Annotated in this window: 52 protein-coding genes (1 of these 52 only partly in view); 22 read left to right on the top strand and 30 right to left on the bottom strand. The window is 73.6% G+C overall.

Annotated elements, in window-relative coordinates; genetic code table 11:
- Positions 1–223: 223 nt before the first annotated feature.
- Positions 224–2380 carry a discoidin domain-containing protein gene (locus tag ABZ898_RS10795; protein WP_361655565.1) on the top strand — a complete coding sequence of 719 codons (2157 nt, stop codon included), beginning with the start codon at positions 224–226 and terminating at the stop codon, positions 2378–2380.
- 300 nt (positions 2381–2680) lie between these two features.
- Positions 2681–2917 (top strand): chaplin, encoded by a 237-nt coding sequence (locus ABZ898_RS10800; RefSeq protein WP_361655568.1) that lies wholly within the window; start codon positions 2681–2683, stop codon positions 2915–2917.
- A gap of 61 nt (positions 2918–2978) precedes the next feature.
- Here the strand turns inward: ABZ898_RS10800 and ABZ898_RS10805 are convergent, their stop codons facing one another.
- Entirely contained in the window at positions 2979–4157 is a 1179-nt protein-coding gene (locus ABZ898_RS10805) for an acyltransferase (protein WP_361655571.1), read from the bottom strand.
- Positions 4158–4609: 452 nt separating this feature from the next.
- Between ABZ898_RS10805 and ABZ898_RS10810 the strand changes: the two genes are divergently transcribed.
- From ABZ898_RS10810 to ABZ898_RS10820, 3 genes are all read left to right on the top strand, one after another.
- A complete protein-coding gene (locus ABZ898_RS10810) occupies positions 4610–5050 on the top strand; it encodes a Fur family transcriptional regulator (protein ID WP_361655573.1) in 441 nt (146 codons plus the stop codon).
- Between the two features lie 34 nt (positions 5051–5084).
- Complete coding sequence (gene katG / locus ABZ898_RS10815; protein WP_361655576.1) at positions 5085–7325, top strand: catalase/peroxidase HPI; 2241 nt, start codon at positions 5085–5087, stop codon at positions 7323–7325.
- Between the two features lie 170 nt (positions 7326–7495).
- Complete coding sequence (locus tag ABZ898_RS10820) at positions 7496–8095, top strand: hypothetical protein (RefSeq protein WP_361655579.1); 600 nt, start codon at positions 7496–7498, stop codon at positions 8093–8095.
- Between the two features lie 15 nt (positions 8096–8110).
- Here ABZ898_RS10820 and ABZ898_RS10825 read toward each other — a convergent pair whose 3' ends face one another.
- Entirely contained in the window at positions 8111–9046 is a 936-nt protein-coding gene (locus tag ABZ898_RS10825) for a serine hydrolase (RefSeq protein WP_361655582.1), read from the bottom strand.
- Positions 9043–9915: a LysR family transcriptional regulator gene (locus ABZ898_RS10830; RefSeq protein WP_361655585.1), complete on the bottom strand. Its 873-nt coding sequence runs from the start codon at positions 9913–9915 to the stop codon at positions 9043–9045. Before ABZ898_RS10830 ends, ABZ898_RS10825 begins: the two co-directional genes overlap by 4 nt.
- A gap of 132 nt (positions 9916–10047) precedes the next feature.
- On the opposite strand from ABZ898_RS10830, the gene bla reads away from it, so the two are divergent.
- The 3 genes from bla to ABZ898_RS10845 all read left to right on the top strand — a co-directional run bounded on the left by bla (position 10048) and on the right by ABZ898_RS10845 (position 12451).
- A complete protein-coding gene (gene bla, locus ABZ898_RS10835; RefSeq protein ID WP_361655588.1) occupies positions 10048–10959 on the top strand; it encodes a class A beta-lactamase in 912 nt (303 codons plus the stop codon).
- 164 nt (positions 10960–11123) lie between these two features.
- Entirely contained in the window at positions 11124–12050 is a 927-nt protein-coding gene (locus tag ABZ898_RS10840) for a hypothetical protein (RefSeq protein WP_361655591.1), read from the top strand.
- A gap of 233 nt (positions 12051–12283) precedes the next feature.
- Entirely contained in the window at positions 12284–12451 is a 168-nt protein-coding gene (locus ABZ898_RS10845) for a hypothetical protein (protein WP_361655593.1), read from the top strand.
- A gap of 25 nt (positions 12452–12476) precedes the next feature.
- Here the strand turns inward: ABZ898_RS10845 and ABZ898_RS10850 are convergent, their stop codons facing one another.
- On the bottom strand, positions 12477–13472 hold the full coding sequence (locus ABZ898_RS10850) for a phosphotransferase (RefSeq protein WP_361655596.1): 996 nt from the start codon (positions 13470–13472) through the stop codon (positions 12477–12479).
- Between the two features lie 43 nt (positions 13473–13515).
- The gene (locus ABZ898_RS10855; RefSeq protein WP_361655598.1) at positions 13516–14643 is read right to left on the bottom strand and encodes an ROK family transcriptional regulator; all 1128 of its coding nucleotides are present in this window, start codon (positions 14641–14643) and stop codon (positions 13516–13518) included.
- A gap of 89 nt (positions 14644–14732) precedes the next feature.
- Here ABZ898_RS10855 and ABZ898_RS10860 point away from each other — a divergent pair, with 89 nt between their 5' ends.
- Positions 14733–16022, top strand: coding sequence for a DUF1479 domain-containing protein (locus ABZ898_RS10860; protein ID WP_361655601.1), 1290 nt, complete (start codon positions 14733–14735; stop codon positions 16020–16022).
- On the opposite strand, the gene ABZ898_RS10865 is transcribed toward ABZ898_RS10860, so the two are convergent.
- Positions 16023–16799 carry an isoprenyl transferase gene (locus tag ABZ898_RS10865; protein ID WP_361655604.1) on the bottom strand — a complete coding sequence of 259 codons (777 nt, stop codon included), beginning with the start codon at positions 16797–16799 and terminating at the stop codon, positions 16023–16025. It abuts the gene before it with no gap.
- Positions 16800–16915: 116 nt separating this feature from the next.
- Here ABZ898_RS10865 and ABZ898_RS10870 point away from each other — a divergent pair, with 116 nt between their 5' ends.
- Positions 16916–17884, top strand: a complete 969-nt coding sequence (locus tag ABZ898_RS10870; RefSeq protein ID WP_361655607.1) for a TAXI family TRAP transporter solute-binding subunit — start codon at positions 16916–16918, stop codon at positions 17882–17884.
- Between the two features lie 21 nt (positions 17885–17905).
- Here ABZ898_RS10870 and ABZ898_RS10875 read toward each other — a convergent pair whose 3' ends face one another.
- The 4 genes from ABZ898_RS10875 to ABZ898_RS10890 all read right to left on the bottom strand — a co-directional run bounded on the left by ABZ898_RS10875 (position 17906) and on the right by ABZ898_RS10890 (position 22270).
- On the bottom strand, positions 17906–19276 hold the full coding sequence (locus ABZ898_RS10875; RefSeq protein ID WP_361655610.1) for a HAMP domain-containing sensor histidine kinase: 1371 nt from the start codon (positions 19274–19276) through the stop codon (positions 17906–17908).
- Positions 19273–19965, bottom strand: a complete 693-nt coding sequence (locus ABZ898_RS10880; RefSeq protein WP_361655613.1) for a response regulator transcription factor — start codon at positions 19963–19965, stop codon at positions 19273–19275. Before ABZ898_RS10880 ends, ABZ898_RS10875 begins: the two co-directional genes overlap by 4 nt.
- A 70-nt stretch (positions 19966–20035) precedes the next feature.
- A complete protein-coding gene (locus tag ABZ898_RS10885) occupies positions 20036–21388 on the bottom strand; it encodes an MFS transporter (RefSeq protein WP_361655616.1) in 1353 nt (450 codons plus the stop codon).
- Between the two features lie 123 nt (positions 21389–21511).
- Positions 21512–22270: a GNAT family N-acetyltransferase gene (locus tag ABZ898_RS10890; protein WP_361655619.1), complete on the bottom strand. Its 759-nt coding sequence runs from the start codon at positions 22268–22270 to the stop codon at positions 21512–21514.
- 123 nt (positions 22271–22393) lie between these two features.
- Between ABZ898_RS10890 and ABZ898_RS10895 the strand changes: the two genes are divergently transcribed.
- Together ABZ898_RS10895 and ABZ898_RS10900 are read left to right on the top strand one after the other, a co-directional pair.
- Positions 22394–23023, top strand: coding sequence for a PAS domain-containing protein (locus ABZ898_RS10895; protein WP_361655622.1), 630 nt, complete (start codon positions 22394–22396; stop codon positions 23021–23023).
- Between the two features lie 27 nt (positions 23024–23050).
- On the top strand, positions 23051–24019 hold the full coding sequence (locus ABZ898_RS10900; protein WP_361655625.1) for a pyridoxal-phosphate dependent enzyme: 969 nt from the start codon (positions 23051–23053) through the stop codon (positions 24017–24019).
- A gap of 57 nt (positions 24020–24076) precedes the next feature.
- Here ABZ898_RS10900 and ABZ898_RS10905 read toward each other — a convergent pair whose 3' ends face one another.
- From ABZ898_RS10905 to ABZ898_RS10930, 6 genes are all read right to left on the bottom strand, one after another.
- Positions 24077–24568: a peptidylprolyl isomerase gene (locus tag ABZ898_RS10905; RefSeq protein WP_361655628.1), complete on the bottom strand. Its 492-nt coding sequence runs from the start codon at positions 24566–24568 to the stop codon at positions 24077–24079.
- A 210-nt stretch (positions 24569–24778) separates the two neighbouring features.
- A complete protein-coding gene (locus ABZ898_RS10910; protein ID WP_361655631.1) occupies positions 24779–26023 on the bottom strand; it encodes a cytochrome P450 in 1245 nt (414 codons plus the stop codon).
- Positions 26024–26170: 147 nt separating this feature from the next.
- Positions 26171–26326, bottom strand: coding sequence for a DUF6131 family protein (locus ABZ898_RS10915; RefSeq protein WP_361655633.1), 156 nt, complete (start codon positions 26324–26326; stop codon positions 26171–26173).
- Positions 26327–26454: 128 nt separating this feature from the next.
- Positions 26455–27528, bottom strand: coding sequence for an NAD(+)/NADH kinase (locus tag ABZ898_RS10920; RefSeq protein ID WP_361656282.1), 1074 nt, complete (start codon positions 27526–27528; stop codon positions 26455–26457).
- 94 nt (positions 27529–27622) lie between these two features.
- On the bottom strand, positions 27623–28483 hold the full coding sequence (locus ABZ898_RS10925; RefSeq protein ID WP_361655636.1) for a CAP domain-containing protein: 861 nt from the start codon (positions 28481–28483) through the stop codon (positions 27623–27625).
- 495 nt (positions 28484–28978) lie between these two features.
- The gene (locus tag ABZ898_RS10930) at positions 28979–29824 is read right to left on the bottom strand and encodes a DUF1206 domain-containing protein (RefSeq protein WP_361655638.1); all 846 of its coding nucleotides are present in this window, start codon (positions 29822–29824) and stop codon (positions 28979–28981) included.
- A 64-nt stretch (positions 29825–29888) separates the two neighbouring features.
- Here ABZ898_RS10930 and ABZ898_RS10935 point away from each other — a divergent pair, with 64 nt between their 5' ends.
- Positions 29889–31094 carry an MFS transporter gene (locus ABZ898_RS10935; protein ID WP_361655641.1) on the top strand — a complete coding sequence of 402 codons (1206 nt, stop codon included), beginning with the start codon at positions 29889–29891 and terminating at the stop codon, positions 31092–31094.
- A 10-nt stretch (positions 31095–31104) separates the two neighbouring features.
- Here ABZ898_RS10935 and ABZ898_RS10940 read toward each other — a convergent pair whose 3' ends face one another.
- Positions 31105–31539: a DUF1398 family protein gene (locus tag ABZ898_RS10940; protein ID WP_361655644.1), complete on the bottom strand. Its 435-nt coding sequence runs from the start codon at positions 31537–31539 to the stop codon at positions 31105–31107.
- Positions 31540–31664: 125 nt separating this feature from the next.
- Between ABZ898_RS10940 and ABZ898_RS10945 the strand changes: the two genes are divergently transcribed.
- Complete coding sequence (locus ABZ898_RS10945) at positions 31665–32099, top strand: MarR family transcriptional regulator (RefSeq protein ID WP_361655647.1); 435 nt, start codon at positions 31665–31667, stop codon at positions 32097–32099.
- A gap of 5 nt (positions 32100–32104) precedes the next feature.
- Here the strand turns inward: ABZ898_RS10945 and ABZ898_RS10950 are convergent, their stop codons facing one another.
- The 3 genes from ABZ898_RS10950 to ABZ898_RS10960 are packed head-to-tail and all read right to left on the bottom strand — an operon-like array spanning position 32105 to position 34985.
- A complete protein-coding gene (locus ABZ898_RS10950; protein WP_361655650.1) occupies positions 32105–32752 on the bottom strand; it encodes a hypothetical protein in 648 nt (215 codons plus the stop codon).
- A 38-nt stretch (positions 32753–32790) separates the two neighbouring features.
- Positions 32791–34389 (bottom strand): glycerol-3-phosphate dehydrogenase/oxidase, encoded by a 1599-nt coding sequence (locus ABZ898_RS10955; protein WP_361655653.1) that lies wholly within the window; start codon positions 34387–34389, stop codon positions 32791–32793.
- Positions 34386–34985 carry a TetR/AcrR family transcriptional regulator gene (locus tag ABZ898_RS10960; RefSeq protein ID WP_361655656.1) on the bottom strand — a complete coding sequence of 200 codons (600 nt, stop codon included), beginning with the start codon at positions 34983–34985 and terminating at the stop codon, positions 34386–34388. The genes ABZ898_RS10955 and ABZ898_RS10960 overlap by 4 nt, the downstream gene beginning before the upstream one ends.
- An 80-nt stretch (positions 34986–35065) precedes the next feature.
- On the opposite strand from ABZ898_RS10960, the gene ABZ898_RS10965 reads away from it, so the two are divergent.
- The 4 genes from ABZ898_RS10965 to ABZ898_RS10980 are packed head-to-tail and all read left to right on the top strand — an operon-like array spanning position 35066 to position 39741.
- The gene (locus ABZ898_RS10965) at positions 35066–36658 is read left to right on the top strand and encodes an FAD-binding oxidoreductase (protein ID WP_361655659.1); all 1593 of its coding nucleotides are present in this window, start codon (positions 35066–35068) and stop codon (positions 36656–36658) included.
- Positions 36659–36698: 40 nt separating this feature from the next.
- On the top strand, positions 36699–37610 hold the full coding sequence (locus ABZ898_RS10970; protein ID WP_361655662.1) for a YegS/Rv2252/BmrU family lipid kinase: 912 nt from the start codon (positions 36699–36701) through the stop codon (positions 37608–37610).
- A gap of 41 nt (positions 37611–37651) precedes the next feature.
- The gene (locus ABZ898_RS10975; RefSeq protein WP_361655665.1) at positions 37652–38917 is read left to right on the top strand and encodes a glycosyltransferase family 4 protein; all 1266 of its coding nucleotides are present in this window, start codon (positions 37652–37654) and stop codon (positions 38915–38917) included.
- The gene (locus ABZ898_RS10980) at positions 38914–39741 is read left to right on the top strand and encodes a transferase (protein ID WP_361655667.1); all 828 of its coding nucleotides are present in this window, start codon (positions 38914–38916) and stop codon (positions 39739–39741) included. Before ABZ898_RS10975 ends, ABZ898_RS10980 begins: the two co-directional genes overlap by 4 nt.
- A gap of 7 nt (positions 39742–39748) precedes the next feature.
- Here the strand turns inward: ABZ898_RS10980 and ABZ898_RS10985 are convergent, their stop codons facing one another.
- A complete protein-coding gene (locus ABZ898_RS10985; protein WP_361655670.1) occupies positions 39749–41662 on the bottom strand; it encodes a cellulase family glycosylhydrolase in 1914 nt (637 codons plus the stop codon).
- Positions 41663–41787: 125 nt separating this feature from the next.
- Positions 41788–43869 carry a SpoIIE family protein phosphatase gene (locus ABZ898_RS10990; protein ID WP_361655673.1) on the bottom strand — a complete coding sequence of 694 codons (2082 nt, stop codon included), beginning with the start codon at positions 43867–43869 and terminating at the stop codon, positions 41788–41790.
- A gap of 105 nt (positions 43870–43974) precedes the next feature.
- Here ABZ898_RS10990 and ABZ898_RS10995 point away from each other — a divergent pair, with 105 nt between their 5' ends.
- Both ABZ898_RS10995 and ABZ898_RS11000 read left to right on the top strand, forming a co-directional pair.
- Positions 43975–44562, top strand: a complete 588-nt coding sequence (locus ABZ898_RS10995; RefSeq protein ID WP_361655676.1) for a thioredoxin domain-containing protein — start codon at positions 43975–43977, stop codon at positions 44560–44562.
- A gap of 103 nt (positions 44563–44665) precedes the next feature.
- Positions 44666–45052, top strand: a complete 387-nt coding sequence (locus tag ABZ898_RS11000) for an NUDIX domain-containing protein (RefSeq protein ID WP_361655679.1) — start codon at positions 44666–44668, stop codon at positions 45050–45052.
- Positions 45053–45060: 8 nt separating this feature from the next.
- Here ABZ898_RS11000 and ABZ898_RS11005 read toward each other — a convergent pair whose 3' ends face one another.
- A complete protein-coding gene (locus ABZ898_RS11005; RefSeq protein ID WP_361655682.1) occupies positions 45061–46815 on the bottom strand; it encodes an FUSC family protein in 1755 nt (584 codons plus the stop codon).
- 106 nt (positions 46816–46921) lie between these two features.
- Between ABZ898_RS11005 and ABZ898_RS11010 the strand changes: the two genes are divergently transcribed.
- On the top strand, positions 46922–47563 hold the full coding sequence (locus tag ABZ898_RS11010) for a DUF1345 domain-containing protein (protein ID WP_361655685.1): 642 nt from the start codon (positions 46922–46924) through the stop codon (positions 47561–47563).
- Here the strand turns inward: ABZ898_RS11010 and ABZ898_RS11015 are convergent, their stop codons facing one another.
- From ABZ898_RS11015 to ABZ898_RS11045, 7 genes are all read right to left on the bottom strand, one after another.
- Positions 47564–48016, bottom strand: coding sequence for a molybdenum cofactor biosynthesis protein MoaE (locus ABZ898_RS11015; protein ID WP_361655688.1), 453 nt, complete (start codon positions 48014–48016; stop codon positions 47564–47566). It lies immediately after the preceding gene.
- A 72-nt stretch (positions 48017–48088) separates the two neighbouring features.
- Complete coding sequence (locus tag ABZ898_RS11020; protein ID WP_361655691.1) at positions 48089–48364, bottom strand: MoaD/ThiS family protein; 276 nt, start codon at positions 48362–48364, stop codon at positions 48089–48091.
- A 79-nt stretch (positions 48365–48443) separates the two neighbouring features.
- A complete protein-coding gene (locus ABZ898_RS11025) occupies positions 48444–49649 on the bottom strand; it encodes a molybdopterin molybdotransferase MoeA (protein ID WP_361655693.1) in 1206 nt (401 codons plus the stop codon).
- Complete coding sequence (locus ABZ898_RS11030; RefSeq protein ID WP_361655696.1) at positions 49646–49903, bottom strand: DUF6457 domain-containing protein; 258 nt, start codon at positions 49901–49903, stop codon at positions 49646–49648. Before ABZ898_RS11030 ends, ABZ898_RS11025 begins: the two co-directional genes overlap by 4 nt.
- A 55-nt stretch (positions 49904–49958) precedes the next feature.
- Positions 49959–50939, bottom strand: a complete 981-nt coding sequence (moaA, locus tag ABZ898_RS11035) for a GTP 3',8-cyclase MoaA (RefSeq protein ID WP_361656285.1) — start codon at positions 50937–50939, stop codon at positions 49959–49961.
- A 467-nt stretch (positions 50940–51406) separates the two neighbouring features.
- Complete coding sequence (gene cydB / locus ABZ898_RS11040; RefSeq protein WP_361655699.1) at positions 51407–52441, bottom strand: cytochrome d ubiquinol oxidase subunit II; 1035 nt, start codon at positions 52439–52441, stop codon at positions 51407–51409.
- Positions 52442–52464: 23 nt separating this feature from the next.
- Positions 52465–54030 (bottom strand): cytochrome ubiquinol oxidase subunit I, encoded by a 1566-nt coding sequence (locus ABZ898_RS11045; protein WP_361655702.1) that lies wholly within the window; start codon positions 54028–54030, stop codon positions 52465–52467.
- A gap of 659 nt (positions 54031–54689) precedes the next feature.
- Here ABZ898_RS11045 and ABZ898_RS11050 point away from each other — a divergent pair.
- Positions 54690–55830 carry the 5' portion of an FdhF/YdeP family oxidoreductase gene (locus ABZ898_RS11050; protein ID WP_361655705.1) on the top strand. 1160 nt of this gene lie beyond the right edge of the window, so 1141 of the gene's 2301 nt are visible here — the first part of the coding sequence; its start codon is at positions 54690–54692; its stop codon lies off the right edge, out of view.

Genomic DNA, 55830 nt, shown 5'->3' on the forward strand with positions numbered 1-55830 from the left:
GGGCGGCCGGCGGGGCGCGGCCGCGGGGGGGGGGGCCCCCCCCCACCCCCCCCCCCCCCCCCCCCCCCCCCCGCCCGTGTGTGAACGGCCGCCGGGGTGTGAACGCCCTTGTGCGCGAAGGATTTGGCTTCCGAAGGCTTGCGCCCGTTTGGTTCATCCCTTAAATCAAAACATGAACTAAGCAGGGGCCGGTCTCCCGGTCCCGCATTCGCAGGGAGCCGCAATGAGACTGAGATCCCTGGGGACAGCGCTCGCCGCCACGGCAGCACTGATCGCCCTGCCCACCATCCAGCCCCCGGCCGTCGCCGCGACGGACGCCGCCCAGGCCGGCTGCAACACCGCCAACGCCGCGCAGGGCAAGCCCGCCACCGCCTCCTCGACCGAGAACGCGGGCACCCCCGCCTCCGCCGCCTTCGACGGCGACACGGGCACCCGCTGGTCCAGCGCGTTCGCCGACCCGCAGTGGCTGCGCGTCGACCTCGGCTCGGTGCAGGACCTGTGCGGCATCGACCTGAACTGGGAAGCCGCCTACGGCAAGGACTTCCAGCTCCAGAGCTCGGCCGACGGCACGAACTGGACCACGCTGAAGACCGTCACCGGCGCCACCGGCGGCACCACCTCGTACACGGTCAGCGGCTCGGGCCGCTACGTCCGCGTCAACGGGACCGCGCGCGGCACCGCCTACGGCTACTCGCTGTGGGAGATGGCCGTGCACACCGGCACCACCGGCGTCCCGCCGGTGCAGGGCGGCGGCGACCTGGGCTCCAACGTGATCGTCGTCGACCCCAGCACGCCGAACCTCCAGCAGAAGTTCGACAGTGTCTTCGCCGGCCAGGAGTCGAACCAGTTCGGCTCCGCGCGCTACCAGTTCCTGATGAAGCCGGGCACGTACAACAACATCAACGCCCAGCTCGGCTTCTACACCTCCGTCTCCGGCCTCGGGCTCAACCCCGACGACGTGCAGATCAACGGTGACATCACCGTCGACGCGGGCTGGTTCAACGGCAACGCCACGCAGAACTTCTGGCGTTCGGCCGAGAACCTGGCCATCCGCCCGGTCAACGGCACCGACCGCTGGGCCGTCGCCCAGGCCGCGCCGTTCCGCCGCATCCACGTCCAGGGCGGGCTCAACCTCGCGCCCAACGGCTACGGCTGGGCGTCGGGCGGCTACATCGCGGACTCCAAGATCGACGGCACCGTGGGCCCGTACTCCCAGCAGCAGTGGTACACCCGGGACAGCTCGGTCGGCGGCTGGACCAACGGCGTCTGGAACATGGTCTTCAGCGGCGTGCAGGGCGCGCCCGCGACCAACTTCGACAACGGCCCGTACACCACGCTGGACAGCACCCCGGTCTCCCGCGAGAAGCCGTTCCTCTACCTCGACGGCTCCACGTACAAGGTGTTCGTCCCGGCCAAGCGCACAGGCGCGCGGGGCGTGTCCTGGCCCGCCAACGCGGGTTCCTCGCTGCCGCTCGACCAGTTCTACGTGGTCAAGCCCGGCGCGACCGCGGCCACCATCAACCAGGCGCTCGCCCAGGGCCTCAACCTGCTGTTCACGCCCGGTGTCTACCACCTGGACCGGGCGATCGAGGTGACCCGCGCCAACACCGTGGTCCTCGGTCTCGGTCTCGCCACCATCATCCCGGACGGCGGCGTGGACGCCATGCACGTGGCCGACGTGGACGGCGTGAAGCTCGCCGGCTTCCTCATCGACGCGGGCAGCACCAACTCCGACACCCTGCTGCGGATCGGCCCGGCCGGCTCCACCGCCGACCACTCGGCCAACCCCACCACCATGCAGGACGTGTTCGTGCGCATCGGCGGCGCGGGCCCCGGCCTCGCCACCAACTCGGTCGTGGTCAACAGCAACAACGTCGTCATCGACCACACCTGGCTGTGGCGCGCCGACCACGGCAGCGGCGTCGGCTGGAACACGAACCGCGCCGACTACGGCCTTCGCGTGAACGGCAACGACGTCCTCGCCACCGGCCTGTTCGTCGAGCACTACAACAAGTACGACGTGTACTGGGCCGGCCAGCGCGGGCGCACGATCTTCTTCCAGAACGAGAAGGCGTACGACGTGCCCAACTCCGCCGCCATCACCCATGACGGCATCGTCGGCTACGCCGCCTACAAGGTCGCCGACTCGGTCACCTCGCACGAGGCATGGGGCCTGGGGAGCTACTGCAACTTCACCACCGACTCCTCCATCGTCCAGGCGCACGGCTTCCAGGTCCCGGTGAACTCCGGGGTCAAGCTGCACGACATCCAGGTGATCTCGCTCGGCGGCAAGGGGCAGTACGCCCACGTCGTCAACAACACCGGCGCTCCCACGTCGGGGTCGGACACCGTCCCGTCCAAGATCACGCAGTTCCCGTAGAGCGGGCGCGCGGAGTCCGGAGGGCGGGCTCCCCGCACCGCGCCTAGGGTGGCGGGCACGGACGGCCGCGCGGCCCTCCGGCACGGCCCCCGGCCCGGTCAGGCGTCCGAGCGGCCGGCCGCCCAGGTCAACACCTGGGCGGCCGGGCCGACTTCACCCACCGGGAGCCCCGCGCTCGCGCCTCGGACGACCCCCGGACCGGGGGCCACTGCCCGAACGGAGTAGCACGGCGGGCGCACCGCCCGGGCTGCCGCTGTGATGGAGGTGTCCCAACCACGAGCAGTGAGGCACCTCATGCGTATGCGCAAGCTTGCTACCACGGCCGTTCTCGCGGGCGCCCTTGCCCTCTCCGGCGCCACGGCGGCCTTCGCGGCCGACCCGGACCCCGTCACCGGTGTCGCCGCCAACAGCCCCGGCGTCGCCTCCGGCAACGTCGTCCAGGTCCCGGTGGAGATCCCGGTCAACCTGTGCGGCAACACGATCGACGTCGTGGGCCTGCTGAACCCCGCGTTCGGCAACATCTGCGCCAACTCCTGACGCGACGTGCCCAGGGTGCCGGTCCCTCTCCCGAGGGGGGCCGGCACCCCGCTGTCCCGGTTCAGTCGCCGGCGGCCGCGACGCTCTCCTCGCGGGCCGGGGCGGCGGGCCGGTCCGCCGTACGGCGCCGGCCGCGCAGCAGCAGGCGCCGCACCGGACGTTCGACCCCCTCGAACAGCGCCCAGGACAGCCCGAGCGACACCGCGAAGGCGGCTACGGTCACCCCGGTCCCGGCCACCGCGCCGAAGCGGGGCTTGTCGCCCAGGACGGCGATGCCCGCGCGCAGCACCAGCAGATGCACCATGTAGAACGCGAACGACAGTTCCCCGAGGCGTACCAGCCGCCGCCCCCGCCACAGCGACGGCAGCCCGCGCAGGTCGGCCACCGCGGCCGCCGGGATCAGGGCGGTGAAGCCGGCCAGGGTGCAGGAGGTGGCCGCGTATCCGGGCGCCACCTGGGGGACGAGGAAGTAGCCGAGCACGGCCAGCGCGAGCGAGCCCTCCATGCCGGGGCCGCGCCAGCGGCCGAGCAGCACCAGCCGCGCCGTGACCGTGCCGATCACGAACTCCGGGAGCCGGGCGGCGGGCAGCGAGTACAGCGGCTGGTGCAGCCAGTGGTGCGCGTCGGCCCAGGCCAGGAACAGCGCGACGAGGGCCGCCGTCCCGCCGAGGACCAGCGTGCCGCGCGCGTTCAGCCGCCGCAGCAGCCAGAACAGCGCCGGGAAGAGCGCGTAGAAGAACGCCTCGCAGGCCAGCGACCAGCTCACCGGGTTGAGCGTCTGCCACCAGGGCTGCCACCAGGAGTGCACCAGCAGCAGGTTCGCCAGGGTCTGCTTCCAGGTCGGCAGCGCCGGGCGTCCCATGGTGAAGGCCAGGGCGACCGCCAGGAGGGCGGTGGCGAGGTGCACCGGCCACACCCGGGCGACGCGCCGCCGCCAGAACCCGGGGGCCCGGTCGCCGGGCCGGGCCGACCAGGTCAGCACGAAGCCGGACAGGACGAAGAAGAACGACACACCGGTGCCGCCGGGCGTGAAGGCCCAGGAGACCAGCCGCCCGGCCTGGCCGCCGAAGTAGCCGAAGTTGTTGATGTGCAGCCCGAACACCAGCAGGGCGGCCATCCAGCGCAGCCCGGTCAGCGAGGGGAGGGAGGGTCTGGCGCCCTCCGGAGGGGAGGAGAGGGCGGCGGCCGCGTCGGGTCCGACGGGCGGCGTCCGGGGCGTCCGGGTCGTCGCCGTGGTCATCCGATCACCTGCCGCTGGGGGTTCGCGTGGGGCATAGAGGGGACTGCTGCCCTCCCGCACCGCCACATTCACGTCATGCCGGAAACGTCACACTGCTGCCGAACGAGAGACCTCGCGCGCTGCCACGGATGGCGGGCCCGGAGCACCCGGACGAGTGAGCGCCGGTTGTGCGCCCGCGGGGCCGTCGGGTGCTTGCGCGAGGACGGCGCGGGGAAACACAAGGGTGGGTTCCGTTTCGGGTCCGTTCACCCGTGCGAGGGACCGTGCGGCTCGGCGCGCCCGCGGGGCCGGGGCCGGGTCACATGATGCGGGCAGGAGCGCCGCTCGCCGGGTGCCGCACCGGCCGCGCGACGGCGGACACGGACCGGCATCCGGCAGTCACACTAAGAAGTCAAGAAATTGCATAGCTCGTTTTCTTGAATCTCTCGTGTTTATGACGGTAGGTTCGTCCCATGACCGCATCCCAGCCTCCGACCACCGCCGCCGCGGAGCTGCGCGGTGCGGGCCTCCGCGTCACGGCGGCCCGCGTCGCGCTGCTGGAGACCGTCCGCGCGGGCGACCACCTCGGTGCCGAGGCGATCGCCTCCCAGGTGCGCGTGCGCGTCGGCCACATCTCCGTGCAGGCCGTCTACGAGGCCCTGCACGCCCTCACCGCCGCCGGCCTCATACGACGCATCGAGCCCGCGGGCAGCCCCGCCCGGTTCGAGGGCCGTGTCGGCGACAACCACCACCACGCCGTGTGCCGGTCGTGCGGAGCCGTCGCCGACGTCGACTGCGCGGTGGGCCACGCGCCCTGCCTGACCGCTTCCGACGACCGGGGCTTCGCCATCGACGAGGCCGAGGTCGTGTACTGGGGCACCTGCTCCGACTGTTCCACCGGCCGCAGCACCTGAGCGCCGGCTTTTCGTCCGTTCCGGAAGGATTGACATGCCTGAGAATGAAGACGCGATCGTCACCGACCCGAAGCCCGAGGAGACCGGCGGCTGCCCCGTCGCCCATGGCGGCAGCCCCACGTCCCTGCACCCGGCCCTCGGCAGCGGCAACGACCGCTGGTGGCCCAAGCAGCTCAACCTGAAGGTCCTTGCCAAGAACCCGCCCGTCGCCAACCCGATGGGGGAGGAGTTCGACTACGCCGAGGCGTTCCTCGCCCTCGACCTGCCGGCCGTCAAGCGTGACCTGGCCGAGGTGCTCACCACCTCCCAGGACTGGTGGCCCGCCGACTTCGGCAACTACGGCCCCTTCATCATCCGCATGGCCTGGCACAGCGCCGGCACCTACCGCACCCGCGACGGCCGCGGTGGCGGCGGCACCGGCCAGCAGCGCTTCGCCCCCCTGAACAGCTGGCCGGACAACGCCAACCTCGACAAGGCGCGCCGTCTGCTGTGGCCGGTGAAGAAGAAGTACGGCAAGAACATCTCCTGGGCCGACCTCATGATCCTCGCGGGCAACGTCGCGCTGGAGAACATGGGCTTCAAGACCTTCGGCTTCGGCGGCGGCCGCGTGGACGCCTGGGAGCCGGACGCCGACGTCTACTGGGGCCCGGAGACCACCTGGCTCGGCGACGAGCGCTACACCGGTGACCGCGAGCTGGAGGAGCCCCTCGCGGCCGTCCAGATGGGTCTGATCTACGTCAACCCGGAGGGCCCCAACGGCAACCCGGACCCGATCGCCGCGGCCCGCGACATCCGCGAGACGTTCGGCCGCATGGCCATGAACGATGAGGAGACCGTCGCCCTGATCGCGGGCGGCCACACCTTCGGCAAGACCCACGGCGCGGGCCCGGCGAGCGACGTCGGCCCCGACCCGATGGACTCCCCGATGAAGCAGCAGGGCCTCGGCTGGAAGAGCAGCTACGGCACCGGCAAGGGCCCCGACACCATCACCTCGGGCCTGGAGGTCACCTGGAGCAACACCCCCACCCAGTGGGGCCAGGGCTTCTTCGACAACCTCTTCGGCTACGAGTACGAGCTGACCGAGAGCCCGGCCGGCGCCAAGCAGTGGAAGCCGAAGGACGGCGCGGGCGAGGGCACCGTGCCCAGCGCCTTCGACCCGGACAAGAAGATCGCGCCGAACATGCTCACGACGGACCTGTCGCTGCGCTTCGACCCGATCTACGAGCCCATCGCCCGGCGCTTCCACGAGAACCCGGAGGAGTTCGCCGACGCCTTCGCCCGCGCCTGGTACAAGCTGACCCACCGCGACATGGGCCCCAAGTCGCTGCTGCTCGGCCCCGAGGTGCCCGAGGAGACCCTGCTGTGGCAGGACCCGCTGCCCCAGCCGCAGGGCGAGCCGATCGACGCCGCCGACGCGGACGCCCTCAAGGGCAAGATCCTCGACTCCGGTCTCACCGTCGCGCAGCTCGTCAGCGCCGCCTGGGCCTCCGCGTCCACCTTCCGCGGCAGTGACAAGCGCGGCGGTGCCGACGGCGCCCGGGTCCGCCTGGAGCCGCAGCGCGGCTGGGAGGTCAACGACCCCGACCAGCTCGCCCTGGTGCTGCGCACCCTGGAGGGCGTCCAGGAGGAGTTCAACGCCTCCGCCGGCGCCAAGCACGTCTCCCTCGCCGACCTGATCGTCCTCGGCGGCGACGCCGCGGTGGAGAAGGCCGCGAAGGACGGCGGCTTCCCGGTCTCGCTGCCCTTCACCCCGGGCCGCGTGGACGCGAGCCAGGAGCAGACCGACGTCGAGTCCTTCGAGGCGCTCAAGCCCGCCATCGACGGCTTCCGCAACTACGCCGGCAAGGGCAGCAACCCCGGCCGCGCCGAGTACGCGCTCGTCGACCGCGCCAACCTGCTGACCCTCAGCTCCCCGGAGATGACCGCCCTCGTCGGCGGTCTGCGGGTCCTGGGCGCCAACTACCAGGACTCCAAGCTGGGCGTCTTCACCGAGACGCCGGGCGTGCTGACGAACGACTGGTTCGTCAACCTGCTCGACCTCGGCACCACGTGGAGCTCCACGTCCGGTGACCAGGCCACCTTCGAGGGCCGCGACGCCTCCACCGGCGCGGTCCGGTGGACCGGCACCCGTGCCGACCTGGTCTTCGGCTCCAACGCCGAGCTGCGCGCCGTCGCCGAGGTGTACGCCTCCGACGACGCCAAGGAGAAGTTCGTCAAGGACTTCGCCGCCGCGTGGCACAAGGTGATGAACCTCGGCCGGTTCGACCTCGCCTGAGCCGCCGTACCCCGTGCGGGGCGCCCCCGAGCCGACCGGCCCGGGGGCGCCCCCTTGTGTGCGACGCCCCTCGCCACCTGGGGTTCTCCCCCTCCGGGCGTCCGGTACTGCGGGCTCGCCGGGTCAGGTGCACGATGGTGGGGTGGGCAGGCGAGAGGAGGCGGCTGCCGATGACCCGGACACCTCTCGAGACGATCACCCCCGTACGGCTGTGGCGCTGGCGGCGCAATCCCCTGCGGCGCTCCGGCGACCTCGTCGAGGCGTGGGTCGTGCTCCTCACCTGGATCTTCGTCGTACTGGGCGGCGCCCTCGCCGGGTACGCCGCCGCGAGTTCCGTGGACTCGGCGCTCTCCGCGCGACGGGCCCAGGTGCACGAGGTCCGCGCGGTGCTCACCGGCCCGGCGCCGAGGACGCCGCCGGCGGGCAGCGGCTACGACGACCGGGTCTGGGCCACGGTGCGCTGGACCGACGGCAAGGGCGCCGTGCACACCGACCGCGCCAAGGTGGGCCCCGGCACCCCGGCCGGTTCCACCGTCACCCTCTGGACCGACGGCACCGGCCGCACCGTACCGCCGCCCGCGTCCCTGGCCGAGGCCATGCTCCAGACCGTGCTCACCGGGCTCCTCGTCGCCCAGATCACCGGCACGGTCGTCTGGGCCTCCGGACGGCTCGTGTGCGCCTCGCTCGTCCGGCGCAGGCTCGCTCAGTGGGACGCCGAGTGGAAGCGCGTCGAGCCGGAATGGCGCCGGCTGAGCGGCGGACGGGGCTGAACCGCCCGGCCCGGCTCACCCGCGCAGCGCCTCGAAGGCGCGCCGGGCCGCGACGCCGATCGCCAGGTCGATGTCCGGCGCCAGGGACGCCCTGCGGTCCGCCCGGGTCAGCGCGGCCAGCGCCACCCGGTCGCCGGAGTCCGCCTCCACCACCCCGATCTCGTGCCGCAGATGCAGGAACGAACCCGTCTTGCCGCTGAACCGCAGCGAGTCCGCGCGCAGCTCGCTCACCATGCGGTGGGCGAAGACCTGCAGACCCATCAGCCGGCGCAGCTCGGCGGTGGCACGCGGGTCGGAGATCTCGTCGCGCCACACCCGCTCCAGCAGGGACACCAGAGCCCGGGCCGTGCCGGTGCTGGCGTACGCGGGATCGAGGGTGGCGATGGTGTGGCGGCCGCTGTGCTCGTCCCGTACCGCCAGCTCCAGCGCGAGGGAGAAGTCGTTGCCCGACGCACCGGCCGCGCACGCGTACATGTGGCGCATCCGGTGCCGTACGCACAGGCCGGGGCAGTCCCACGCGCGCAGCCGGGCGGCCACCTCCGGCACCGGCACCAGGTCGAGGAGGAGGTCCGCCGCCGCGTTGTCGCTCACCGAGAGCATCATCATCAGCAGGTCCCCGACGGCCAGCGTCGCCGGATGGCGGAACGCGGCGAGCCCGGTCGGACCGGCGCCGCCCGCCGAGGGTACGAAGGTCACGGGCCGCGCGGGGTCGAGTCCGCCCGCCGCGATCCGGTCCAGCACCACCAGGGCCAGCGGGACCTTCACCACCGAGGCGAGCGGCACCGGCACGTCGACGTCGAAACCCAGGTGGTCGCCGGTCTCGAGGTTCCGGGCCAGGAACGAGCCGCTCACCCCCAGCGCGTCCCACTCGCGCGCGATGCCGTCCGCGATGTCGCGCAGGGCGCCGTCCGAGGCCGCGTGGACCGGGGCGCGGGTGTCCTCGACGGTCATCCGGTCACCCCCGCCAGGGACCCGGCCAGCCAGCGCGGGACCTCGCCCCGCTCGCCGTGGCACTCGCTCGCGGCGACCTCGTAGCCCCGGTGCAGGGAGGCGTCGGCCAGCGGGGCCCAGCTCGCGCCGTGCTGCCGGGCGAACGGCTCGGCACACAGCAGCCGTGCCCGCCCGGCCAGGGTGTCGGCCAGCGCGGTGACGGCCGGACCCGCGGCCACCACCAGGGACCCCGGCAGGCCGGCGCGGGCGGCGGCCCGCTCCAGCCGGTCCTGTGCGTAGGGCGCTTCGTCCTCCTCCAGGGTCAGGATGGGCAGCCCGGCCGCTCCCCGCGGCGGCCGCAGGTCCTCCAGATGGAGCGCGCGCCGCCGGGCCCGTTCCGCCCCCGCCACGGACGCCAGGCCGAGCGGGACCCGCAGTGCGGCCCGCTCGGGAGCCACCCGGAGCAGAGCGTAGGTCAGCGAGCCGTCCCCGATGCCCGACTGCCTCTGCCGGGGCGGGAGTTCACGCAGTACGAGGGTGGTGCCGTGCTCCGCGCCGGCGTGGAGGACGGCGGCCAGGGCCGCCGGTGCGCAGTGCGCGGGCACCCCCACGGCTCGCACCCGCGCGGCACGCGCCGAACGGGCCGCCTGCCCGAGCCGCTCGGCCCGTTCCAGTACGTCGCGCGCGTACGGCAGCAGCGAGACGCCGAACTCCGTCACGGCGATCTGCCGCCGGGAGCGGTCGAACAGCGGGCCGCCGAAGTGCGCCTCCAGCGACTTGATACGGCGGCTCAGCAGCGGCTGCGCGATCCCCAGCCGGTCGGCCGCGCGCGAGAAGCTCACCTCGTCGGCCGTCGCGGTGAACGCCGCGAGATGCGCGAGCAGATCCATCCCGGAGTCATATCAATAAGTCATGGTGCGTTCAAAGTTCACTCTTGGACATGAGCGGTGTCCCGCTGTTTCGCTGTCCCGGTCGGTGATCCTTCCTGCCCGACGATCCAACTCCTTTGAAGGGCCCCGCACATGACCTCAGTCACCCCTGTCCCGCGCCGCCGTCTGCTCCGAGCGGGCGCGGCCCTCACCGCGGCGGCCGCGGCGGCGTCGGCCACCCCCGCGTGGGCCGCCCCGCGCGACTTCGCCGCCCCGCTCCCCGAACTGGGCGCGCTGGAGAAGCGGTACGGTGCCCGGCTCGGTGTGTACGCACGCAACACGCGCACGGGTGCGACCGTGGCGTACCGCGCCGACGAGCCGTTCGCCATGTGCTCCACGTTCAAGGCGATCGCCGCCGCCGCCGTGCTGCGCGACCACGGCGGCCGGGCCGCGCTGGGCGAGGTGATCCACTACCCGCCGGCCGACATCCTGGCCAACTCCGAGAAGACCCGGGCCCAGCAGGAGACCGGAATGGCGCTGGGTGACGTGTGCGCGGCCGCGATCCAGTACAGCGACAACACGGCGGGCAACCTCATGCTCCGCCGGATCGGCGGCCCGGCCGGTCTCACCCGCTTCTTCCGCTCGCTCGGTGACCGGGTCAGCAGGCTCGACCGGTGGGAGACCGACCTGAACACCGCGGTGCCCGGTGACGTGCGCGACACCACCACCCCGCGCGCCCTCGGCCGCTCCTTCGAACTCCTCACCCTGGGGCGGGCGTTGGCCGAGACGGACCGGGAGCAGTTCCTCGACTGGCTGCGCGGCAACACCACGAGCGGCAAGCGGTTCGGCGCGGGCCTGCCGCCCGGCTGGGTCCTCGCCGACAAGACCGGCACCGGCTCCTACGCCACCGTCAACGACCTTGGTGTGGCCTGGACCGGCGAGGGGACGCCCCTGCTGCTCTCCGTGCTGTCCACCAAGCCCACCACCCCCGACGCCCCCGTCGACGAGGCGCTGATCGAGGAGACGGCACGGCTGCTCGCGGCCCGCCTCGCGCCGGGCGAGTGACCCATCAACTCCCCTCAAATTGACGGGAGTTGTAAAGACGACAAGACTCTGACCGTCCTCGCCCCGCCTGCGGCGGGCGAAGGGACACGGCTTTCCGGGCGCCGCGCGCCAGTTCGCGCGCGCCCTGCCACCTCCCACATGCTCTGAACGGACAGAGGCTCACCTTGGCACGCTCACAACCAGCCAGATATTTAGCCGCGACCGCCGCGGCCTTCGTCGCGGCCACCGCCGCGCCCCTGGTCGGCGCCACCGCCGCCCACGCACAGGAGGGCGGCACCTGCTCGTCCGCCACCGTGCAGTACCGCCTGGTCGACGCCGACGGCAAGGTCGTCGGCGCCGACTGGTCCTCCGAGGGCGGGTTCCACCAGTGGGACACCGTCCCCGGCATCGTCGAGGTGCGTCTCGCGCCCGGCCAGAACATCGGCGTGGGGTGCAACTACCCCGTTTCTCTGTCCGAGTACACCACCGAGGGCCCCGACTGGCCCTCGTCCGGCCACCAGGAAATGATCGACAAGGCCACCGTCCGCCTCACCGCCGAGGACGTCGCGGGCCAGGACGACGCCGGCCGCACCTGGAAGAAGCTCAGCGTCAAGGCGCCGACCTGCTTCGGCCAGACCGACCTGTACGGCGACGACGTGGCCTACGACGGCAAGGACGGCGAGGGCCACGGCCCGCTGCCCGACGTGCGCACCGGCGCCCTCACCCCGTACCACCTGATCGCCGCCTGGAACGGCGGGGACAAGCGGTGCGAGTCCGGGACACCGGGGTCGGCCGTCCCCAGCCCGTCCGTGCCCGCGACGCCCGCGAGCCCGGCGCCGAGCACGCCGCCCGCCGCGGCCGAGCCGGGCACCCCCGCCGGGGGCGGTGAGCCCGCCGCGAGCCCGAAGCCCGGCGCGACGCCGCCCACCGACGCCAAGGTGCCCCCGGCCCAGTCCAGCCCGCCCGCGCCCAAGTCCTCGCCGGACGGCGGCACCGTGCCGCTGGCGGAGACCGGCGCGGGTGCCCCGGTCGGCATGCTCGCGGGTGGGGCCGCGCTCGTGCTGGCCGTGGGAGCCGGAACGGTGTACGCCTCGCGCGCACGCCGTTCCTGACCCCTCCCGCGTCATCGGCGCGGGAAGGGGAGGCAGGAGGGGGAGCCGTCGGCGGACGGTTCCCCCTCTTTCTGCTTCCCTAAGCCTTTGACCTGCGCGGACGGACTGTGTACCCGTTCTTTGCCCGGCCGGTTTCCCAGTACCGGCAGTAACATGATGATCTTGTTCCGGAAGTTACTCGTCAGTCAACCACGGTGCCGCCCGCGCGGGCGCACCCCCTTCCGGAGATGACCATGTCCTCTGCCGATGAGGCGTTGGAAAACGCCCGTACCACCTATGAGCAGCACGTGCGGACCTGCCGCCAGTGCCATGCCGACGGCGCCGCCTGCGCCGTGGCCAAGGTCCATCTGCGCACGTACAACAACGCCCGCCGCGACCACCTGCGCGCCACGGGCGGCTGACTCCCCCAGCGGCTGACGCCCCGGCTCACAGCGGGGGAGCGTCGGCGGCCTCCAGCAGGGAGCGGACCTGATCCGACGCGGTGGGCGCGGCCCGCGACGCGGACGGGAAGAGCCGGCCCCAGGCGCGGGCCCGCCCCAGCGCGCCCAGCCGCCAGGCGAGGCGCACGGCGCGCCGGAGTTCCGCCGCCGACAGACCGATGTCCGTCCAGGGCTCCAGATAGGCGTCCCGCAGGCGCGGCAGCACCTCGGGCCCGTACCGCTCGCACGCCCGCAGCGCCGGGACGCGCAGACTGGCGAACGGGTGGGAGACGACGGCGTCCCCCCAGTCGAAGAAGGTGAACCGCCCCGGTCCCGGGTGGAAGACCTGCCCCTCGTGCAGGTCGGCGTGGTCCAGGGAGTCGGGGACACCCAGCGCGGCCAGCTCCGCGCACCAGCGGACGAGCCGGGGGCGCAGCGCGTCCAGCCGGGCCCGCCGGTCCGGGTCCGGCGTGCCGGTGGCGGCCCGCGAGCGGTCGAAGGACGCGGGCACGTCGGTCACGCGCAGCCTCGGCACACCCAGAGCGCCGAGGTTGTCCGCGTCCGGGACGAGGGCGCGCTGCGCGCGGGCGTACGCGGTGAGCAGCTCCTCCCACACGCGCGCCGGCGGGACGTCCCGCTCCAGCACCTCGCGCAGGAGCGCGCCCCCGTCCGGCAGCAGCGACCAGCCGCGCCCGGCGTCGACGGCCAGCGGCCGCAGCACGTGATCCGGCACCCGGCGGGACAGCGCGGCCGTCAGCGGTCCCTCGAAGGCGCTCGCCGGGGGATTCGCCTTGAACCACACCGGGGTGTGCCCGGCCACCGGGACGCGGGCCGTCACCGACCACGGCCGTACCCGCACCCGGGGCGCCCCGCCCGGCCGCAGCCCGTGCGCGGCGAGCCCGCCCTCGATCCAGTCGAGGGCCGCACCCCGCCATGCCGGCTCGTCCCAGGGCGTCACCGCCTCCGGGTAGGCACCCCGGTCCACGTCCGTCACGTGCTCCATCGGGTCATCCCAGCACGGGAAAGACGCTCCGGCCAGGGGTTTTTCACGGGCCGTCGGGGCGCGCGGACCGCACGATCAGCTCCCGCAGCTCCGCGACCGCCCGCCCGCGCGCCGCCGTCATCTCCGGCGCGCCGACGGTCGCCGTCGCCACCCGGACCGGACGGGGCCCGTGCGCGAGCAGCCGGTCGATCGCCGTACGCATCCGGGGCAGGCGCCCCCATTCGCCGCCGAGCACGACCAGAGCGGGGTCGGCGAGGGCCACGGCCGCGCCGAGCACGCCGGTGACCGCGCGCGCCAGCACCTCGGCGGTCCCGTCGCCGGACTCGACCGCCGCCCGGAGCGCCTCCACGTCGACGGCCGTCGAGTCCGGACGGCGCAGGCCGAGCGCGGCGAAGACCTCCGTCAGCGGCATCGCCGTGCCGTCCGGCCCGGCCGTGCAGACATGGGCGATCTCCCCGGCCAGCCCCCGGTGCCCGCGTCGCACGGCGCCGTCCGTGACCACGGCGCAGCCGAGCCCCTCGCCGAGATGGACGTACACGAAGTCGTCCACGCCCGCCGCGCATCCGGACTCGCGCTCGGCGCGGGCGGCCCAGTTGACGTCGTTGTCCACCAGCACGGGACCGCCGACGTGCGGTGCGAGCACGGCGGCCGGGTCGAGGGCGCCGACGAGGAAGGGCGCGTCGGGCAGCCGTACCAGCGCGCCCGTCGCGCGGTCGACGGGGTCGGCGGCGCTGACGACGGCGAGCCGCGCGCGGCCCGGCACGGGTTCCGCGAGGCGGGAGGCCACCTCGGTCAGGGCCCGGGCCGCGCGGTGCTCGCCCGCGTTGCGTCCCAGGACGGCGGAGGCGCGCTCCACGGTGTCCCCGAGCGCGTCCACCGTCTCGGCGCTCACCCCGCTCGGCGAGATGCTCGCCACCAGCGCGGTGCCGAGGTCCGGCCCGAGCGCGTAGTACGAGCCCGAGCGCCCCCGCCCCGTCGTCCGCTCCCCGGTGTCGATCACCAGGCCCGAGGCGGCGAGCCGCTGCACGGCGTCGGAGATGGTCGGCTTGGAGATCCCGGTCCGCGACGCGATCTCCGCCCGGGTCAGTCGCCGTCCGGCCATCAGGCCGCGCAGCACGTTCTCGTCCGTGAGCGCGCGCAGCATCTCCAGGGAGGGCTTGGCGGGTGTCATGCGCACATTCTAGTAAGGACTCTTGCCCAAATGCTGCCGGATGCCTAACGTGGAATTGGTAAGGAGTCCTCACCAAAGGAGTCGGGCACATGAGCCGAACCGCCGGACCGACCACCGGCCCGCTGCCGCACTGGGAGACGGTCCCCGAGGACCTGCCCGCCGCCATTCGCGAGATCAAGGCCGCCATCAGGGCCCGGATCGAGGCTTCCGGCCGCGGCGTCGAGGAGGTCTTCGCCATCGTCGAGCGGCGGGTCGCCGCGCGGGTCGCGGAGATCGAGGCGGAGCGGGCGGCCGGGGAGCACCCCTGGCCGGTCGTCGAGTACGCCGACATCGCCGACGGCACCGTCGACGCGCGGCTCATGGACCGGATCAGGGCCCGCGGCTGCCTCGTCGTGCGCGGGCACTTCCCCCGCGAACAGGCGCTCGCCTGGGACGCCGGGATCGTCGACTACGTCGAGGGCAACCGCTTCTTCGAGAAGTACACGGGCCCCGGCGACGACTTCTTCGGCAGCGTCGGCTCCAAGCCCGAGATCTACCCCGTCTACTGGTCCCCGGCCCAGATGGAGGCACGCCAGAGCGATCGCATGGCGCGCGTGCAGTCCTTCCTCAACTCCTTCTGGCGGCACACGTCCGACGGCGTCCAGTGGTTCGACCCCGACCGCGACGCCCTCTACCCCGACCGCATCCGGCGCCGCCCGCCCGGCGCCGACTCCGCCGGACTCGGCACCCACCTGGACCCCGGCACCCTCGACCTGTGGATGACCGGCGCCTACCAGCGGGCCTTCCGCCACCTCTTCGACGGCACGGTGGAGGAGTACGACCCCTGGGACCCGGCCCACCGCACCGCCGGACCGCAGTACCCCGGCACCACCATGTGCTCGGCCTTCCGCACCTTCCAGGGATGGACCGCGCTGTCCGACATGGACCACGACCAGGGCGTCCTGCACACCGTGCCGGTGCCCGAGGCCATGGCGTACCTGATGCTGCGTCCGCTGCTGTCCGACGTGCCCGAGGACGACATGTGCTCGGTCACCGTCGACCAGGTCTTCCCCGCGAGCGAGAAGTGGCATCCGCTGCTCATGCGGGCCCTCACCGGCATCCCCGACGTGCGGGCGGGCGACTCCGTCTGGTGGCACTGCGACATGATCCACAGCGTGGCCCCCGTGCGGGACCAGAAGGGCTGGGGCAACGTCATGTACATCCCCGCCGCGCCCTGGTGCCCCCGCAACGAGGAGTACGCGTCCTCGGTGCGCGAGGCGTTCCTCACCGGCTCCAGCCCCGGCGACTTCCCCGAGGAGCACTACGAACGGGACTGGCCCGACCGCTTCCCCGCCCGGAGCCTCAACGCCACCGGCCGCCGGGGGCTGGGCCTGGGCTGATCAGCGCCCGTAACGCCGCTCGCGGGCCGCGTACGAGCGCAGCGCCCGCAGCAGGTCCAGGCGGCGGAACGCGGGCCACAGCACGTCCACGAAGTGCACCTCCGCGTACGCCGACTGCCAGAGCAGGAAGCCCGAGAGGCGCTGCTCGCCGGAGGTGCGGATCACGAAGTCCGTGTCGTGGCCGGCGGGGGAGTACAGGTTGTCGGTGATGTGCTCCAGGTCGAAGTCCGCGGCCAGGTCGCGAGGATCGCCCCCGGCGCGGATGTGCTTGTCGAAGGCGGCGCGGACCGCGTCCACGATCTCGCGGCGACCGCCGTAGCCCACCGCCACGTCGACCTTCAGCCCGCCCCGGCCGGTCGTCGTGGCGGCGGCCTCCTTCAGCACCCGCGCGCTGTCGCCGGGCAGCAGGTCCAGCGCACCGATGATCTCGATCTCCCACGGCTCCTGGGTCGCGCAGACCCGGCGCACGGTCTCCTCGATGATGTCGAGCAGCGGGCCGAGTTCGGCGGCAGGGCGGTGCAGGTTGTCGTCGGACAGCATCCACAGCGTGACGTGGCTGATCTCGGCGTCGGCGCACCAGTGCAGGAAGTCCGTGACCTTGGCGCCGCCGACGCGGTAGCCCTCACGGACGTCCGTGTGACCCGCGCCGCGCGCCCAGCGCCGGTTGCCGTCCAGCATGATCGCCACATGCCGGGGCCGGGGCAGACCCTCCAACTTGCGGTTCAGCCGCCGCAGATACACCGCTTCCAGCGCCGAGCGCAGTGCCTTCCATGCCACGCCGAGATCCCTTCCTAGACCGGGGGAGCGAGGCCGCAAACGATAGCCGCATCCGCCGGGGCCCCATCGACCGGCCGCCCCCCGCGGCCCTCGGCGGGGGGAGTTACGCTGCCGCGGTGACCGGCCGACCGACCAGCCGCCGTGGGCTGTTGCGGGCCGCCCTGCTGGGCGGACCGGCCCTCGGGCTGCCCGGCTGCGCCCCGGACGGCGGCCCGCACCGGCGGCTCCTGCTGGCCACCGGCGCGCCCGGCGGGCCGTACCACGCCTTCGGCCGCGCCCTCGCCGGACAGGCCGCGCTGACCGCCCCGCACCCTCGCATCACACCGCTCAGCACGGCCGCCAGCGTGGACAACCTCCGTCGGCTGACGGCGGGTTCGGCGGATCTGGCCATCGCCATGGCGGACGCCGCCGAGCAGGCGCTGCACGGCGGGGCCCCCTTCACGGCCCCGGCCCCGGTGACCGCGCTCGCCCGCGTCTACGTCAACTACATCCATGTGCTCGCGCGCGCCGACGGCCCGGTGCGCTCCGTAGCCGACCTCGCGGGCCGCCCCGTCGCCGCGGGCGCCACCGGCTCCGGGGCGCAGGTCCTCGCCGGACGCCTGCTGCGGGCGGCCGGACTGACGGACCGGCGGGCGGTGCGCGAACAGCGTCTCGGGCTCGCCGAGTCGGTGACCGCGCTGCGCGCGGGGACGGTGGACGCGCTGGTCTGGGCGGGCGGGGTCCCCACCCCGGCCCTGTCGGCCCTCGCCCGCCAACTGCCCCTGCGCCTGCTGTCCCTGGAGAAGGAGGCGGAGGCGCTGCGGGCGGAGTACGGGCCGGTGTACACGGCGGTCACCGTTCCCGCGGGGGTCTACGGGCTCACCCGGCCGGTCACCACCATCGGCGTCGGCAACTACCTGCTGGCCCGCGACCGGGTCCCGGAGCGGGAGGCGCGGGACGTGCTGCGGGTGGTGTTCCACCGCTGGCGCGTGCTGCTGCGGGAGGTCACCGCGGGCGCCCGGCTCGAACCCCGCTTCGCCGTCGCCACCGGTGACCTCCCGCTGCATCCGGGAGCGGTCGCCTACTACCGGTCCGTGTACGGGTGAACGGGGCACGCGGCCGCGTGCTCACGGCACCGGCAGCCACAGCTCCACGAGCAGCCCGTGCGGAGTGCCCGCCCGCACCGCCAGCCGTCCGCCGCTGAGCCGCGCGATCTCGTCCGCGATGGCCAGGCCCAGCCCGGTGCCGGGCACGTTCTGATGCTCGGGCGCCCGCACGAAACGCCGCGTGAGCAGCGGAATCCGGCTCTCGGGGACGCCCGGCCCGTCGTCCCGGACGCGTACGACGACCTCTGTGTCCCCGACGCGGCCGGCCGACACCGTCACCCGGCCCCCGGGCGGCACGAACTTCACCGCGTTGTCCAGCGCCGCGTCCAGCACCCGGCCCACCGCGTCCGGCAGCGCCCGCACCCGGAGCCCCGGCGCCACCCCGTCCCCGGTGAGCGTCAGCTCCGAGGCGTCGAACACCGGCTCCCAGGCCGCCACCCGCCGCGCCACCGCACCGGACAGGTCCTGGTCGGCCCGCTCGGCCGAACCCGACTCCACCCGCGCCAACGCCAACAGACCGTCGAGGAGTTCGGCCAGCCGCTCCGCCTCGTCGAGCGCACGGGCGTGCTCCCGTCTGCCGGGACCCGGCGCGATGTGCGGCTCCACGTTCTCCAGTTGCAGCACCAGCGTGGCCAGCGGGTTGCGCAACTGGTGCGAGGCGTCCGCGACGAAGGCCCGCTGACGCCCGATCGAGTCCGAGACCGCCTCCGCCATCGCGTTGAACTGCTCGCGCAGGCTGCGCAGTTCGGGCGGCCCGGTGGCGGAGACTGCCCGTGCCTCCAGCCGGCCCGAGGCCAGCCGCGCCACCGCGAGGTCGAGATCGCGCACCGGACGCATCAGCCAGCGGGTGATCCCCGCGGCGACCAGGCCCGCCGCCGCGAACGCCGCCAGCGCCCCGCACGCGATCAGCAGCCAGCGCACGGTCACGTCCCGCCGGGCCGCCCCGCTCGGCACGGCCATCAGCACGGCCCCGCTCACCCGCTCGTCCCGGCCCACCGGCTCGGCCAGCACCAGCCGCCCCGGACCCCACGGCCGCACCGTCGGCAGCCGCTCGGTGGACCGCCCGGTCAGCGCCCGGCCCCGCGCCTCGCGCGCCGCGTCCGACGGCACCGGTGACCCCGCCCGCGCCACCGTCCGGCCCGCCGTGTCCGACACCGTCACCGAGGCGTCGTACAGCCCGGCGTACCGGCGGATCTCGGCGGACAGCTCCTCGCGGTCGGCGGCGGAGCGGACCCGGTCCGCCAGGTCGGCGAACCGCACGGCGTCCGCCCGCCGCTGGAGCAGCAGGTGCTCGGTGCGCCCCGAGGCGTAGGACTCGGCCAGCGGGACGGACAGCAGCAGCGCCGCCGCTCCCATCAGCACCAGCAGCACGGCCAGCAGCCTGCGCCTCATCGCACCTCCGGCTCCCGCGCGGGGGAGCCCAGTTGGTAGCCGAACCCCCGCACCGTGCGGACCAGTCCGGCCCGGCCGGTCTTGGCGCGGATGCCGGCCACGTGCACGTCCAGCGAGCGGGACGCGGCGAGGAAGGCGTCGCCCCAGATCCGGTCGAGGATCTCCTCGCGGGAGTGCACCTCCTCCGGGCGGGCGGCCAGCATCGCCAGCACGTCGAACTCCCGCCGGGTCAGCCGTACTTCCGTCCCCGCGACGGTGACCGTACGCCCCGCGAGGTCCACCTCGACGTCCCCGGCGCGCACCGGGCCGGGACCGGCGTCCGGACGCGTCGCAGGGGTGCCGGTGCGGCGGCGCACGGTGTCGATGCGGGCCATCAGCTCGTTCATGCGGAACGGCTTGACCACGTAGTCGTCCGCGCCCGCCCGCAGCGCCTGCACGATGTCGCGCTCCTCGCAGCGGGCCGTCACCACGATCAGCGGCGCGCCGCACACCGTGCGCAGCCGCCGCAGCAGCTCCAGACCGTCCAGATCGGGCAGCCCGAGGTCCAGCAGCACGAACTCCGCCTCCCGCACGTGCCGCAGCGCGTCCAGCGCGCGGGCGGCCCGGCGCACGGTGTGGCCGCGCTGGGCCAGGGCCGTGGAGAGCGCCTGGGCCATCCGGTCGTCGTCCTCGACGAGCAGCGCGTGCATGGGAAGTCCTCGTGCCGTGTTGACCTGGGCGGCAGCTTACGCAGCCGCACGGGCCGGAGTCACGGCCGGGTCAGCCGGCGGCCTTCGCGGGGGTGAGCCCGGACGCGGTGTCCGCCTCCGCCTCGGCCCGGCTGAGCGCGGCGTGCCGGGTGTCCGGCATCAGGACGTAGGTGACGAGCGAGACCAGCGCGCACCCGGAGACGTACCAGAAGAACATCTTCTCGTGCCCTGCGTCCTTGAACCACAGCGCCACGTACTCCGCCGTCCCGCCGAACAGGGCGTTGGCCAGCGCGTACGGCAGGGCCACACCGAGCGCGCGGACCCGGGTCGGGAACAGCTCGGCCTTCACGGCCGCGTTGATCGAGGTGTAGCCGGTGACGATCACCAGCGCCAGCAGGGAGAGCCCCAGCGCCGACCAGTACGAGTTGGCCGAGCCCAGCGCCGTCATGATCGGGTACGTGCCCACCGTGCACCCCACCGCGAAGGTGATCAGCAGCGGCCTGCGGCCGATCCGGTCCGAGAGCATCCCGGCCAGCGGCTGGATCGCCGCGAACACCGCGAGCGCGGTGAAACTCACCAGCGTGGCCGTCGACTTGGCCATGCCCGCGCTGCCGATCAGGTACTTGGTGAGGTAGGTGGTGTACGTGTAGTAGGCCACCGTGCCGCCCAGGGTGAGCGCCATCACCAGACCGGCCTCGCGGCGGTGCTCCCACAGCGCCTTCAGCGAGCCGCGCGCGGTGTCGGTGCCGCCGCCCGTCTCCTCGGTGAACGCCTCGGTCTCCGTCAGCCGCCGCCGCAGCCAGAACACCACCAGCGCGAACACCGCGCCCAGCACGAACGGCACCCGCCAGCCCCAGCTCTGCAGCTGCTCGGTGGTCAGGGTGTGCTGCATCGTGATCAGGATCGCCAGACCGAGCAACTGCCCGCAGGTCATGGACACGTACTGGAAGGACGAGCCGAGCCCGCGCCGGTTCCGGGCGGACGCCTCCGTCAGGTAGGTCGCGCTGGCCGCGTACTCCCCGCCGATGCTCAGCCCCTGCAGCAGCCGGGCCAGCAGCAGCACCAGCGCGCCGAAGTAGCCCGCCTGGCCGTAGGTCGGCGCGACGGCGATCAGCAGGGCCGCCACCGACATCATCGTGACGGTCAGGGTCAGCGCGCTCTTGCGGCCGTGCCGGTCCGCCGCCCGCCCCAGCACCCAGCCGCCGACCGGCCGCATCAGGAAGCCGACCGCGAAGATGCCGGCCGTGTTCAGCAGCTTGGTCGTCGGGTTGTCGCCGGGGAAGAAGGAGTCCGCGAAGTAGATGGCGAAACTGGCGTAGACGAACCAGTCGTACCACTCCACGAGATTGCCGAGCGAACCGCCGATCAGGGCGAAACGGCGGGACGCGGGTGTCACCGTGGGCGGGGCGGCGGACGCGGACATGGCGGCTCCAGACGAGGGGGGAGAGGGGCCCGTCGGCGCGTCTCGCGCCGGACCCGGGTGCCGCCCGAGCATGCGCCGCCCACCCGCCCCGGACAAGGGACGACGCGCAGATCTAACACGCCGCTAAGGAAGCGGGGCCGCCAGCCGCAGATACAGCCGGGTGCCGCCCGGACGGAAACCGACCCGCTCGTACACCCGCCGGGAGCCGTCGCCCCCGTACTCCAGCCACACCGACTCCGCGCCGCGGCCGAACATCGCCCCGGCCAGCGCCGAGGTGACGGCGGCCGCCACACCCCGGCCCCGGTACGCGGGACGCGTGCCCACCCCGGCCAGCTCGGCCGTGCCCTGGGCGGGCGCCGAGCAACTGGCCGCACCGGCACACCGGCCGTCCGCCGCGCGCACGAACCGGACCGCCCCGCCGCGCTCCTGCGTACGCCGCAGCCGCGCCGCGCCCTCGGCGGACGCAGGGAACTCCCCGTCGAACGCCTCGGAGAGAGCCGCGTCGATCTCCGTGAACTCCGCGTCCGTGCGAGGGACCTCGGCCTGGGGCAGGCCCGCGGGGAGGGTCAGCGTGGCCGGGGTGCAGACCAGGTACTCGTGCACCGCCTCGGTGGTGAAGCCCGCCCGGCGCAGCGCCGGTTCCGCCCGCGGTGCCGCGTCCGGGGCGAACTCCAGCCGGGGGAGCAGCCCGCGCTCGCGGAACGCGGCGACGAGGGCCGCCACGTCGGCGTCCGTCGGGGCGATGCCGGGCAGCGGGGTCGCGTAGTTGACGTAGGGGCTGGTCGTCGTGGGGTCGAAGCCCGCCACGAAGCCGCCGACCCGGACCGGTTCCGGGCGGCGCAGCAGGTTGGCGGCGGTGAAGTTCTGCACATCGATGGGCACGGCACCGCACGGTGCCACACCCCGGCGCCCCGGCCAACCGGAAAAGGTCCCTGGTGCCGGGGGCGACGTGGATGTATCGTCCAGAACTGGAAAGCCTGTCCAGAGTCGACGGAGGCGGTGCCGGTGGGGTCCGAGGACGAGCATCTGCTGGCCGAGGCCGAGAAGGTCGCCGTCGCGCTGGGGCGGATGTTCCCGGGCCTGTGCGAGGTCGTCCTGCACGACCTGCGGGACCCGGACCACGCGGTCCGGGTCGTCGAGAACGGCCTCTCCGGCCGCGCCCCCGGTGATCCCGCGACCGAACTGGGCCTGGCCCGCATCGCGGACCCCCGCTACCCGGACGTCGTGCAGAACTATCCCAACCGCTTCCCCGACGGGCGGCCCGCCAAGAGCACCTCCATCGGCATCCGGAACAGCGAGGGCGAGTACATCGCGGCGCTCTGCCTCAACCTGGACGTGTCCGTGCTGTCGCCCCTCGCGCTCACCCTGGCCAACCTGGTCGCCACCGGCACCGAACACGGCGCCGAACCGCCTGAGACGCTGCGGGACCGGCACGCGCGCGAGCTGCGCCGGACCGTGGAGGAGCTGGCCTCGCGGCGCGGGGGCACCCCGAGATCGCTGGGCCGGGACGCCCGGCGCGAGCTGGTGCGGCAACTGCACGCCGACGGCTGGTTCGACTCTCGGGACGCCGCCCAGACCATCGCCGGCCTGCTCGGGGTGTCCCGGGCGACCGTCTACAACTACACCAAGCAATAGCCCACACCACTCCCTGGGGGACCCGCCATGCCCGCAGAACCGCAGCTGACCCTCGACGACGTCCGTGAGGCCGCCGCCCGCCTGAAGGGCGTCGCGCACCGCACGCCCGTCCTCACCTCGCGCACCCTCGACGCCCGTGTCGGGGCCTCGGTGTACATCAAGTGCGAGAACTTCCAGCGGGTCGGCGCGTTCAAGTTCCGGGGCGCCTACAACGCCGCCGCGCAGCTGCCGCCGGACCAGCTCGCCAAGGGCATCGCCGCCTTCTCCTCCGGCAACCACGCCCAGGCCGTCGCGCTGGCCGCCCGCGAGCTGGGCACCACCGCCGTCATCCTGATGCCCGAGGACGCGCCCCGCTCCAAGATGGAGGCCACCCTCGGCTACGGCGCCGAGGTCGTCACCTACGACCGCTACACCCAGGAGCGTGCGGAGCTGGGCGAGGGGCTGGCCAGGGACCGGGGGCTGGCGCTGATCCCGCCCTACGACCACCTCGACGTCATCGCCGGCCAGGGCACGGCCGCGCTGGAACTCTTCGAGGACACCGGTGAGCTGGACGCGCTGGTGGTCCCGGTGGGCGGCGGCGGGCTCATCGCGGGCAGCTCCGTCGTGGCCAAGTCGCTGCATCCGGCCGTGCGCATGATCGGCGTGGAGCCGGAGGCGGGCGACGACACCAAGCGCTCGCTGGAGTCCGGGGCGCGCGTCACCATCCCGGTGCCGCGCTCCATCGCCGACGGGCAGGTGCTGCCGAGCCCCGGCGAGATCACGTTCGGGATCAACCAGCGGCTGGTCGACGCCATCACCCTCGTCAGCGACGAGGAGATCGTCGACGCGATGCGGTTCGCCTTCGAGCGCCTGAAGATCGTCCTCGAACCGAGCGGTGCCACCCCGCTCGCGGCCCTGCTGTCCGGGCGCGTGGAGGACCTTCCGCCCCGGGTCGGCGTCATCGCCTCGGGCGGGAACATCGATGCCCGTCGCTTCTCGGAGCTCACCGGAGGCTGAGCGCGGGCATCCGCCGCCGTGCCCCCGGGGAACGGGGGCACGGCGATGGCGTACGGATCAGACGGTGCCGCTCGCGGAGACCGAGACCTTGGCCTTGGGCGCGCCGCTGCCGCTGCCGAGGGACTCGACGCGGTCCACGATGTCCTGGCCCTCGACGACCTCGCCGAAGACGACGTGCTTGCCGTCCAGCCAGTCGGTGACGACCGTGGTCACGAAGAACTGCGAGCCGTTGGTGTTCGGGCCCGCGTTCGCCATGCTCAGCAGGTACGGACGGTCGTGCTTGAGGGTGAAGTTCTCGTCGGCGAACTTCTCACCGTAGATGCTCTTGCCGCCGGTGCCGTTGCCGCGCGTGAAGTCGCCGCCCTGGAGCATGAACTGCGGGATGACGCGGTGGAACGGGGAACCGGCGTAGCCGAAGCCGTGCTCGCCGGTGGCCAGCTCGCGGAAGTTCTTCGCGGTCTTGGGTACGACGTCGTCGAAGAGGCGGAACACGATGCGGCCCGCCGGCTCGTCGTTGATGGTGATGTCGAAATACACGTTGTCGCTCATGTAGATCAACCTACCGCCGGTCGGCCCCGGACGTTCGCCCGAGTGGGGGACGCCGGGCCCCCGCGGCCGGGACCGCCCGCCCGCACCGGGCGCTGTATGTGCGTACGCGAATGCGAGAAGCGTGCCAGGAAGCCCTCAAGTGGCCCTCTTTCGATTGCTGATGACCGGCATCGGATCGCAGGCGTACGCGCGAGCAAATATGCTCCCCCGCTACCAGCTCACCGGCAGTGTTCTCGGACCGCGAATCAGGCCGTCCCGCTGGAAGTCGATGTCCTCGGCCGGTACGGCGAGCCGCAGCTCCGGGAACTCGTCCATCACCGCCTCCACGAGCACCTCGGCCTCCATCCGGGCCATCAGCGCGGCCAGGCAGAAGTGCGGACCGTGCCCGAAGGCCACGTGCCCCGGTCCGGAGCGGTCGAAGTCCAGCAGGTCGGGGGCCGGGAAGGCCGCGGGATCGCGGTTGGCCGCGACATAGGCGTTGTAGACCACGTCACCCTTGCGGATCAGGTGGCCGCCGACCTCCACGTCCTCGGTGGCGATCCGGGGGATGCCGACGCCGTTGCGGTGCGGGACGTAGCGGAACAGCTCCTCCACCGCCTTCGGCAGCAGCTCCCGCTCACGGCGCAGCCGGGCGAACTGGTCCGGATGGGTGAGCAGCGCGTACATCATGGAGCCGCTGTTGTTGCGCACCGCGTGCCCGCCGCTGACGTACACGGCCATGGCGAGCGAGATCGCCTCGTCGTCGCTGATCTCGCCGCTCGCGGCGGCTTCGGCCAGCACTCCGGCGAGGTCGTCGCGGGGCTCGGTGCGGCGGCGCTCCAGCAGCGCGACCACCCGGTCGCGGGTGTCCTGGCGGGCCGCCTGGTTGCGCTCCTTCGCGTCCGCCTTGGTCAGCAGCGCCTCGGAGTTCCCGGCCCAGTTGTGCCAGTCGTCCTCGTCGGCGCCCAGGAAGGCGCAGACCACCGCGATGGGGAACGGCGTGTACAGGTGCTCCATCAGGTCCCCGGGCGCGCCCGCCCGCCGCATGTCCCGCAGCATCCGGCGGGCCGTGCGCTCCGCCAGGGGCCGCAGCCGCGCCATGCTCTTCGCGGTGAACGCCCGCGCGACGACCCTGCGCAGCACCGTGTGCCGGGGCGCGTCGATGTACTGCAGGCCCGCCGTCTGCGAGGCCACCGTCTGCGGCGCCATGGTGGTCACCGCGCGGCCCACCAGCTCCTGGCGGGAGAAACGCGGGTCGGAGGTGACGAAACGGACGTCCTCGTACCGCGTGACGAGCCACGCGTGCCCCTCGCCGTAGGGCAGGCGGATGCGGGTGACCGGCTCGTCGCGCAGGAGCGAGTCGAGGAACGGGTCGGGGTCCAGCGCGGGCAGGTCCTCCACCAGCCAGGGCCGCACCGGCGGCGGGGGAGGCGAGGACGGCGGCACGGGCTCGATGGACGCGGAGTCGAAGGTCATGGCGGGTCCCTTCTCCAGTTGGTCCGTAGCCTTCCGCAGCCGCACGCGTCCCGCATGCCGGGTTCCGCCACATCGGCGGTCCCCCTGGACGAGCGCTGTCGCTCGTCCAGGGGGACCGAAGGGGGCCGAGAGGTCACCAGAGAGAGGTCACCAGTAGTGCCGTCGGCCGGCGACCGCGTGCCCGGTGGCGCCCAGGACCCAGAGGATGGCGCCGACCACCGCGAGGATGATGCCTATCGTCCACAGGATCGAGATCCCGGTGAGGAAGCCGATGATGAGCAGAATGACACCGATGGCGAGCATGGTGTGCCTCCAGCCGTAGGAGAAGTACCTGCTCTGCTAGTGCCCCGAAGCCGGGCACATTCTCACTTCCGGCGGCGAATCCTGGACAGGCTTTCGATCTCGCCCGGCCGCCGTGGCGTCTGCGCTGCTCAGGCGGGTGGCGGGGCCTCGGCGGGAACCGTGGGCAGGGCCAGATGGCCCAGATCGCCGGGCGGCGCCGAGCGCACCGGCCACAGCGGGGCGGCCTGTCCGTCCGCGACGGCCGCGGGAGCGTCGGTGAGCTTCATCCGCTCGCGCAGCCGCCCGTAGAAGTCCATCGGGCCCAGCCGTACCGCCCGCAGCCGCCGGGGCGAGGCGTACACGCCGATCCAGTCGCCGGGGTTCAGCACGCCCCGGACCTGGCCGTCGATGCTGACGGCGGCCTGCCCGGAGCGCTCCAGCACCCGGAACGCGATCGGCTCGTCCGGCGCGGCCAGCACCGAGCGGTTGAACGTCATGTGCGGGGCGACCGGGGTGAACAGCAGCCCCTCGGTCCGGGGCGATACCACCGGTCCGCCGGCGGCGAAGCTGTACGCGGTCGACCCGGTCGGCGTGGCCACCAGCAGTGCGTCCGCGGAGTACGAGGCGAGCAGCTGCCCGGCGATGTACACGCCCACCGACACCTGCCGGTCCCTGGCCAGCTTCTCCACGACCACGTCGTTGAGCGCGGTGACGTTCAGCGCGACGCCCCAGTCGTCCCCGATCTCGCAGTCCGGGCGCACCCGGGGCGGGGGCAGCATCGGGCCGCGCCCGTAGCGCACCAGGTCGGCCATGCGCTCGGGCACGCCCAGCGGGCAGGAGGCCCGCAGGGTGAGCAGCATCCGGCTCTCGACCTCGAACCGGCCCTCGTACACCGCGTCCAGCGCGTCTCGTACGGCCGGGGCGGGGACTTCGGTGAGGAAGCCGACGCGCCCGAGGTCGACCCCGAGCACCAGGGCGTCGTTCTCCGCCGCGAGCCGGGCGCCGCGCAGGAAGGTGCCGTCGCCGCCCAGGGTGACGATGAGGTCCGGATCGCCCGCGCTGTCGACCTCCTCGCGGGCGCTGTGCCGCGCGCCCTCCTGCCAGACGTCGATGTCGGCGCAGCCCACATCGTGCTCGGCGCACCACTGGCGCACCGCGTCCGCCGCTTCGAGCGCGGCCGGACGCCCGGCGTGCACGACCAAGCCGATACGGCCCACCGTCATCCCGACACCCGCCTCCCAGCCGATCCGCACGAGGGGTCAATCCTCGCGGTACGGCTCGCGAGTGTCCGGCACGCCACGCCGCGCGGGCGGGGTGCTACCGAGCGGTGCCGAAGTCCTGGGTCCAGTAGCTGCCGGGCTGCGCGAGACCCACGCCGATCTCCTTGAAGGAGCAGTTCAGGATGTTCTCCCGGTGGCCGGAGCTGTTCATCCAGCCCGCCATGACCTGCTCGGGCGTGGAGTAGCCGTAGGCCACGTTCTCGCCGTACGCGCTCCACTGGTAGCCGGCGGCGGTGATGCGGGAGCCCGGGTCCGAGCCGTCGGAGCCGGTGTGCGACATGGTGTTGTGCGCGGCCATGTCGGCGCTGTGGTCCTGCGCGGCCTTGGACAGGGTGGAGTTGAGCTTCACCGGGGAGCAACCGACCTTGGCACGCTCGGCGTTCACCAGTTCCACGATCCGCGCGACCTCGCCGGAGGCGGTCGCGGCGGGCTGCGGGGTGCTCGGCGCGGCGGTGGTGGCGGGCTGCGCGGGACGGGGCCGGTCGGAGACCAGCCGTACGCCCGGCGCCGAAGCGGGCTTCGCGGCGGCCGGCTTGGGGGCGGCGGGCGCGGCGGTGGTCTTCGGGGCCGACGCCCGGGCGGTGTGCTGCCGGGCGGGCGCCGGGGCGGACCGGTGCTCGGTGCGGGTGTGAACGCTGGGGGAAGCGGAGGACGTCGTGGTGGCGGGCGACTTGGCTGCCGCGGGGCGGTGGCCGTTCCCGGCGTCCCGCTTCGCGACGGGCTGCGACGTGTCGACGGGGCTCTGCTCCGCCTGCCAGGCGGTGGCCTCGGCGGGCCGGCCGTCGTCGTCCCGCCAGTTCACGCAGGCCACGGCGGCGGTCGGTACGCCCACCGCGGCGACGGCGACGGCGGCTATCAGTGCTCTCCGGTACTGCTGGTTCTTGCGGTGCTTTCCCATGCGTGAAACCTCATTCGGTAGACGCCGGGCGCCGCCGCGCGGCTTCCTCTGCGTGGAACCCGCCTCCCGAACGGCCAGGACGCCCTGCGAGACGTCATTCTTAGGACGGCCACACAAGGCACGCAAAAGGACAGTCGTACTAATGAGCTTCGTAGGCCGGTGGGCCCCTTGCCAAGGTCACGAGGGCGTGCCGACCCGGCTCCGGCGGCCCCGGAGGTCGGCTGCCGCGCCGTCAGAACCCCTCATGATTTGCGAAAGCGAGTGCCGGGCGCGGCCGGGCGGACCGGGCCGGGGGACAGCATGATCCATATCCATGCCAAGACGGACAAAGCTCGCTTGTCGCCGCGAGCGGCACCTACTAAGCGACCCAGGAAGGTCATCAGTGCCTGTGACTGATGTCACGCGACCGTGCCGCCTCCGGACGGGCCGGAGGCGGCACGGGGTGATGACGGCGCCCCCTGGGGGCTCCCGCCCGGGGCGGAGGCGCCGCCCGGCTCACACCTCGCGCCAGCGGGCGTTGCACCAGGAGAAGAGGCCGAACGCGGCCAGGCCGAGCGCGATCAGCGCCAGCAGCCAGGGCCCGGCGGGCAGATCGCGGAAGGACCGCAGGGTGTCGTCCATGCCCTTTGCCTTGCCCGGCTCGTGCCGCACCGCCGCGACCAGCGCGAACGCCCCGGCCACGCCGAAGATCAGGCCGCGGGCGACGCCGCCGACGACCCCGAGCACGTCGGTCGCCCGCCGCGCGGCGCGGGACATCTCGCCCGTGCGCAGGTGCTTGCGGAACTTCTTCGTCGCGGCCCGGAAAACCATCCACGCGCCCGCGCCGATCACGGCGATCCCGGCGGCGCCGACGATCCACTGGCCGCCGGGCCACTTCAGCGCCATCGCCGTCACGTCGTCGCTCTGCCGGTCCGAGGAACCGCCGCCGCTGCCCTTGTGCCCGGCCGCGTAGGACAGCACGGAGTAGGAGACGAAGGCGTAGAACACGGCGCGCGCCGCGGCCAGCGCCCGCTTGGACGCCTTCCCCCCGTCCTGCCCGGCGCCGCCGAACACCGCCTCCGACAGCCGCCACAGCGCCATGCCCGCCAGCGCGATGCCGACGATCCACAGCATCACCGCGCCGAACGGCTTCTCCGCCAGCTCGGCCAGCGCCCCGCCGCGGTCGGCCTGCTTGCCGCCGCCGTCACCGCCCAGGGCTATCTGCAGGGCTATGACCCCGACCAGGAGGTAGATCAGTCCGCGGGCGACGAAGCCCGCCCTCGCCGCCGCTGTCATGGCCGTGCTGTCGGCCGCTCGCCGGGCCTGCCCCCGGCCCTGTCGTGCCAGAACATGTGAGTCCATGACAAGCCGATGCCCCGGCGTGTCCGCGTCACGCCCGACCGGCCCCCGCGTGCCAAGGTGAGGTGTGACCGACTCCGACGCCGGCTCCTCCCGGCGGCATCCCCGGCCCGGCTACAAGGCGGCGGCCGGCGTCTTCGCCGTGGGCATGATGGGCACCACGCTCCCCACCCCGCTGTACGGGCTCTACCGGGAGCGGATCGGGTTCTCCGAACTGATCGTCACCGTGGTGTTCGCGGTCTACGCGGTCGGCGTCATCGTCGCCCTGCTCCTCGCCGGGGGCGCCTCCGACGTGCTGGGACGGCGCCCCGTGCTGATCGGCGCGCTGGCCCTGTCCGCGCTCAGCGCCGTGTGCTTCCTGCTGGAGGGCGGGCTGCCGCTGCTGTACCTCGGCCGGGTGCTGTCGGGGTTCTCGGCGGGCCTGTTCAGCGGCACCGGCACGGCCGCCGTCCTCGATCTCGCGCCGCCCGCGCGCCGGGGCCGGGCCGCGCTCGCCGCCACCGCCGCCAACATGGGCGGCCTCGGGCTCGGGCCGCTCGTCTCCGGACTCCTCGCCGAGTACGCGCCCCTGCCGCTCGTCCTGCCCTTCCTCGTCCACCTCGCCCTGCTGGCCGTGGCACTCATCGTCACCCTGCTGCTCGGCGAGACCGTCCACCACGACGGCCCCCGGCCGCCGCTCAGGCCGCAGGGGATGCGGGTGCCGCCCGAGGTGCGCGGGGTGTTCGGGCCGTGCGCGCTGGCCGCCTTCGCCGGGTTCTCCCTGCTGGGCCTGTTCACGGCGGTCGCGCCCGCCTTCCTCACCGAGACCCTCGGCGAGCACAACCTCGCGGTGACCGGCGCCGTGGTGTTCAGCGTGTTCTGCGCCTCCACCGGCGGTCAGCTCCTCATGGGGCGGATCGGCGCCCGTGCCGCGCTGCCGTGGGGCTGTGCGGTGCTCGCCGCCGGGCTCGTCCTGGTCGGGACCTCGCTGCTGGTGGAGTCCCTGCCGCTGTTGCTGGTCGGCGGGATCACCGGCGGCGCCGGACAGGGCATGGCCTTCCGCGCGGGGCTCACCGCGGTCGGCGGGGCGGCGCCCGAACGGCACCGGGGCGCCACCATCTCGGCCTTCTTCGTCGTGGCCTACCTCGGCATCTCGCTGCCGGTCGTCGGGGTGGGCGCGCTGACGGTGGGGCTCGGGGTGCGCGGGGCCGGGATGGTCTTCACCGTCTGCGCGATCGCGCTGGTCCTGGCGGTGGGCACCCGGGTACGGCTGCGCCCGCCGCGCGCACTGTGAACCGCGCCGGTCAGACGGTGACCTCCGGATACGTCTCGACGTAGCTCTCCTCGCCCGCGCCGTAGTAGGTGCAGGTCCGCGCGGCCAGGTCGACGTCGTACCGGACCACACCGGCGTGCCAGCAGCCCCGGACGAACTCCGGGAAGGCGGTCTCGCCCGCCTGGTCGGCGCGGAGTGCGGTGATCAGGGCGGCACGGTCGAAGGACGGTACGCCGCTCGTGCCGGTGAACAGGGGCTCGCCCTGGACGGCCACCGGGCCCGCCGCGGTGAGGTACAGCATCGCGTTCGACGGCACGGTCATCGCGCAGCGGGTCACCCCGGCCCGGCGCAGGGTCTCGGCGAGGTAGGGGAACCCGCCGGTCCTCGGGCGGATCTCGGCGGCACGGGCCAGGGCCGCTTCGAGGGTCCGGACGGCGGGAGTGGTGGTGGGGGTCGCGGTCGGCATGGGGAACCTCCTGAAGTCTCGACGGCAGTGGATGACAACACGTTGGCATTTTGGGTATGTATTGTCAATCGAGCTGTGGCAGGCTGTTGCCACATCGACAGGGCGTTGTCATGCGGGAGGCGTGAATGCGGGACGAGGCAGCACTGCTGGTCGCCGAGGTGTACGAGGCCGCGGGCGCGCTGCGCCGGCTGGGGGAGCGGACCGCCGGTACGGAGGGGCTCACCCAGGCGCGCTGGCAGGTGATGAGCGCGGTGTCCGAGGACCCGCTGACCGTGCCCCAGGTCGCACGGCGGCTCGGGGTGACCCGGCAGAACGTGCAGCGGGTGGCCAACGACCTCGTCCAGCTCGGTCTGGCCGTCTTCACCGCGAACCCGGACCACCGGGGCAGCCCCCGGCTGGGGCTCACCGGCAGCGGCGCGGGGGCGCTCGGCCGCCTGACCGAACGCGCCGAGGTCACGCACCGGGAGCTCTTCGGCGAGATCCCCGAGGACGAGATCCGGGCGACCCGGACCTCCCTGCGCCGGCTGCTCGACGCGCTCGACCGCCACCAGGACGGCTGACCGGTTCAGTCCGCGAGGCGCACCGTCGTGGTGACCCTGACCTGGCACGGAGTGCGCGGGGTCGAGCCGAAGCCGAAGCGCACCGGCGGGTCGACCGGCGCGAGCGGGCCGAGGTCCCGTCCCTCGAAGGCGGCCGTCGCCGCCGTGAGCCGGCGCAGGTCACGGGCGCCGTACCACTCGTACCGGCCGCCCCCGGCGGAGCCCCGCGTGCGCACGCCCAGCAGCAGCCGGGCGACCGGGTCGGTCAGGGCGGCGAAGCTCGGCCGGGAGGTGACGGGAGCCGCCAGCCGGAGCAGGGTGCCCAGCGCGCCCCGGCGCCCCACCGTGAAGCACAGGTCGAGCAGCGGTCCGGACGTCACCGTCCAGCGGTCCCCGGCGACCCGCACCCCCACCGGCACCACCCGCACCTCGTCGAAGGAGTACGTCCCCGCGACGAAGTCGGCGACCTGCCGGGTGGGCGCCAGGAGGGTGCGGTGGCCGTCGCCGCGTTCGACCATCACGTCGCTGAAGGGGCCGAAGGGGGTGCGGGGCCAGTGGCCCAGCACCAGGCGGGTGCCGGAGGCGGTGCCGACGCCGGTGATCCAGCCGTCGAAGCGGAGATCGGCGCGGCCGCGCGCGGGCGGGCGGGTCGCGTGGGGGCCAGGGGGCGTCACGTGCGACGGATGCCCCTGCCGCGCCGCACGGAAACAGGTCAGGCGTCCGATGGGGTGGCCCGCTGAAGCATCTCGGCGGCGACGGCCAGCGCCTCGGCCCGGTCCTCGGGGACGAGCCCGATACGGGTGCGCCGGTCCAGCAGGTCGGACGGGTCCAGGGCGCCCTCGTGCCGGGCGGCCCACAGGAGCTCGGCGCCGGTGATCTCCCGGCCGGGCAGCACCGGCCGGGCGAGAGACGGGTCGCTCTCGGCCAGGGCCAGCACGGCCGGGGCCTCGGTGCCGTAGCGGCGGACCAGGCGGGCGGGCGCGGGCAGGGCGCGCAGGCGCTCCGGGGCGGCGGCGCCGACCAGGGGGAGCGCGGCGGTCGGGGAGGGGACCTGGGGCAGGCCGCGCGCGGCCACGGCCGCGTCGACGGCGTCCTGGGCCATCCGCCGGTACGTGGTCAGCTTGCCGCCGACCACGGTGACCACCCCGTCCGCCGAGGTCAGCACCGCGTGCCGGCGCGAGATGTCCGAGGTGCGCACCGAGGCGCTGTCCGGGCCGCCGGGCGCCGAGGTGTCCAGCAGCGGGCGCAGTCCGGCGAACGCGCCGTCCACCTCGTCCCGGCGCACCGGGGAGTCCAGCACGGACCCCAGCACGTCCAGCAGGAAGCCGATGTCCGTCTCCGGCGCCTCGGGCACGTCCGGGATCTCGCCCTCGACCGGCTCGTCGGTGAGACCGACATAGGTGCGGCCGTCGCCCTGGGGCAGCACCAGCACGAAGCGGTTGGTCTCGCCGGGCACGGGGATGTGCAGGCCGGCCGGGAGGGCGCCGAGCCGCTCCGAACGCAGGACGAGATGGGTGCCCCGCGACGGGCGTACCCGGAAGCCCTCGACCAGGCCCCCCGCCCACACGCCGGTGGCGTTGACGACGGCGCGCGCCCGTATCTCCCCTTCCTCGCCCGTGAGTTCGTCCCGGAACCGGGCGCCCGCGGGGCCGAGTTCCAGTGCCCGTACGCGGGTGAGGACCCGGGCGCCGTGCGCGGCGGCGGTGCGGGCCAGGGCGGTGACCAGACGGGCGTCGTCGGTCACCCGGCCGTCCCAGGACAGCAGCCCGCCGCGCAGGCCGGCCGTGCGCACCGAGGGTGCCAGGTGCCGGGCCTCGGCCGACGTCAGCCGGCGCGGCACCGGCAGCACCTGCCGGGGGGTGCGGGCGGCCATCCGCAGCATGTCCCCGGCCCGGAACCCCGCCCACGCCAGCGACGCCTGGGCCCGCGACACCATCGGGGTCAGCGGCAGCACGAAGGGCTGCGCGGAGACCAGGTGCGGGGCCGTGCGCGTCATCAGCACGCCCCGCTCGACCGCGCTCTCGTGCGCCACGTCGAACTGGCCGGCCGCCAGATAGCGCAGCCCCCCGTGGATCAGCTTGGAGCTCCAGCGGGAGGTGCCGAAGGCCAGGTCGTGGGCGTCGACGGCGACGACGTCGAGACCGCGTGCCGCCGCGTCCAGGGCGACGCCCGCCCCGGTCGCGCCGAGGCCCACCACCAGCAGGTCGGCCGTGGCGCCGCCGGCCGCCGAGGCCAGTTCGCGGGTGCGGCGGGCGGCCTCGAGCGAGGAGCCCGGCGCCGCGGAGCGGTCGGCGTGGTCGCGGATGCTCATGGGGTGAGGGTCCTTTCCAGGAGGGTGCGCAGCTCGCCCAGGAAGGCGGCGGCGTCCAGCTCGGGGTCGTCCTCGTCGGTCATGGTGCGCAGCGACAGCGCGAAGGACTGCACCGTCAGCAGCGTGGTACGGGCCTGGCGTCCGGGGTGCGTCACGCGTACCGAGCCGTCCGCGTGGCCCTCGCGCAGTGCCTCGGCCAGCAGTGCCAGCAGGGCCTCCTGGGTGGCGCCGCGCCGGTCGAGCACATAGGGGAGGAGCAGCTCGGGGTCGACGTCCAGGATCTTGTGGAACAGCGGGTGGTCCCGGAACTCGGCGACGCCCGTGACCAGTCCCGTCACGATCCGGGCGCGCGTGTGCGGCCCGTCCGCCGCGGCGGGCATCGAGCGCGTGGCGACCGCCAGCCACTCGCGGGTCATCAAGTCGCCGACCAGGGAACGCAGATCGGGCCAGCGCCGGTACAGCGTCATCCGGGAGACCCCGGCACGGCGGGCCACGTCGGCGAGGGTGGTGCGGCGGACACCTACGGCCAGGACGCAGTCGCGCACCGCGTCGAGCACGGTGTCGGCGTCCGAACGGTTGTGACGAATGGACGTCATGTGTAACAGTGTAACGCCCCGGCGGCCGGGGGGAGATGGCGCCGCACACACCGAACCGACCTGGTGAGGACGACCGTTCGATGGACATGCTGTGGAACGGCTGGGGCGACCCGGCGAAGGCGGCCCCCCTGCCCGAAGCGGTGGCCGGGCTCCTGCACGACCTGCTCGGCGTCCGCCCGAGCGCCTCGACTCCCGTCGCCCTGAACGACATCGAGCTGCCCGGACCGGTGCTCGCCCCCGCGGTGCTGAAGGACCTCGCCGACGCCGTGGGCTCGGCGGACCACGTCCGCACCGACACCGAGAGCCGCGTCCGCCACACCCGCGGCAAATCCACCCCCGACCTGCTGCGCATCCGCGCGGGCGACGTCACGGACGTGCCGCGGGCCGTGGTCCTGCCCGCCTCCCACGAGGAGGTGCTCGCCGTCCTGCGGGCCTGCGCCGCCCATCGGGTGGCCGTCGTGCCCTACGGGGGCGGCACCAGCGTCGTCGGCGGACTCGCCCCCGAGCACGGGGAGTTCGTCGCGCTCGACCTGCGCCGGATGGACGCCCTCCTCGACCTCGACCCGGTCTCGCGCACCGCCGTCCTCCAGCCCGGCCTGCGCGGCCCGCGGGCCGAAGCCCTGCTCGCCGCACAGGGGTTCACGCTCGGCCACTTCCCGCAGTCCTTCGAGTGGGCCACCGTCGGAGGCTTCGCCGCCGCCCGCTCCAGCGGCCAGGCGTCCGCCGGGTACGGCCGCTTCGACGAGATGGTCCTCGGCCTCACCCTCGCCACCCCCGAGGGCACCATCGAGACCGGCCGGGCCCCGCGCTCCGCCGCCGGGCCCGACCTGCGCCAGCTCCTCCTCGGCTCCGAGGGCGCCCTCGGCGTCATCACCTCCGTCACCGTCCGCGTACGGCCCCAGCCGGAGCAACGCCTCTACGAGGGCTGGCGGTTCGACTCCTTCGCCGAGGGCGGCGCCGCGCTGCGCAGGCTCGCCCAGGACGGCCCCCGGCCCACCGTGCTCCGCCTCTCCGACGAGACCGAGACCCTGGTCGGCCTCGCCCAGCCCGACGCCATCGGCGCCGCCATGGCCGACGGCGGCACCGGCTGCCTCGCCGTCACCGGCTACGAGGGCACCGCGGCCGACACCGCCCGGCGCCGCGAGGAGGCGGCGGCCGTCCTGCGGGAATGCGGCGGCACCCTCGTCGGCACCGGACCCGGCGAACGCTGGGCCCACGGCCGCTACTCCGCGCCCTACCTGCGCGACGCCCTCCTCGACGCCGGCGCCTTCGCCGAGACCCTGGAGACCGCCGCGTTCTGGTCCCGGATACCCGCGCTGTACACCGCCGTACGCACCGCCCTCACCGACACCCTCACCCGCGCCGGCACCCCGCCCCTGGTCATGTGCCACATCTCCCACGTCTACGAGAACGGCGCCTCCCTCTACTTCACCGTCGTCAGCGCCCAGGGCGAGAATCCCCTCACGCACTGGACGCCCGCCAAGCACGCGGCCAACGAGGCCGTGCTCGCGGCGGGCGGCACCATCTCCCACCACCACGGCGTCGGCACCGACCACCGCGACTGGTACGTGCGCGAGGCCGGACCGCTCGCCGTCGACGCGCTGCGTGCCGTCAAGGCCCGCCTCGACCCGGCGGGACTCCTCAACCCCGGCGTGCTGCTCCCCACCGACTGACCCGCCCCGCCCGCCCACCGCCCGCCCCGGAGGCACACCCATGCGCAACTTCACCGCCGTGGTCAACCCGACCGCGGGCGCCAGCACCGGGGCGGCCACGCTCCTGGCGGTGGCGCGTCATCTCCGCGAGGCCGGCGCCGGCCTGGAGACCGAGTACAGCCACAGCCTGGCCCACGCCCGCGAGACCGCGCTGCGCGCCGGGGCGAGCGGCCGCGTCGTCCTCGCCGTCGGCGGCGACGGCATGGCCGGCGGCATCGGGGGAGCGCTCAGCGGCACCGGCGCCCCGCTGGGCCTCGTACCCGCCGGACGCGGCAACGACTTCGCCCGCGCCCTCGGTCTGCCCGACGACCCCGCCGCCCTCGCCGAGATCCTGCTGCACGCCGAACCCCAGCACGTGGACACCATCGAGGTCGAGTCCGCCGTCCACCCGCGCACCGTCGTCCTCGGCAGCGTCTACGCCGGGGTCGACGCCCTCGCCAACCGGTACGCCAACCAGTCCCGCCTGCTGCGCGGCGCCGCCTCCTACTACGCGGGCGGGCTGCGCGCCGTGGCGGCCTGGCGCACCGCCGAGTACCGGATCACCCTCGACGGCGAGACGGTCCCGCACCGCGGCTACACCGTCGTCGCCGCCAACTCCCCCTACTACGGCTTCGGCCGCGCCATCGCGCCCGACGCCCGGCTGGACGACGGCCTCCTCGACATCGTGCTCATCCGCGAGGCCCCGCGCCATCTCTTCTTCACCCTCATGAACGAGCTGAAGACCGGCGCCCACGTCCACCGCCCCGAGGTCCAGGTCCTGCGCGGCCGGGAACTGCGCGTCGAGGCCGACCGGCCCGTCCCCTACGGAGCCGACGGGGAGGTGGAGGCCACCCTGCCCGTCACCGTCCGGGTCCGCCCCGCCGACCTGGGCGTGCTGTGTCCCTCTCCGGAACCGAAGGCCACGAAGCGGTAACGTCTTGCAACCGCGGGTGCCTCGACAAGGTCTGGACCGGCATGAAGATCTCTTTCCTGCTCCACAGCGCGTACGCGATCGGAGGGACGATCACCACGACCTTCAATCTGGCCGGGGCGCTCGCCGAACGCCACGACGTGGAGATCGTCTCCGTGTTCCGCAACAGGGAGCGCCCCACCTTCACCCTCGACCCGCGGGTCCGGCTGCGCCCCCTGGTCGATCTGCGCGAGGAGCAGGACCACCCGGCCCACCGCGAACCCGCGCGGGTCTTCCCCACCGCCGAGGGACGCCACGGCGAGTACAGCAGGCTGACCGACGAGCGGATCGCCGAGTGCCTGGCCACCACGGACGCCGAGGTCGTCATCGGCACCCGGCCCGGCCTGAACGTGCACCTCGCCCGCCAGGCACCCGGCCATGTGCTCCGCGTCGGCCAGGAACACCTCACCTGGGACCACCACTCCCCGCAGCTGCGCACCGTGCTGCGCCGCGCCTACCGCGGCCTCGACCTGCTCACCACCGTCACCGAGGCGGACGCCCGGGCCTACCGGCGCGGCGCCTGGCTGCCCGCCGTCCGCGTCGAAGCGGTGCCCAACAGCGTGCCCGAACCCGTCCTCGCGCCCTCGGACGGCAGCACCCGGATCATCGCCGCCGCGGGCAGACTCGTCCCGATGAAGGACTACGAGACCCTGATCCGCGCCTTCGCGCACGTCGCCGCCGCCCACCCCGACTGGCGGCTGCGCATCTACGGCCGGGGCGAGGAACGCGACCGGCTGCGCGCCCTGATCGAGCGGCTGGGACTCAGCGAGAGCGCCTTCCTGATGGGCGCGGCCGTGCCCATGGAGTCCGAGTGGGTCAAGGCGTCCATCGCCACCGCCTCCTCCAACTTCGAGCCCTTCGGCATGACCATCGTCGAGGCGATGCGCTGCGGCGTGCCCGTCGTCAGCACCGACTGCGCCCACGGACCCGGCGAGATCATCCGGGACGGCGTCGACGGACGGCTGGTGCCCGTCGGTGACGCCGACGCCTTCGGCGCCGCCCTGCTGGACCTCGTCCGCGACGACGAACGCCGCCGCACCATGGGCAAGGCGGCCCTGGAGAACTCCCGCCGCTTCGCCCCCGACACGGTCGTCGCCCACGCCGAGAACCTGCTGGCCGACGCCCTCGCCGCCAAGAAGGCGGGCCGCCGCCCGCCCCGCGCACCGCACGCCGGGCGCCGCCGTCTGACGGCCGGCGGCCACAGCGCCCGCGACCTCGCCCACACGGCCGCCGCCGGCGCGGTGCGCACCGTGCGCGGGTGGCGGCGATGAGCACGACCAGCGACAAGGAGACCCGCGTGATCCGCGTGACCTGTACGGCCGACGCGGACGGCCGCGTCACCTTCCACCTCCCCCTGCCCGAGCCGGACGGCCGCCACCGCCTGCTGCTGCGGGCCAGGCCGCGCAAGGGCGTGCCCGACCCCGCCGAACGCCGCCTGACGCTGACCGCCGGTGCCGACGGCCGGGCCCGCGCCGTGCTGGAGCCCCTGCCCGCGCTGGAGGAGGGGCGCTGGGACGCGTTCCTGCTCACCGGAGCGGACACCGAGCCCGAGCGGCTGGGCTCCGGCCCGCTGGACCTGCGGGTCCTGGTCGACGGCGCCCGCACCGACCGGCCGTCCCCGGTCGCCGTCCGCATCCCCTACCGGGCGCTGGACGGCTTCCTCACCGTACGGGCCTGGCTGCGCACCGCCCACGCCGAGACCAGCCGCGTCGAGGTCGCCGACCACGCCACCACGGTCACCGCCCGCCTGCACGGCGTCTCGTTCGGGGACGGCGCCGGGGTCCGGCTGCGCGGGCGGGGCACTGGCGCCGAGCGCACCGTACGCCCGGACACCGACGCGGACGGCCGGGGCTTCCGCTTCACCGTCGACCACGCCGGACTGACCGGCGGCGACGGCGCGGACGTCCGCTACTGGGACGTGGACGTCCTGCCCGCCGAAGGCGCGGCCCCCGTGCGCGTCGGCCGGCTCCTGGACGACGTGGCGGACCGCAAGCAGTCCTTCGTCCACCCGGCGGCGGACTCCGGCGGCCGCCTCGTACGCCCCTACTACACGGTCGACAACGACCTCTCCCTCGAAGTCACCGGCCCGTCCTGAGGTCGCGCTACGGCAGGGTCCGGCACAGCAGCGCCGCCGGACCCTGCCGGGCGCCGAACCGCGTGGTGAAGGCGATCCCGGCCGCGTACTCGCCCGCCCCGCACTGGCCCTTGTAGGCGCCCTGCGCGAACTCGCCGCCCGCGCCGTCCGCGGGGCGGTTGTCCGAGCGGTCGAACCACACGGTCCGCCCGCCGCCCGCCACCGCCGTACGGGCCGGAGCGCACAGCGCCGCCGACACCCGCTCGCCGCGCAGGCTGTAGCCGATCAGGAAGGCCCCGGACGGGCACTGGAACTTGGTGTACCCGGACGCCCAGTCACCTCCGGAGACGAACCGCTCGTCCGTGACGACGCTCTGCGTGCCGTCCGCCGCGCGGAGATCCCCCGTGCCCGTGTCCGTGCACAGCCCGCGTCCGCCCGTGCTGCCCAGCCCGATCAGCCGCAGTCCGTCCGGGCAGGCCGCCTTGCGGGCACCCGGGTCCCAGTCGCCGGTGCCGCGCACCCGCAGCGACTCCACCGCGTCCCCGTGGTCGGTGTTCAGCATCTTCCACACCGCGGCCGCCGCCACCGGGCCCGACTTCCCCGGTGTGTCCATCAGGTGCCGCCACGCCGTGGCCCGCCAGTCGCCGGAGTCGAGCAGACCGGAGCGGCGCCCGCCCTCGTCGTAGCGCAGCAGCGCCCAGTCGTCGTGCCCGTCGAAGCCGACCAGCGGCCAGTACGCGAAGTCGGCGTCGTGGTCGGCGAAGTAGTCGGTGATGTTGCCGAACCAGGCCCGGGTCGCCGGGTTGGTCTCCCCGGCCCCGGCGCCGAACTCGCTGATCCACACCGGCGCGGTGTAGTGGCGCCCCGACTCCTCCACGAAGAACGCCTCGTCGGTGAGCGCCGCGTTCAGCTCGTCGCGGGACAGGTCCTGGTAGCGGGCGTCGTGCGTCTCGCCGATACCGGTGGCGCCGCTGTGCCGGGGGCCGGTGTAGCCGTAGAAGTGGGCCGAGTAGACCAGCTTGTGGGAGTCGACCAGGGTGTGGGAGAGGGTGCGCGCCGGGGCCAGCTGCGGTCGGCCGTGGGGGAGTCCGTCCACCGGGAGGCCGGTCCAGTTGATGCCCTCGATGACGATCAGCAGCCTGGGGTTGGCCTCGGCCAGGATGCGGTCGCCCGCCGTCTGCGCGGCGGCGTACCAGTCGTGCTCGTCGCCCAGGCCCCAGTTGGGGTCGTCCAGGACGTCCCGGCGCACCTCGTTGTAGAGGTCGGCGCCGACCACGCCGGGCACGGAGGCGTAGCGGCGGGCCATGAACACCCAGTCGTCGGCCCACTGCCCCGTGGACTGCGCCTTGTTCCAGCGCTCGTTGCCGTCGATCCCGCAGCACCAGCGCGAGGTGTTGGTGTGGTTGTTCAGGATCACCGCGAACCCGGCCTGGCTGAGCGCGTCCACCACGCTGTCGTACACCTGGAGCGGGGTCTTGCCGCGCAGCCCGGGGTTGGCGGTCACCGCTGAGTCCGGCACGGGGGCCGTGCGGTGGATCAGCTCGTTGGAGAACGGCAGCCGGACGGTGTTGACGCCCAGTTCCCGGAAGTCGGCGAGCAGCCGGGCGACGGGGACGCGGTCCAGTCCGAGCGGGATGTCGTGCGCGTTCTGGCCCGCGTGGTGGTTCGCCGGGTCGTCGGTGCTGCCGCTGCCGGTCCAGGAACCTTGCGCCCCGTCCCAGTTGGCGGCCTTCAGCCGGAACCGCTCGCCCCGGGCGTCCACGATGTAGCGGCCCCGCGTCGACAGCGGCGCGGACCAGTCGGCGGCCGCCCGCGCGGCCGTGGGCGCGGCGGGTGCCGGGGCCTGTTCCGGTGCGGCGTGGGCGGTGACGGTCAGGGTGGAGGCGAGCAGTAACCCGGCGGCGATCACGGCCGTGCGCGGGAGACGGTGAGCGGTAGGCATGGGGGACCCTCGGCTGTGACGGGGATGGGAGCGCGGGATGCGTGGAGCGCAGTGTCCACCACGCCGCACCCGTCGCGGAAGGCACCGCACGGCCGATCGCGTCACTTCCGTTCACACCCCGACTCTCAGGTGTGCAGGGCGAGTTCGGCCCAGATGGTCTTGCCCCGGTGCTCGCGCCGGGTGCCCCAGCGCTCGGTGAGCTGGGAGGTGATCGTCAGACCGCGCCCGTGTTCGTCGTCGTCCTCGGCCTGCCGCAGCTGCGGCGCGGTGCTGCTGTCGTCGGTGACCTCGATGATCAGGCCCTCGTCGCGGACCAGGCGCAGCCGGATCGGCCCCTCGGAGTAGCGCACCGCGTTGGTGACCAGCTCGCTGACCACCAGTGTGGCGGTGAAGGCCAGGTCCGGCAGATGCCAGTGCCCGAGCCGGTCCTCGGTGCGCTCGCGGGCCAGGGAGACCGCCTGGGGTTCGTTCGGCAGCGACCAGGAGGCCACCTTGTCGGCGCCCAGGCTGAGCGTGCGGGCGACCAGCAGCACACCGTCGTCGGCCGGGCGCCGCGGCTCCGCCGCGTGCAGCAGGTCGTGGCAGATGTCCGGCAGCGGACGGTCCGGCGGTCGCAGCACGCGGCCCAGCTTGTCCAGCTGGACGGCGGAGTCCGGACCGGCCTCCCGCAGCAGCACCGGGTTGCACAGCACCATCAGCGTGCCCGCGGGCGCGTCGAAGTGCGCGGCACGGTAGCGGGGCGCGCCCCGGCCCAGCGCCGGGCCCACGGGGACGTGCGCGAAGACCGCCGGCTCGTCCGGGCGGGCCACGGCAGGGGGCGGATGGCCCGCGCTGGCCACCGTGCACCGGTGCGCCACCGGGTCGTAGACCGCGTACAGACAACAGGTGCCCGCGCGCAGGCTGTCCAGGGACTCGTCCGGATGCCGCGACTCCTCCGCGTCCAGCCGGCCCACCAGGTCGTGCAGACGCTCCAGCAGTTCCTCGGGCGGCAGGTCGAGCGAGGCCAGCGCGCCGATGGCGGCCCGCAGGCCCCCCATCGTGACGGCGGCCCGGATGCCTCGCGTGGGCGGCTCCCCGACGACCAGCGCCACCCGCGCCCCGGACAGCGGGATGATGTCGAACCAGTCCCCGCTGGTGCTGCTCGGCAGATAGCTGTGCGCGGTGGCCACCGCGCTGTGCCCCGGCACGTGCGCCGGACGCAGGCTGAGCTGGAGGATACGGGCCACCGAGCGCTCCCGGGTGTACAGCCGCGCGTTGTCCAGACACAGCGCGGTGTGCCGTGTCAGCTCGGTCGCCAGACGCAGGTCGTCCTCGGAGAAGGGTGCCGAGCCCCGGCCGCGGTAGAAGCGCGCCAGGCCCAGGACCCCGCCCCGCGCGGCCAGCGGGACCGCCATCGTCGAGCGGGCCCCGTCGCCCCGGTCCACCTCCCGCCCTCCGTGCGGCGCCTGCCCGTCCGTGTGGTCGTCCGCACCGTCCCGCGAGGGCGTGCCGTGCTCGGTGACGAGCACCGGGCGCCCCTCGGTCAGCACCTCCTTGTAGCGGGAGGTGAGCCCCGGCTCCAGCACACAGCCGACCTCCACCTCCCGGTGTCCGTCGGCCGCGAGCACCGACCGGTACCCGGCACAGCGCAGCAGCAGATCGCCGCCGAGGGACGCCACGTCCGGCACGTCGCCCCGCAGCACCGCGTCCAGCACGTCGACCACCACCGTGCCGGCCAGGTCGGGCACGCTGATGTCCGCCAGTTCCTGCGCCGTGTGCACGGTGTCGAGGCTGGTGCCGATGCGGGCGCTCGCCTCCCGCAGCACGGTCAGCCGGACCCGCGCCCGGTGCCGGTCGGTGGCGTCGACGACGCTCAGCGCCACCCCCGGCAGCCCGTCGGCCGCCTCCCGCAGCCGGAACGCCGACAGCGCGAGCACCCGGTCCGGCGCGTTCGGCGTGGCCCGGCCGGCCACCTCCAGATCCCGCCGCGGTTCGCCGGTGACCAGGACCTCGCGCAGCATCGCCTCCACGGGGTCGTGGTGCGGGGCGGTCGCCGTGCCGTCCAGCGGCGGGGCGCCGAAGTCCGCGGCCGCGTCGTTGCGGCCCACCATCCGCAGTGACCGGTCGAACACGTACAGCGGGTGCGGCCAGTCGGAGAACAGCGCGCCGAGCACGGCGCCGCCCAGGTCACCGCTCCGGTCGGGAGCCCTGTCGTGCGATGTGTCCACCCCTCAAGACTGCGCCCGCGAGCCGCGCCGTGTCGTGCCGACGGGGCTCCGCCCGCCCCTCGTCCACCGTTCGTGACCTAGGGCCTTCTGTGCCAAGCTCGGAACATGACTCCCGCGAACACGACCGGCAACGAGGGCACCACGCTGTACTACGGCGACCTGTCCGCGCCGCACGTGCTCCAGGTCTTCCTGGAGATGCGCGACCGGGCATCGGCCCGCATGACCAAGACCCTGCTCGACACGATCCGCAAGGGCGCCGACGACGGCACGTACGCGGTGAAGTTCCACTTCGCCGGGACGATGGACGACACCGTGGGCGGCAACGGCGACCAGAAGGCCCTCGGAGCGCTCGCGGCCGCGAGCGACGAGGGACAGAAGCAGTTCATCGAGTACCTCGGCGCGCTCTTCGACCACCAGCCCTTCCCGCCCGGCGACGACAAGTTCTCCCAGGGCTCGGTGCTGCTGTCCGTCGCCGGTGACGTCGACGGCCTGCGCTCCGGCGGCTTCGACCAGAAGGTCTCCGACGACACCTACCTGACCTGGGCCGGGGAGTCCATCGCCACCTTCGAGACCTTCGGCCTGCCCGGCACCCCGGCCGTCTGGTACGACCAGGAGAACATCCCGGTCACCACGGTCGAGGGCGAAGTGGACACCGACCCGCAGAAGTTCCTCGCCGCGATCAAGACCTCCTGACCTTCCCGGGTGCGGCGGCCGGCCGGTGGGTAGGGAACGACCGTCCGGCCGGCGGGCCGGGCGGTCGAGGCGCGCCGGGCGCGCGGGGAGGGGGCCGGAACACATGACTTCCGAGCGGGAGGCCGGCGGCACGGTCCGGGCGGTCGCGGTGTCCGACGGGCGGGTGCTGCTGGTGACCCCGGGGGAGGGCGCCGCCTGGACGCTCCCTTCCGGCGCCGCCGAACCGGCCGAGTCGCCGGGCGCCACGGCCGAGCGCGTCGTCTACGAACTCACCGGCCATCTCGTCGACGGCACCGAGCCGCTCGGCGCCCCCGACGACGAGTCCCCCGACCCCGTCCCCTCCGTGCTGTGCCGGCTGCTCACCGACGCGCCCTCCGACGGCGCCTCGCTGCCCGCGGCACAGATCCGCTGGGTCCCCTTCGACGAGGCCGCGCGGTACCCGCTGCCCCCGGCCGTCGGCGCCTACCTCCAGGGGCACAGCCCCGTCTGAGGTGGGCCTCAGTGGTGCAGGAGCCGCGCCAGCAGCAGATACGCGCGCTGTTCGGCCGCCGCGAGGGCCGCCGGATCGATGCCCGCCGACAGCAGCTCGCCGGCCGCCGCGTCGTCCGCCTCGCGCAACTCCACCACGGCGACGGCGAGATGGACCGGGATCACCGGGTGCGGCGGCCGGGAGCGGAACGCCAGCGCCCGCTCGGCGCGCTCGGTCGCCTCGGCGCAGCCCGCGAGCGCGCGCTCCACCCGTACCGCCGCCCGGTCGTGCACCACCAGCAGCGCGCACAGCAGCCCCGTGACGATGCCGAGCAGACTCCCGAGCCCGCGGTCCACGATCAGCTCCTCCGGGGACTCCGGGTCGGCCAGATCGCTCAGCAGCAGCGCCAGCGGCGTCAGGAACACGACGCCCAGACCGTAGTTGCGTACGACCATGTACTCCATCAGGAACTCCAGCGCCACGATCACCAGCGCCAGCAGCACGGGTTCCGGATGGCCGGCCAGCACCCCGAGGGCGATCATCAGGCCGAGTGCCGTGCCCAGGGTGCGCTGGACCGCACGCTGGACCGTGGTGCGGACGTTGACCGAGTGCAGCACGGCCGCCGCCGAGATCGCCGCCCAGTAGCCGTGCCCGAGACCGAGCGCCAGCGCCGCTCCGCCCGCGACCAGCGTGCCGAGCACCATCCGCAGCGCCGGCACCAGCAGCACCGACACCGGCTTGTGCCCGCCCGGCCGCCCCCGCACCAGCACCCACGCGCGCCGCGCCGCCGGATCGACCGGCAGCGGTGCGCGTGGCGAGAAGCGGCGTCCCGGCTCGGGCAGCAGCGAGGAGTACGCGGCCAGGTCGGGCAGCACCTGCGCGTAGCGCTGCTGACGGTCGGCCAGCACACCCGCCTGCGTACGCAGCAGCCGGGCCAGCTCCGGCGGGTCGTGCGGGGTGCCACGGGTGGAGTCGATCAGCAGCGACCAGGACAGGTCGGCCAGCCGCACACAGGTGTTGTCCTCACCGGGCCGCTTGGAGGTGCCCGGCGGCGCCAGCCCGAGCGAGTCGTACGCCTGGAGCACCGCGCCGGTGGCCCGGTGCCGGGAGCGGCCGACCCCGCCCCTGGCCGTGTCCAGCAGTTCGGCGAGCTGGCGCAGCGCGGCGGCCACCGACAGCCGCTGCGGCCGGTCGGGATGGACCAGCCGCCCCAGCAGGGCCAGCAGCCACGCCATCAGCGAGCCCGCAGCGGCCATCCCGGTACGCGGCAGCACCTGACCCGGTGTGGTGGTGGCGTTGGCGGCCACCGCGAAGGAGAACAGCAGCAGGATCGCGCCGAGGCCGCCGAGCCCGGTCGCGTCGCACACGTACTTGGACACGCCCGCCACCAGGGCCGTCGCCGCGACCACCACCGCCGCTCCGGCCACGGTCGACCACGGGCGCGCCACCGACGCCAGCGCCGAACCGAGGCCCACGCACGCCGTCATGGCGAGTGCGACCCAGGCCAGCACCCGCGCCCTGCGGCGGTAGGGCAGGTTACGGCCGAACGTCGTCGTGAACGCCCCGAGCATCCCGTAGACCGCGAGATCGGGCCGCCCGGCCAGCACGACCGGCAGGCCCGCCAGGGCCATCGCCAGCGCCGCGCGCACCGCGAACAGCAGCGCCCCGTCCACCCGCTGGAGGGCCAGCACCCCGCGCGGGAACAGCACATGCCCGACACCGGAGGTGTCCCACCGGCGTCCGCCGCCGGAACCGGCGGGGGAGGAACGGCGCAAAAGGGGCATGCTCGGTGTATACCACCTGACCTCGCCCGAGTCCTGATCCACCGGGGACGTGCCCCGGACTCCTCTGCCGGGCCGGAAGCCGTGAGCGGGGGTAGCGTGAGGGTGTATGAGCATGAGGCTGCCGGTTTCCGCGGTTCCCAGGCTCGGCGGCTCCCTCGTCGTCGGAGCGGTCATCGGCCTGATCGTCGGCCTGACCGGTCATCCGGCGCCGCTGGCCATACTCTCCGGCATCGCCGCCGTCGGCACCGTCTTCGTCGTCGCGGGCTGGATCGTGATGTGGCCCATGGACGCCGACGCCACCCACGCCAACGCCCGGCGCGAGGACTTCCGGCCCGCGGTGGACGAACTCGTGGTCGTCGCCGTCTCGCTGGTCGGCCTCGGCGGCATCGTCCTGATGCTGGTCGCGCACCGCTCCGACACCGACACCGGTGCCGCCGCGGCCATAGCGCTGCTCGGCGTCCTCATGGCCTGGGCCGCGCTGCACCTGATGTACACGACCCGCTACGCCTACCTGTACTACGGCCCGGCGCACGGCGGCATCGACTTCAACTCCCAGGCGGCGCCCGCCTACCCGGACTTCTTCTACTTCAGCTACAACCTCGGCATGACCTACCAGGTCTCCGACACCAGCGTGTCCAGTCCGCTGATCCGCGCGGTCGCGCTGAGGCACTGCCTGCTGTCGTACCTGTTCGGCATCAGCGTGCTGGCCACCACCATCAACCTCGTCGCGGGTGTCGTCACCGGCTGATCAGCAGGCGCCGACCCACTCCGTCGCGCCGTCGGTGAAGATCTGCCGCTTCCAGACGGGGACCTCGTGCTTGAGGGTGTCGATCAGCCTGCGGCACGCCGCGAACGCCTCGGCGCGGTGCGGGCAGGAGACCGCGGTGATCACCGCGACGTCCCCGATCGCCAGCAGGCCCGTACGGTGCACGGCGGCCAGGGCGCGCACCGGGAACTCGGCCGCGATCTCCTCGGCCACCCGGCGCAGCTCCGCCTCGGCGGAGGGGTGCGCGCTGTACTCCAGGGACGAGACGGACTTCCCGCCGTCGTGGTCGCGGACCGTGCCCACGAACAGCGCGGTGCCGCCCGCGGCGTCGTCACCGACCGCCGCGTACACCTCGTCGAGGGAGAGCGGGGTCTCGCGCAGGCCGAGCAGGCGGACGGGGGAGGGGAGCAGGGGCGGGGAGGTGTGCAGCGACATGACGTGATCCGGTTTCCGGGTGCGGGGGAATGGCGGGGGAACAGGGGGGAGGGGCGGCGGACGCGGGTGCGGTCAGCCGCCGGCGAAGGGCGGGAGCACCTCGACCGTGGCGCCGTCCCGCAGCGTGACCGAGGCGTGGTCGCGGACGCCGACGGGGTCGCCGTCGACCAGGAAGGAGCAGACGGCCAGCACCTGCGCGAACTTCGGCCGGTCCGCGTGACGGGACCGCGCCTGCTCCAGTGCCTGGGCGAGGGTCCCCGCCCGGTAGGACTCCTCCGCCGTGCCCGCCGCCCCCTTGGCCGCCGCCCAGTAGCGGATCGTCCCCGCGGGTGCCGTCTTCGTCTCCATGTCCTTCTGCCTTCTCCAGTGGGTCGTTCGTTCTTCGGTGAGGCCCGTAGGCCGGTAGGCCCGTCGGCCGTCGGTCCCGTCAGCCGGTGGGCAGCGGCAGCAGCTCCACCGCTTCGCCCGCCGCCGCGCCGCCGGGCGGGACCGCGGCCAGCGCGTCGGCGAGGGCCAGCCCGCGCAGCATCGCCGGACCGTCGTACGGCAGCGGGGCCACCCCGGTGCCGACGTCACGCACCGGCAGCAGCCGGGTGTCGCGCGGATGGCCGGGCAGCGCCTCGACGGTGACGGCACCGCGCGTCCCGGGTCCGGCGTGGCCGCCGAGGGCGCGCAGCAGGGGCGCGGCCAGGGTGACCGTCCCGGCCACGGCGGCCAGCGGATTGCCGGGCAGCCCGACCAGGCGCCGGGCGCGGCCGTCCGGCGCGGCGGGCAGCTGGGCCAGCAGCATCGGGTGTCCCGGCCGTACCGAGACCGAGTCGACGACGAGCCGGGCGCCCAGCAGCCGCAGCGTCTCGTGCAGGAAGTCCACGGGTCCGGCCGCCGTGCTGCCGGTGGTGATCACCACGTCGGCGGGGGAGCGGTCCACGGCCTCCCGCAGCTCCTGGAGCCGGTCGGCCACCCGACGCGTGCCGGTGACCTCCGCGCCCAGCGAGCGCAGCCAGGACGGCAGCAGCGGACCGAGCGCGTCGCGGACCCGGCCGCCGCGCGGCACCCCGCTCTCCAGCAGCTCGTCACCGAGGACGAGCACCTCGACGCCGGGGCGCCGGTGCACCACCAGCCGGTCGTAGCCGCTCGCGGCCGCCAGGCCCAGCACGGCCGGCGTGACGGTCGTCCCGGCGCTCAGCAGCGGCTCACCGCCGCGGCACTCCTGCCCGCGCGGCCGTACGTCGTGGCCATCGGGGAGCGGGCCGGGGGCGGTGAGGTGGAGCAGGCTCGTGGACCGCTCCACCTCACCGTGCTCGCGGCGCAGTACGGCGCTCGCCCCCGGCGGCAGCGGCGCGCCGGTGGCGATCGGCACGGCGGTGCCGGCCGCGAGCGGTTCCGGCTGCTGACCGGCGAGCACGCCCCGCTCGCCCAACTGCCAGGGCCCGGGCCCGGACACGGCCCAGCCGTCCATCGCGGAGGTCGCGAACGACGGCAGGTCGGTGAGCGCGGTCAGCGGCTCGGCCAGGGCGTGGCCGAGCGCGTCGGCGAGGGTGCGCGGCACACCGGGCAGGGGGTGCCCGGCGGCGTCACGCGCCAGGGACCGGGCCCGCTGCCAGGAGGGGTGGTGTGCCGTCGGGCCGGTCACAGCGCCGCCGCGCCCTTCTCACGCTCGGCGGCCCACTTCTCGGCCAGCTCGGTCACCCTGCTGTTCGCCTCCGACACCGCGCCGGTGCCACCGGCCCGGAGGGCGGCCGCGTAGCCGACCAGGAAGGAGGTGATGGGGGCGGCCGGACGGGCCACCTCGTGCGCGACCACCTTGGTCATGTCCAGCAGCTCGGCGATGTCGACATCGAGGTCGACGCCCAGCTCGGCCTTGGCGGCCGCGATCCATTCGTGCATCCGGTTCACTTCTTCGATCCTCACGTTCGTCGGTACCGGGTCGTCGGTGCGGGTCTCAGCCGCCGATGGCCGACATCGGGCGGTCGGGGCGGCGGAAGTCCTCGCTGTTGATGGCGTGGCCGGGGCCCTTGACGGCGATGCAGGAGCGCCACGCGGCCTCCAGCGCGTCGTCGTCGGCGCCCGCGCGGAGCAGGGCGCGCAGGTCGGACTCCTTCGTGGCGAACAGGCAGTTGCGCAGCTGGCCGTCGGCGGTCAGCCGCACCCGGTCGCAGTTGCCGCAGAACGGGCGGGTGACGCTGGCGATGACCCCGACGACCGCGTCCGTGCCGTCGATCCGCCACTCCTCGGCCGGGGCGTTGTCCTCACGGGGGACGGGGGTCAGGGTGAAACGCTCGCCGATCCGGTCCAGGATCTCGGCGGCGGTGACCATCTTCTCCCGCTCCCAGGCGCCCTGGGCGTCCAGCGGCATCGACTCGATGAACCGCATCCGGTAGCCGTTCTCCACGGCGAACGCGGTCAGGTCGGCGATCTCGTCGTCGTTGACGCCGCGCACCGGCACGGCGTTCACCTTGACCGGGTCGAGACCGGCGGCACGGGCCGCTCGCAGCCCCTGGAGCACATCGGCGAGCCGGTCGCGGCGGGTGATCTCGGCGAAGCGCTCGGGGCGCAGGGTGTCCAGGCTGACGTTGACCCGGCCGAGCCCCGCCTCCCGCAGCGCGACGGCGGTACGGGCCAGCCCGATGCCGTTGGTGGTGATGGACAGGTCGGGCGCCGTCTTAAGGGCGGACAGCCGGGCGATCAGACCGGGCAGGCCCCGGCGCACCAGGGGCTCACCGCCGGTGAGCCGGACCTCGGTGATGCCCAGGCGCCCGGTGGCGATGCCGACCAGGCGGACGATCTCGTCGTCGGTGAGCAGCTCGTCCTTGGGCAGCCAGGCCAGGCCCTCGGCGGGCATGCAGTAGGTGCAGCGCAGATTGCAGCGGTCGGTCAGGGACAGGCGCAGATCGGTGTGGACGCGGCCGAAGCGGTCCACCAGCGGCTGTGGGGCGGTGCCCCGACGCGTACCGGTGACGGCGGTGTCGCTGTGCTGGTCGGTGAGCGGTCGGGACACGGGCCTGCCTTCTTCCTGTGCTGCCGGTGTGCGGTCGTACGGTGTGCGGTCTTCCTGCGCCCGGCGGCGGCCGTCCGGGCGTGTCCTGCGTGCTCCGGGCCGCCGCTCCGGCGCCCCGGACGCGGGCTCCTCGCCCGCCGGGCCTGCCCCGCGCCACAGGCCGCGGACCGCACGGCCGGCGCCGGGGACGCCGCCGGGCTCGACCAGGCGCGGCCGCGGCGAGACGCGTCCGCGACGCCCGCGCGGCCGGGACACACTCCGATGATCATCTCGGTCGGCGGCCCGGCGGGCGGACATCGCCACGCCGTCGGCCGCCTCCCCCCGGCCCGCGCGCTCGGCGCGGGCACGGGAGAGACGGCGCAGGGCGCGGCACGTCATGGCGCGTCGGGTGTTCACGGCGCGACGCGGTGGACCGGTGCGTGGGCGTGCGCGCTGACGGGGATGTGCTGGACGCCGATCCGCTTGCGGAACACCCAGTAGGTCCAGCCCTGGTAGAGCAGCACCAGCGGGGTGGCGAAACCGGCGACCCAGGTGATGATCCCCAGCGTGTACGAGCCGGCGGCCGCGTTGGTCGCGGTCAGGCTCCAGGCCGGGTCCAGGCTGGACGGCATCACCTCGGGGAACAGAGCGAGGAAGAGCATCGCGGTGGACGCCACCACGCTCAGCCCCGAGGCGACGAACGCCCGCCCCTCGCGGGCGCCGAAGTTGAAGCCAAGCGACACCAGCACCGCCAGCACGGCGACCGCCTCGGCGATCAGGCTGCGCACATTGCCGGTGTCGACCTGGGTCCAGGTCAGGAAGGCCAGCAGCAGCAGGACGGCCAGCACACCGGAGGTCTGCGCCAGGTGCCGGGCCCGGTGCCGGATGCTGCCCACGGTCTTCAGCGAGGTGAACACCGCGCCGTGGAAAGTGAACAGGACGGTCGTGGTCACGCCGCCCAGCAGCGCGTACGGCTGGACCAGCTCGGCGAGCCCGCCGTGGTACTCGTGGTCGGCGCCGATCGGCAGGCCGTGGACCATGGCGGCGAACAGCACGCCCCACAGGAAGGCCAGCACCAGCGAGGTGACGAAGACGATCGCCTCCCAGTTGCGCTTCCAGCGCTCACCGTCGCGCTTGTGCCGGTACTCGAAGGCCACGCCGCGCAGGATCAGGCAGAGCAGGATGACGAACATCGGCAGGTAGAAGCCGCTGAACATCGTGGCGTACCAGTCGGGGAAGGCGGCGAAGGTCGCGCCGGCCGCGGTGACCAGCCAGACCTCGTTGCCGTCCCAGACGGGGCCGATGGTGTTGAGCAGGACACGGCGCTCGGTCTCGCCGCGCGCGAGCACGCGGGTCAGGATGCCCACGCCGAAGTCAAAGCCCTCCAGGAAGAAGTACCCGACCCACAGCAGGGCTATGACGAAGAACCAGAGGTCATGGAGATGCACGGTTCCGGTCTCTCTCTAACTAATCAGTAGGCGAAGGCGAGCGGCTTGTCGGCGTCCTTGGGGGCGCCGTCGAGCGTGGAGTCCCCGCCGAGCTTGATGTCCCTGAGCGGTGGCCGTTCGGCGGTGACCGGTCCGGCGCCCGCGTACTTCACCAGCAGCTTCAGCTCGACCACGGCGAGCGCGATGTACAGCAGGCTGAAGCCGATCAGCGTGATGAGCTGCTCGGTGAGCGAGACGTTGGGGGAGACCGCGTCGACGGTGCGCAGCAGACCGGTGACGGCCCACGGCTGACGGCCCATCGCGGTGAAGATCCAGCCGAAGGAGTTGGCGATCACCGGGAACGCCAGGGTGAGGATGCCGGCCCGCCAGGCCAGACCGCTCGCCATCGCGCCGAGTTCGCGCTTCCTGGTGAGCATCAGCCGCGGCACGTCGAAGGAGCCGGTGCGGAACTCGGGGGCGACCCAGAACTTCCGCCGCGTCAGCCAGAGTCCGGCCGCGCCGAGGCTGAAGGAGGTCATGCCGAACAGGATCATCGCCCGGAAGCCCCAGTAGGTCATGGGGACGTTCGGTATGTACTCGGCCGGTGAACCGCCGTACGCGGCCGCCTCGGCCTTGGCCGTGTCGTTGATGCCGGGGACCGCCGAGTGGAAGTCCTTGTGCGCCAGGAACGAGAGCAGGCCGGGGACCTGGATGTCGACGCTGTTGCGCTGGTGTTCGACGTCCGGGACGGAGAAGGCGGAGAAGGGGGCGGGCGCCTCCTTGTCCCACAGCGCCTCGGCGGCGGCCATCTTCATCGGCTGCTGCTCGAACATCACCTCGCCGAGCTTGTCACCGCTGATCGCGGTGCCCAGGCCGAAGATCACGGCCAGCACGAGACCGAGCCGCAGCGAGGTGCGCATGGCCGCGACCTGCTTGAGGTCGTTGGGCCGGCCGCGACGCTGGCGCCGGGCGGCGCGGTACAGGTGGATGGCGGAGATGCCCATGACGAAGGCGGCGCCGGTCAGGAACGCGGCGGTCAGGGTGTGGGCGACCACCACCAGGTTGAGCTTCTGGAAGAGCACCGCGCCGATGTCGGTCAGATGCGCCTTGCCGTGCGCCTTGTCCAGGCTGAAGCCCACCGGGTTCTGCATGAAGGAGTTCGCGGCGAGGATGAAGTACGTCGACAGGATGGTGCCGATGGAGACCATCCAGATGCACGCGCAGTGGATCTTCTTGGGCAGCTTGTCCCAGCCGAAGATCCACAGCCCGATGAAGGTGGACTCGAAGAAGAAGGCCAGCAGGGCCTCCAGGGCGAGTGGTGCGCCGAAGACATCGCCCACGAAGCGGGAGTAGGCGGACCAGTTCATGCCGAACTGGAACTCCTGCACCAGCCCGGTGACGACACCCATGGCGATGTTGATCAGGAAGAGCTTGCCCCAGAACTTGGTGGCGTGGAAGTACTTCGTCTTACCCGTGCGTACGTACGCCGTCTCCAGTCCCGCCGTGATCGCCACCAGGCTGATGGTGAGGGGCACGAACAGGTAGTGGTAGACGGTGGTCATCCCGAACTGCCATCGCGCGATGGTGTCCGGGGCCAGTGCCAGGTCCACGGCAGGTCTCTCCTCAACTCCGCGGGCGCCGCTCGCGCCGGTCAGGCGCGGGTCACCGCCGGAGGGTGAATGTGAATATGTCGCATTGCCCCGTCCGTGGTCGGTATTCCAGCGGCGGTGAATGCTTGACTGCTGTCCGTCGGCCAGCGTCGACCAATTTCCGTTGCAAGTCAAAGAGGGGTGGTCGATCGAGTAATAGGTGGTACTTATCCTTGCTCCGGACGGCCCGTCGGGGCGCTGGCCTCACTCGCATTGTGCCTGGTCGGAGGCGTGGAGGGAAATGTGAGATGCTCCGTTCGGCGGGCAGATGCGGAAGATAAGCGGTACCTATCGCGTCATCGAAATGGCCTCTTTGACTTTCGTCCGCGGAATCAAAGAAAATGCTCAGGCAGCGGGATTCGGATTCACGAATCTCGGACTAGGCACGGGAGGAACAGTGCGGGACCTGACGCGGCACCGCGATGCGGCACCCGCCCCCCGGACTCCCCCGCCGGGCTGACCCCGCCGGCCGCAGCCGCCGTCCGCCCGTCCCGGATTCGAGGAGATGCCCTACGGCCTCCCCCCTGTGGGACCCAGGTGGCCTCCGCGCCGCGGCGCGCATCTCCCCGTCGACCGGAACCCGCCTGTACAGGCGTATGTCAGAAAGAGGCAGAGCACACATGAGCAGCAGCATCGAGGACCCGATCGACGAACTGACGGTCACGCCTCCCAAGACGTGGGCGACGGGTGTCCCGGCCGTGACGCACGCTCTGGAGTACTCCCTGAGCCAGACGTCCCCGCGGCGCACCATGCTCACGCTGCTGAACATCAACCAGATCGACGGCATCGACTGCCCGGGCTGCGCGTGGCCCGAGGACAAGAAGCGGCACTTCAACGAGTACTGCGAGAACGGTGCCAAGCACATCAACGACGAGGCCACCTCGCGCCGCGTCACCCGTGACTTCTTCAAGCAGTACTCCATAGCAGAGCTGGACTCGAAGTCCGACTACTGGCTGAACCAGCAGGGCCGGCTGACCGAGCCCATGGTGAAGTGGCCCGGCGCCACCCACTACGAGCCCGTCTCCTGGGAGAAGGCGTTCGAGCTCCTCGCCCGGGAGCTGAAGCAGCTCACCTCCCCGGACGAGGCGATGTTCTACGTCTCGGGCCGCCTGAACAACGAGGCCGCCTTCCTCCTCCAGCTCTTCTCCCGCGCGTTCGGCACCAACAACCTGCCGGACTGCTCCAACATGTGCCACGAGTCCACCGGCTGGGGTCTCGGCGCCGCGCTCGGCATCGGCAAGGGCAGCGTCTCGCTGGACGACATCCACCACTCCGACCTGATCTTCCTGGTCGGCCAGAACCCCGGCACCAACCACCCGCGCATGCTGGCCGCGCTGGAGGAGACCAAGCGCAACGGCGGCGAGGTCGTCGCGGTCAACACCCTCCCCGAGGCCGGCCTGATGCGGTTCAAGCACCCGCAGAAGGCGCGCGGTGTCATCGGCAACGGCACCCAGATCGCCGACCAGTTCGCGCACATCCGCGCCGGCGGCGACATGGCCCTCTTCCAGGGCCTCAACAAGCTGCTGCTCGACGCCGAGGACGCCGCCCCGGGCACCGTGCTCGACCACCAGTGGATCCAGAAGAACTCCCGCGGCTTCCTGGAGTTCACCGAGAGCGTCCGCAAGATCTCCTGGGACGACATCCTCCTCGCCACGGGCATGACCATGGACGAGATCAAGGAGATCCACGAGCGGGTCATGAAGAGCAAGAGCGCCATCGTCTGCTGGGCGATGGGCGTGACCCAGCAGAAGCACGGTGTCG

The organism is Streptomyces sp. NPDC046860 (assembly GCF_040645115.1).
Classification (GTDB): Bacteria; Actinomycetota; Actinomycetes; order Streptomycetales; family Streptomycetaceae; genus Streptomyces.

What these genes read in the sequence shown, in the direction of transcription:
- ABZ898_RS10795 (WP_361655565.1), top strand. Translation starts at nt 224, where the DNA reads ATGAGACTGAGATCCCTGGGGACAGCGCTCGCCGCCACGGCAGCACTG.
- ABZ898_RS10800 (WP_361655568.1), top strand. Translation starts at nt 2,681, where the DNA reads ATGCGCAAGCTTGCTACCACGGCCGTTCTCGCGGGCGCCCTTGCCCTC.
- ABZ898_RS10805 (WP_361655571.1), bottom strand. Translation starts at nt 4,157, where the DNA reads ATGACCACGGCGACGACCCGGACGCCCCGGACGCCGCCCGTCGGACCC.
- ABZ898_RS10810 (WP_361655573.1), top strand. Translation starts at nt 4,610, where the DNA reads ATGACCGCATCCCAGCCTCCGACCACCGCCGCCGCGGAGCTGCGCGGT.
- katG (WP_361655576.1), top strand. Translation starts at nt 5,085, where the DNA reads ATGCCTGAGAATGAAGACGCGATCGTCACCGACCCGAAGCCCGAGGAG.
- ABZ898_RS10820 (WP_361655579.1), top strand. Translation starts at nt 7,496, where the DNA reads ATGACCCGGACACCTCTCGAGACGATCACCCCCGTACGGCTGTGGCGC.
- ABZ898_RS10825 (WP_361655582.1), bottom strand. Translation starts at nt 9,046, where the DNA reads ATGACCGTCGAGGACACCCGCGCCCCGGTCCACGCGGCCTCGGACGGC.
- ABZ898_RS10830 (WP_361655585.1), bottom strand. Translation starts at nt 9,915, where the DNA reads ATGGATCTGCTCGCGCATCTCGCGGCGTTCACCGCGACGGCCGACGAG.
- bla (WP_361655588.1), top strand. Translation starts at nt 10,048, where the DNA reads ATGACCTCAGTCACCCCTGTCCCGCGCCGCCGTCTGCTCCGAGCGGGC.
- ABZ898_RS10845 (WP_361655593.1), top strand. Translation starts at nt 12,284, where the DNA reads ATGTCCTCTGCCGATGAGGCGTTGGAAAACGCCCGTACCACCTATGAG.
- ABZ898_RS10850 (WP_361655596.1), bottom strand. Translation starts at nt 13,472, where the DNA reads ATGGAGCACGTGACGGACGTGGACCGGGGTGCCTACCCGGAGGCGGTG.
- ABZ898_RS10855 (WP_361655598.1), bottom strand. Translation starts at nt 14,643, where the DNA reads ATGACACCCGCCAAGCCCTCCCTGGAGATGCTGCGCGCGCTCACGGAC.
- ABZ898_RS10860 (WP_361655601.1), top strand. Translation starts at nt 14,733, where the DNA reads ATGAGCCGAACCGCCGGACCGACCACCGGCCCGCTGCCGCACTGGGAG.
- ABZ898_RS10875 (WP_361655610.1), bottom strand. Translation starts at nt 19,276, where the DNA reads ATGAGGCGCAGGCTGCTGGCCGTGCTGCTGGTGCTGATGGGAGCGGCG.
- ABZ898_RS10880 (WP_361655613.1), bottom strand. Translation starts at nt 19,965, where the DNA reads ATGCACGCGCTGCTCGTCGAGGACGACGACCGGATGGCCCAGGCGCTC.
- ABZ898_RS10885 (WP_361655616.1), bottom strand. Translation starts at nt 21,388, where the DNA reads ATGTCCGCGTCCGCCGCCCCGCCCACGGTGACACCCGCGTCCCGCCGT.
- ABZ898_RS10900 (WP_361655625.1), top strand. Translation starts at nt 23,051, where the DNA reads ATGCCCGCAGAACCGCAGCTGACCCTCGACGACGTCCGTGAGGCCGCC.
- ABZ898_RS10905 (WP_361655628.1), bottom strand. Translation starts at nt 24,568, where the DNA reads ATGAGCGACAACGTGTATTTCGACATCACCATCAACGACGAGCCGGCG.
- ABZ898_RS10910 (WP_361655631.1), bottom strand. Translation starts at nt 26,023, where the DNA reads ATGACCTTCGACTCCGCGTCCATCGAGCCCGTGCCGCCGTCCTCGCCT.
- ABZ898_RS10915 (WP_361655633.1), bottom strand. Translation starts at nt 26,326, where the DNA reads ATGCTCGCCATCGGTGTCATTCTGCTCATCATCGGCTTCCTCACCGGG.
- ABZ898_RS10920 (WP_361656282.1), bottom strand. Translation starts at nt 27,528, where the DNA reads ATGACGGTGGGCCGTATCGGCTTGGTCGTGCACGCCGGGCGTCCGGCC.
- ABZ898_RS10925 (WP_361655636.1), bottom strand. Translation starts at nt 28,483, where the DNA reads ATGGGAAAGCACCGCAAGAACCAGCAGTACCGGAGAGCACTGATAGCC.
- ABZ898_RS10930 (WP_361655638.1), bottom strand. Translation starts at nt 29,824, where the DNA reads ATGGACTCACATGTTCTGGCACGACAGGGCCGGGGGCAGGCCCGGCGA.
- ABZ898_RS10940 (WP_361655644.1), bottom strand. Translation starts at nt 31,539, where the DNA reads ATGCCGACCGCGACCCCCACCACCACTCCCGCCGTCCGGACCCTCGAA.
- ABZ898_RS10945 (WP_361655647.1), top strand. Translation starts at nt 31,665, where the DNA reads ATGCGGGACGAGGCAGCACTGCTGGTCGCCGAGGTGTACGAGGCCGCG.
- ABZ898_RS10955 (WP_361655653.1), bottom strand. Translation starts at nt 34,389, where the DNA reads ATGAGCATCCGCGACCACGCCGACCGCTCCGCGGCGCCGGGCTCCTCG.
- ABZ898_RS10960 (WP_361655656.1), bottom strand. Translation starts at nt 34,985, where the DNA reads ATGACGTCCATTCGTCACAACCGTTCGGACGCCGACACCGTGCTCGAC.
- ABZ898_RS10965 (WP_361655659.1), top strand. Translation starts at nt 35,066, where the DNA reads ATGGACATGCTGTGGAACGGCTGGGGCGACCCGGCGAAGGCGGCCCCC.
- ABZ898_RS10970 (WP_361655662.1), top strand. Translation starts at nt 36,699, where the DNA reads ATGCGCAACTTCACCGCCGTGGTCAACCCGACCGCGGGCGCCAGCACC.
- ABZ898_RS10975 (WP_361655665.1), top strand. Translation starts at nt 37,652, where the DNA reads ATGAAGATCTCTTTCCTGCTCCACAGCGCGTACGCGATCGGAGGGACG.
- ABZ898_RS10980 (WP_361655667.1), top strand. Translation starts at nt 38,914, where the DNA reads ATGAGCACGACCAGCGACAAGGAGACCCGCGTGATCCGCGTGACCTGT.
- ABZ898_RS10985 (WP_361655670.1), bottom strand. Translation starts at nt 41,662, where the DNA reads ATGCCTACCGCTCACCGTCTCCCGCGCACGGCCGTGATCGCCGCCGGG.
- ABZ898_RS10995 (WP_361655676.1), top strand. Translation starts at nt 43,975, where the DNA reads ATGACTCCCGCGAACACGACCGGCAACGAGGGCACCACGCTGTACTAC.
- ABZ898_RS11000 (WP_361655679.1), top strand. Translation starts at nt 44,666, where the DNA reads ATGACTTCCGAGCGGGAGGCCGGCGGCACGGTCCGGGCGGTCGCGGTG.
- ABZ898_RS11005 (WP_361655682.1), bottom strand. Translation starts at nt 46,815, where the DNA reads ATGCCCCTTTTGCGCCGTTCCTCCCCCGCCGGTTCCGGCGGCGGACGC.
- ABZ898_RS11010 (WP_361655685.1), top strand. Translation starts at nt 46,922, where the DNA reads ATGAGCATGAGGCTGCCGGTTTCCGCGGTTCCCAGGCTCGGCGGCTCC.
- ABZ898_RS11015 (WP_361655688.1), bottom strand. Translation starts at nt 48,016, where the DNA reads ATGTCGCTGCACACCTCCCCGCCCCTGCTCCCCTCCCCCGTCCGCCTG.
- ABZ898_RS11020 (WP_361655691.1), bottom strand. Translation starts at nt 48,364, where the DNA reads ATGGAGACGAAGACGGCACCCGCGGGGACGATCCGCTACTGGGCGGCG.
- ABZ898_RS11030 (WP_361655696.1), bottom strand. Translation starts at nt 49,903, where the DNA reads ATGCACGAATGGATCGCGGCCGCCAAGGCCGAGCTGGGCGTCGACCTC.